Raw genomic sequence first — 55,895 nt, forward strand, 5'->3', positions numbered from 1 at the left:
ATGCTCATCTTTCCGGTCGCGCGCGTGTACCCGTCGGCCATCATCCCGCCCGATCCTTCATGGGCACAATCCCAGAAGGTGATCCCGGCCTGCGGGAACAAATCCGAAATCGGCATGAAGGCCGATCCGATGATCCCGAAGGCATGTTCGATCCCATGCATTTGAAGGGTTTTCACGAAGGCTTCTTCAACGGTCATCTTCATCACGGGGGCTCCTGGGGTGAGAAATGTTGGGGCAAATTAGGCGGGGGCGGGATGGGGAAGTAGGGCCAGAATGCCAGTCACGATATAGCCAGTCAGCTTTGGCGGTGCAGTTCTTCGGCAAGGATGGCGATTCCGTCCGAAATCCGTTCGGATGGGGTCGAGGAATAGGCCAGCCGGTAATAGTTGCGCGGAGCGTCGGGGCCTCGGAAAAATGACAGGCCCGGCTCGATCAGAACGGACCGGGCGCGCAGGCGCTGATCCAGCTCGGCGGTATCGACCCCATCGGGCGCGCGCATCCAGATGGACGACCCTCCAAAAACGCCGCGCCCTTCAATCCCCAGCCCGTGATCCGCAAGGGCCTGTTCCATCGCCTGACGGCGGCGGGCAAAAACGGTGCCCATGCGCCGCACAAGGCTGTCGTAGTGGCCAAGCGACAGGAAATAGGCCGCCGTGCGCTGAATATGGCCCGGCGGATGCCGCAGTACGCTGGCCCGCAAGGCGCGGCATTCGCGGATGAACTGGCGCGACCCCACCAGATACCCCAGACGAAGCCCCGGAAAGATCGACTTGGAAAAGCTGCCGACATAGATCACGCGCCCGTCGGCATCCAATGATTTCAGGGCAGGAAGGGGGGCGCGCAGGAAGGAGATTTCGAACTCGTAATCGTCCTCGACGATCAGCGCGTCCATCTCGCGCGCCTTGTCCAGCAGCGCCTTGCGCCGGTCCATCGGCATCGTGGCGTTGGTGGGGGACTGGTGGCTTGGTGTGGTAAAGATTACATCCGCATGTTGTGGCAGGGCATCTGAGGGCAGCCCGTCGCGGTCGACATCCACGGGCGCCAGATGACAACGCGATTGCATGAGGATATCGCGCAACGCGTGATAGCAGGGCTCTTCAATGGCGGCGGTGCGCCGTTGGGTCAGCAGCACCTGTGCGGTCAGCCACAGGGCATTCTGGGCGCCCATGGTGACAAGAATCTCGTCGGGTTGCGCCAAGATCCCGCGACGGGGCAGGGTGTGGCGCGCGATGAACTCGATCAGCAACGGATCGTCCTGATCGTAGTAATCCGTCGTCAGCGCCTGAAAGTCTTTTTGCCCAAGGGCTTGCAAGGCGCAATGGCGCCAGTTGGCGTGATCGAAAAGGCTTGGATCGGCTTGACCGTAAATGAATGGATACCGATAGCTGGACCAGTTTTGCGGCTTTTCCGGTGTATGCCCACCTGTGAACCGGCGACCAAGCGCGCGGCCCCAGTCGATCACGTCGGTGCCCGAGGGACGGGGATCGAACTGAGGCGGTTCGGGTGCGTTTTCGGAAACGAAATAGCCCGACCGATCGCGCGCCTCCAGATAGTCGCTGGCCTGCAACTCGGTATAGGCCAGCGTCACGGTGATCCGGCTGACGCCGAGATGGTTGGCCAGACTGCGCGAACTCGGCAGCTTTTCGCCCTTGCGAAAACGGCCCGATAGAATGCCCTGCGCGATCATCTGTTGAATCTGCGCCTGAAGAGTGCCCTCGGCGCTCGGATTCAGGAAAAAGGTTTCGACTGAAATGGACATACCGTCACGATAGTCTGGACTTATCAGTCTGGCAATCTGGTCTGATGGCCATGTGCTGGCTTGCGTTTGGCGGGCATGCCGGGAATGCTGATGTCGGAAAGCGGAGGATCAACATGATTGCCATCATTTTCGAAGTCGAACCCGCCGAAGGGCAGAAAGAGCCTTATCTGGATATGGCCGCGAAAATGCGGTCGCTCGTGGAAGAGGTCGAGGGGTTCATTAGTGTGGAACGATTTCAGAGCCTGACAAACCCCGGCAAGCTGTTGTCGCTGAGTTTCTGGGAAGACGAGGCCGCGGTGGAGCGGTGGCGCCAGTTGGAGGGGCACCGGCGGGCCCAGAAGGCCGGGCGCGAGCGGATGTTCGAGGATTACCGCCTGCGGGTGGTCAGCGTGATCCGCGATTATGGCAAACATGACCGCCTACAGGCCCCGGATGACAGCCGGGCGGTGCATGGGGCATAGGGCGGATCATGCGAATCGGTGAATTCAGCCTTGTTAACAAAGGAAATCCCCGATCGGCATCATATCGGTAAAGCGTCGGTTTTGCGTCGGTATCGGATCGGCGCACAGCCGGATGAACGGGGCGCGCGTTGCGCCCCGGACCGGTTTTGTTAACCAATTGCCAGAAAAATGCCGATCAGCGTGGTCGCGCCGCCCATCGCCCGCAACACGGCACCGGACCCGGCGTGCAAGGCGCGGGCAAAGAGCAATGCGACGATCAGGCCGACAGCGTGCAATCCCGCTGTGGCAAGCGCGAAGCCTGCACCGAATTGCATCGCCTGCGCGCTGCCCAGTTCGCCGCCATGGGCGTGGCCGTGAAACAGTGCAAACATGGCCACGGCGGTGACCGCTACCCACGGGGCCGGGCGCAGCGCCAGCGCCACCACCATCCCCAAGACCATGATAGAAACCAGAATCATCGGCTCGACGAACGGCAGCGGCAGCCCGGCCAGCGCCAGGATGAAGCCTGCAATCATCGCCGCGACAAAGGCGGTAGGGACCTGCCACAATGCCCGCCCACCGATCTGGGCGGCCCAAAGTCCGACGGCGATCATCGCCAGAACATGATCGAGACCGAACAGCGGATGCGTAACCCCGGCCATGAAAGACCCGTATTCGCCGGGGGGAAGGTGCGCTGCGGCAGGGCTTGCGACAAGAATTGCGGGAACGATCAGGGGAATGGGGTGTTTCATGTGGCTCCGTCCTTGGGTCTGCCGGCGCCTCGGGATGAGTCGCGCCTGAGCACAGAAAGACAGCCCCTGGCCAGGGGCGCAAGCAGTCAGCCAGACGATTTTCCACGACCGCCCCGATTTGTCTTTGATCTTGGCAAGGGGCGACGGTAAACGAGGCCAAGCGGTCCCGTAGCTCAACTGGATAGAGCAGCTGACTTCTAATCAGCAGGTTCGGGGTTCGAGTCCTCGCGGGATCGCCAATTTATAATTATATATCAATAACTTAACGCCGAACGTAAATGTGCTCTTTTCGCCCGCCGACCAAACGGAAGCAATACGGAAGCAGCAAAACCAACAAGATCATGTTGCAGATTTGAGCCACTGCGCGAGTCGCCAATCGACTTTCGGCCCCATGAGCGGCAACCGATAGATTGCTACACACCAAACCAGTATCCGAATTCCGTAACGATGCGGCCTAGATCGGGCGGCAGGGCTCACTGAGTATCGCGCAAACGTATGGCTTCTAGCGCGATCAGATCGAGCGCGTCTGGATCGCCCTCTCTCGCCGCGTCAATCGCTCGATCCAATCTCGCCCAAGACGGGTGATCACTCGCGATCAGTTCGCCTTTGCTGTGCGCCGTAACCAGCATATGCGCATAGACAGGCAAATCGCACTTGCGACGCCACGCGCGCTCGCGCCACTTTTTTAGCCTTCGATGCAGAGTTTGAACCGACATACTCGAACAAATGGAAGGCTTCGGCGAAGTGTCAACACCACCCCGTCAACTCTGACGTTTCCCAAGCAGGTTACAAAGCGTCTATCGATGTTGAGGGCGGACTGCGGTCATTCGCTGCGCTCGCCCTGAATGTCGGGTTCGCAGACGCCGACCTGCCACAGTGGTGGCAGTTTACGTACTCGAGAGCGTGATTGGCCCAAAAAACGGCCGTCGGTTCAAATGGGTTGCAACACTTGTTCCTTTGCTGGATCAGCCCGCGCAGCACGACAGCTTCGCGACATCCTTGTCGAAGGTCTGCGCGGCGAGCTTCAGCCCCTCTACCGTGGTCAGATAGGGGAAGATCGTCTCGCCGAGCGCCTTTGTCGTCATGCCGACCTTGAGCGCCATGGCGAGCGTCTGGACACTGTCGGCTCCCTCCGGCGCCATGATCACGCCGCCCAGCAGGCGGTCGGTCGCCCGGTCCGCGACCAGCTTGATCAGGCCGCGCGTGTCGCGGGCGGCGAGCGCGCGGGGTACGTTGTCGAGGGTCAGCACACTGGTCTTGACGTCATGACCCGCCGCGCGGGCCTGCGCCTCGGTCAGGCCCACGCCTGCAACCTGCGGATCGGTGAACACCACCCACGGCATCGCGGCGTTTTCGTAGCGCTCCGCCCCGCCCAGAACGGCGTTGCGGGACGCGAGCTTGGCGCCATAGGCGGCCATGTAGACGAACTGGTCGCGGTCGGTGACGTCGCCTGCCGCGAAAATGCCGGCCTTCGTGGTCTGCATGTCGTCGCCCACCCGGATCGCGCCGCGCGCGTCGGTCTCGACGCCCATCTCCGCGAGGCCCAGCCCCTCGGTGTTGGCTGCGCGTCCCGTCGTCAGGACGAGGCGGTCGGCCGTCAGATCGCGTTCGGCGCCGTCCACCGTCACCGTCAGGACCGCACGGGCCCCGTCGCGCCGTGCGGCGTCGTAGGTCGCGCCATCGACAACGGCGACGCCCTCGGCGCGCAGCGTCTCCGTCAGCGCCCGGGACACCTCCGGCTCGGTACGCGGCAGCAGGCGCGAGCGGCAGAGAAGCGTGACGCGGGTGCCCATCCGCGCCATCATCTGCGCCAGCTCCACGCCGATATAGCCGCCGCCGAGAAAGATCAGGCTCTCGGGCAACTGGTCCAGCTCCAGCAGTGATGTGCTGTCGAGCGATGGTGCGTCCTGGACCCCAGGGATGTCGGGCACGGCGGGTCGGCCGCCGGTGGCGACGATGACCTTGGGTGCCGTGATCCTGCGCCCGCCGACATCGACACCGCCGGGGACGAGCCGCGCCGGACCCTCGTCGAGATAGGTCACACCGCCGTAGCCCGGCAGCAGATCGGCGTATTTCTTCTGGCGCAGCGTCGCCACCAGATGGTCCTTGGCCGCAATCAGCGCCGACCAGTCGGCGACCTGCGCCTCGCCGTTCAGGCCCGGGAACCGATGTGCTGTCTGCGCACCGTGCATGGCTTCCGCGGCCCTGATCATCGTTTTGGAGGGCACGCAGCCCACGTTCACGCAGGTCCCGCCGATGGTGCCATGGCCGATCAGCGCGACGCGCTTGCCTCCCTCGGCGGCGGTGATCGCGGCCGAGAAGCCGGCCGATCCGGCGCCGATCACGGCAAGGTCGAAAGTATTCTGGTCTGATTGGGGAATGGTGCAGCAGTCGTTCATTGTGAAATGTCTACGGAGGTTTCATCCGACCGCTTGGTCAGCAGATAGGTCGCGGCCACGGCTGCCGCCATCAAAGCGAGGGTAAACGTCCAGCCCGGGCCGAAACTGGTCATCGTGGAGAAGCAATTGGTCATCATTGTGTATCCTCTCAGGTGTCGTTTTTTCAGGTGTTATTTTTTGCGCCGTTGCCGCCGCAAAGTCGCATACACGGTCAGTGCGACGAAAAAGGCGAACGCGGGCAGCAGCACATAGTCGAGCCAACCCAGCCAGGCTGACAGGCCCACGGCACCGAAAAGCACCACGAGCACCGGCGTGAAGCAGCACAGCGCCGCGATGACGGTGCCGACGATCCCTGTCGCGATCAGCTTGCGGTCGGACTGCCCGGTCATCTCGTCAGCCCGCGACACGCGCCGGGTAGCCTGCATTGGCCGACGCGGTTGCGATGGCGTCGGCGCTGGTCGCGGCGGTGTCGAAGATCACCGTTGCGGTGCGCGCCTCGAAGTCGATCTCGACGGCGCGCACGCCCGCGACGCCCTCCATCGCGCGCTTCACCGTCACCGGACACAGCGCGCAGGTCATGTTGTCGACCGCGAAGGTGACGGTCTGCTCGGCGGCGACGGTCTGCGCGGCAGCAGGGATGGCGGTGATGTGTGCTGTGGCGGTCAGGCCGAACAGGGCGAGTGCAAGGATCTTCTTCATGGGGATGTCCTTTCGGGGTCAGTAGAGAAGCGGGGCCCACCAGTCGATGGTGAGCGCGGCGACGACGAGGATCAGGGAAGCCCAGAGCGCGGTCTTTGTGATGCGCGCCGAGGCTGGCCTTGCGCAGTAGGAGTCGGGTTCGCAGACGGTCGGCTTGCGGAAATACAACTGCCAGAAACCCGCCGCGATGAAGCCGAGCGCGATCACGGCGAAGATCGGCTTGTAAGGCTCCAGTGCCGTCAGGTTGCCGATCCAGGCCCCCGAGATGCCGAGGGTCAAAAGCACCAGCGGCCCGATGCAGCAGGCCGAGGCGAGAAAGGCGCCCAGCACACCGCCCGCCGCGAGCCAGCCCTTTCGGGCGAGGCGATCCGCGCCCGTGCTGTCCGTTCTGTCGTCTGTCAGCGCCATGTCGCGCACCTCTCGTCTGTGATTGACGATTAGTGTAGGGTCTGTAGCAACTACAGGCTCAAGAGGAAATTTGCCCATGATCGATCACGAGCGCGAGAGCGGCTTCACACGCGGAGATCTTGCCCGGACGACCGGCTGCAATATCGAGACGATCCGATATTACGAGAAGACCGGCCTGTTGCCCGACCCGCCCCGGACCGACGCCGGCTACCGCATCTATTCCGCCGCGCACGCCACGCGCCTGCGCTTCATCCTGCGCGCCCGCGAACTCGGGTTCTCGATGGAGGACATTCGCGGGCTGATGGGGCTCGAAGACGGCACGGCGCCGACCTGCGCCGAGGTCAAGGAACGGACGGAGCGGCACCTTGCCGATGTCCACGCGAGGATCGCGGATCTTCGGCGTATCGAGACGGTGCTGGCTGAGACCGCATCCAGATGTTCAGGTGCCGAGATTCCGGAATGCCCCGTGCTTGATGCGATCTCTCGAGAATGAACAAATGCTGCAAATGTTCACAACATAGGGTAAATAGACATTCACAGAGTTGAACAGGAATGACCGGAGTGGGCCGAATCCGGCAACAAATCCAAGCGTGAGGGCAAGCGCTTGATTTTCGCGGCGGGCTAGAAGTATCGCCCGCCGCGTTCGTGGACACTACTGGTCGGTAGGCGTCGGCGGACGATTTAGGTTGTCCGGGGTGATGAAGACATAGCGGTCGCGCGCATCCTGTAGCTGTTTTGCGGTGTGTTCCGGGTCAGCCTTGGCCTGATCTGCCAGTTTCGAGGCGGTGTCTTTGAAGAACCTTTCGAGGTCAGGTTCTTCCACGCCTTCGAGGGCGGCAAGGGTCAAAGTGCTGCCCTTGAGGTTCTTAAAAAGCACGCTGATGTGATGACTGCGCTGAATCTCTTTGACCGGGTTAGGGTCGGAGCCTTCGTACATCTCGATCAGGTCGGTGGTGATCTCCCCCAAGGCGATTTCCCAGATCGGATGATTGGGCCAGCGGGCGCGATTGCTGTCATGGGCCATAGGGGCGGTGTAGCGGATCACTTGGCCCGTTTCATTGGCCAGATCACCAAACCGCGTGAACAGGTCTTCCCACGTCCGGATATCCCATCTGTCCCGCAACAAATCCTTGCCCGCCCGAAACTCGACCCGCCAGATTTTCAGGTCAGGCGTGTCTGGCCCGATGGGTGTTTGCCCGATGGCTCTGAGGGTCTGGTTCCAGAAGTGCCACCAATGCGGCTTGTGCTTCTGGATCACTTCGGCGCGTTTGTCATAGACGATCACCTGCCGCGCACGGGGGCTGCCGATGGTGACAGAGGTTGTACGCCCTGATTTGCCGCTGACCGCCATATCGGAATTCGCGATGTGATCCCGGCGGCGCGTGCTGGAATGCATGATAAAGGCCTCGGGATCGAGTATGAATTCAGGCGGCGCGAGGATATCGACGCAGTAATCCACGCGGGACATGCTGAAATCCTCGGGCCGGGTGCGAATGCCCAATCCATCCAACACGCTATCTAGTTGCGCCCGCGCCGCGCCAAGGCCCCGCGTGGCCAGAAAGGTAGAGCCGAAGTTCACCCGGATGCCCCAAGGGTCTTTCGGGTTGGGCTTCTTGAAGGCCCATTGCGCCCCCATCGGCCCACCATTGGCAAGGATGCGATACCCCGCCCCGCCGTGGCCTTTGATATGGAATTGCACGCCATTGTAATCGGTCAGGGTGTCTTGCTGCTCTTTCTCGGCAAGGTCCTTTTGGGTTTCGAAATACTCGAACGCCTCGGGCGGTAGATTGGCCTGAATGGCGATTGTCAGAGTGTCGAACCCCTTGTGCAGAACCTGATAGGATTCGGGGTGGTCTGTATTTCTGGAGAGGGGTGCTACTATCCCCCCTCTCCCGGTCCCGCCCAGATCGGAAACCGGGGTTTCTTGTGGCTGATGTGCGCCTCCGGCGGGGTAGCTTCTGTTTTGGGGCCGGGGCGTGGCCCCGGCTTGGTTCAGTTTGATTTTGTCAGCTTGCATTGGCTTTCCTCGAAATCCAGATTTCCGCGCGCTCGGCGCATTTTGCGATGTTGAGAAGGTCCGCGTGCGAAAAGGTCGTGGTGTTTTGCCAGTTCCCTTCCTTGTCGCGGTATGAGCGGGACAGATCGACGGAATAGAATCCTTCGTTGTCCCAAACGGTGGCCGTGATCAGGCCAAGCCGCACTTTGAAGGCGGGTTGATTTGCCATGGTTTCCTTTCCTTGGCTGTCGGTTGTTGGCAGGCATAGGAAGGGCGCGAGATGCGTTTACCCCGCGCCCCTTTTTGAGCCATCCGGCCCCAAAATCCCTTAAGGTGCTACCAACCCCTTAAGGGCAAAACTCGATGTCAGATGGGTTGGCTGGTATTGGCCACGGTGCGGGCCTCTATCCAGTCCAGAAGATCGCGCCGCCGATAGCGGATGGATCGGGCGGAAACCTTGATAAACTTCGGTCCGCCGCCGCGTGACCGCCAATTTTGAAGGGCGCGGACCGAGTAGCAAAGCACTTCAGCCGCTTCGTGTTCATTCATCAGGCGATCAGGGTCAGTCGTGGGTTTCGCTTGCGCGTCACTCGGTTTCATTGGCCTCGTCTCCGTATCTTTCGTGATCGGTGTGTAACTTGTGAAGCCAACGTAGACGGGCGCAGAAACCCTAAATAGACGCCATAAAAAAGTTTAATTGGCGCGGTTTGGTGCGTTAATTAAAGTTCAATATTATCAATAGCATATTAGATTAAGAAATAAATTAGCGCACTTAGGGCCGTGATGCTGCAACGATTAAAAGCCTAACTGCCGTGCCTGCCACGCCTCTTCCAGTTCTTAGGCACCACGTTGTCCCATACCCTGTCAAACGCCCGCGCGCTCAATTCGGGAATCTCTTCTAACGCGTGGGCTCTATAGACTGGCTTGCTGAATTCCTTCGGACCCTTGATCTTCTCACGCAACCAAATTTCTAACTGCGCCTCGGGCGTAAGCTCTTCCGTTCCAGTCGCCGCACCCGCGAACCGGCAAAGCCACTTTTCGAAGGCAGCAAGTTGGATAAAGGCAGGGCCACGCCGCCGCTGGCCCGCGTGGCTTCTCGGTACGATCACGCAGGACATTGAAAACAGAACTTTAAAATCCGGCTGTCGCGACCAAGTGCGCCACTGCACAATCTCATTTGGCCCAACTTGCAGGTCCAGATCGCCAGAGCGGAAAGCCTCGAACAATTTGCTTTCAATATCCGTGCGCCGTTTGAATGCCTCGTGATCGGCAAGCCAAGAGCCGGTCACATGCGGCAGCGTCGCAAGGCGCTCTTTCAACTGCCCCAGTTCTCGATTGATTTGGTGCAAAGCATCTGAGGCTGCTTGGTGCTCTTCTTCATCCGCATCAGACGCGAGAATAGCATTGTGCGGTTCCGCTGACGCGGCCAACGTCTTGATCAGGTCCTGAATGTTTCGGCGTTCGCCGGATACGCCTGACGGGTCCTCGGTATCGCGCGCGAAGGCCTCGTCACCATGCCATTCGCCCCCAAAGACTTTGCGCCCAGTCCGGTCAAAAGCTTGCAGCAGAAGATAGTGCCCTGAGATATCGAAACGCATCCTTAGACCCTTCGCGGTTTATTGAGCGAGGCTGAGTTTTCCCTATGTACGTATCGTACGTAGGCAGGCCCTCTATTCGTAGGTACGTACGCGATACGAGATTGGGGGCCAAGCATCCCTATATCTATAGGCCCCTACATATACGTAAGGTAACGGCGTTCACTGGACCGCGCGCAGCCGCCGTGGTTCGCTATCCCTCTTACCTATAGCCCCGGCCAAACGCGACGCCACCGACCCGGCGGCGCGCTGTACGGCGTCGTCTGCCAGATGTGCGTAACGTAAGGTGGTCTGCAAATTCCGGTGCCCCATGATTTCTTTAAGCGTGAAGGGATCGATACCGTTCTGCATCGCGACCGATGCATAGGTGTGTCGCAGATCATGCAACCGCACGTCCGGCAACCCGGCGCGGCTTCGGATACGTCGCCAAGGCCGTTCCAAATCGGTCAGGTGTCCGTCTTCGGTCAGCCCTCGGATCACATAAGGGTTCCCCTCCTCTCGCGGCACGCCCATGAGGATTTCGTAGGCCTCACGCGGTAGCGGAATACGCCTGCGGCCCGTCTTGCTGTCCGGCAGGTCCAAGTGCGTATAATGCACATAGGTCCATTTCAGGGTGGTGATCTCATTGCGACGGCACCCCGTCAGCATCAAAAGCATGATGGCCGACACGACAAAGACGGTTTCGCTCCCGTCTTCGAGACAGTCATTCAAAACCCGGCCCAAGCGCATCTGTTCATCGTCGCTGAGATAGCGCTTCTTTTCTTCCTCGCGGTTCTTCTTGATCCGGCGCGAAGGGTTGGAGCCTTCGGCGCGCAATCCCCAATCTTCCGCCGTGTTGAACAGCTTTGAGAGTAGCGCAAGCACCCGGTTAGCCTGATAAGGCGCGTCAGCACTTAGTCTCAGGTGCAAGGCCGCTACATCGGCGCGGGTGACGTCTTGGATCAGCATGGGGCCAAGCGCGGGCTTGATGTGCAGCCGGATCAGCATTTCGTAGGAACGATTTGTCGATGGTTTGCAATGGACCGCCGCGTAGTCTTGCAAGAACCGCTCACAGAGCGCCTTAACGGTCGGGGCCTGTCTTCGGTCCCGCCGCGTGCCCGAGGGGTCTTCTCCGCGCAACACATCGCCCAGAAGGCGCTTTGCTTCGGCGCGGGCCTGATCGGCGGTCAGCACGCCATGCGATCCAATGGTGTAGCGACGGGTGCGGCGTCCGCTGCGGTATTGGACCAGATAGGCCTTCTTACCCGATGGATAGACCCGCACCCCGAACCCGGCCACGTCGCGGTCCCATTCGATGTAGTCCTTTTCACGCAAATCGAGGGCTTCAACAGAGCGTTTTGTGAGCCGGAACATTTGTGAACACCTCCAAGGTCATGACTGCCTGCCGGAAGCAATACGGAAGCACCGTGCAGCAAAATCTGGAGTCGTTTGTGATAGACAGGCGCAACAGCCGTCAATCTAAATATCTGAAATAAAGTGATTTTTCGAAGTGCGGCGAAATTTGGCGCGATACGGCGAAACCGCCTGACCGGGACTTCTAATCAGCAGGTTCGGGGTTCGAGTCCTCGCGGGATCGCCAGTTTTTCATTTGCAATGTGGTTGCGAAAGCGATCCGGGGTGCGATCCGTTGGTGTCGGATGAGAGCGAGGTGTCGGACGACCGGGGCGCGCTGATGTCAGGCGCCCCGGTTCGGGATTATTTACCGCCGGCCCTGCGGAACAGGCGGGCGACGATCACGAAGAACAGGGGGATGAAAAGCACCCCCAGAACGGTGGCCGACAACGTGCCCCCCAGGACGCCCGAGCCGATGGCGTTGCGCCCGCCCGAGCCCGCCCCGGAACTCAGCACCAGTGGCAACACGCCCAGAGAGAAGGCCATTGATGTCATGATGATCGGGCGAAAACGCTGACGCCCGGCTTCGACCACGGCCTCGATCAGGCTTTCGCCCCCTTCATAGCGGTCGCGGGCGAATTCGACGATCAGGATGGCGTTCTTGCCTGTCAGGCCGATCACCGTCAGCAGGCCGACCTGGAAGAACACGCCGTTCTCGAACGACCCCAGCCAGGCGCCGATGAGCGCCCCAAGCACACCGATCGGCATGGCCAGCATCACCGCGAAGGGAATCGACCAGCTTTCGTAAAGGGCCGCGAGGGACAGGAACACCGCAGCCAGCGACAAGGCGTAAAGCAGCGGGGCCTGATTGCCGGAATCACGCTCTTCCAGAGACAGGCCAGTCCAGGCAAGGTTATAGCCATCGCCCAGTTGAGCGACCAGCCGTTCCATTTCGGCCATCGCCTCGCCCGTGCTGACGCCGGGCACCGGTGTGCCCTGAATCTGGATCGACGGGACGCCGTTGTAGCGATAAAGCCCCTGTGCGCCGTAATCCCAATTTCCTTCCGCGAAGTTGGAGAAGGGGACCAGACCGCCGCTGGCGTTGCGCACCCGCCATTTGTCAATATCGGTGGGGGCGGTGCGTGCGTCGGCCTCGCCCTGAACATAGACGCGCTTGATCCGGCCCTGGTCGATGAAATCGTTCACATAGGTTCCGGCCCAGGCGATTTGCAGCAATTGCCCCACATCGGTGGGCGTCAGCCCCATGGCCCCGGCCTTGCGCCAGTCGATATCCAGGTTGAACTGTGCCGCGTCCTCAAGCCCGCTTGGCCGGACCGAGGTGACGATCTCGCTTTGTGCCGCCAGCCCCAGCAACTGATTTCGGGCATTGATCATGTCTTCGTGGCTTTGGCCGCCGCGTGCCTGAAGGTAGAAATCGAAGCCCGACACGTTGCCCAGTTCGATCACCGAAGGCGGAACGACGGGGAACACCATCGCGTCCTGGATCTGGCTGAACGCCCCGAAGGCCCGGCCAGCCAGTGCCTGAACGCTTTGCGCGGGGGAGGGGCGTTCATCCCAGTCTTTCAACTGGACAAAGGCGATCCCCATGTTCTGTCCGCTGCCGGCAAAGCTGAAGCCGACGACGCCGAACATCGAGTTCACGACCTCGGTTTCGTGGTTCAGGTAGTAATCTTCGATTTGCTTGACGACGTCCAGCGTGCGCTCGGCAGAGGCCCCGGTGGGGGTCTGGATCAGGGTGAACAGGATGCCCTGATCCTCTTCGGGCAGAAACCCGGTGGGGGTGCGCATGAACAGCATGACCATCACAGCGGCCATTGCGAGATAGATCATTGCCACGCGAAACGGACGCTTCACGGTCCAGCCGACCGTGCTGGTATAGCCAGAGATCAGTTTGTTGAAACCGGTATTGAACCAGGCGAACGGGCCACGCGCCTTGCCGTGCCCCTTGGCCTTGAGCAGCGAGGCGCAAAGGGCGGGTGTCAGCGTGATCGCCACCACGACCGACAGCGCCATCGCCGACACGATGGTGATTGCGAACTGTTGGTAGATCACACCGGTCGAACCGGGGAAAAACGCCATTGGCACGAACACCGCCGACAGCACCATCGCGATGCCGATCAGGGCGCCGGTGATCTGGCCCATGGATTTATGCGTGGCCTCGCGCGGCGGCAGGCCTTCTTCTTCCATGATGCGCTCGACGTTTTCGACCACAACGATGGCGTCGTCCACCAGAAGGCCGATGGCGAGCACCATGGCCAGCATGGTCAGGGTGTTGATCGTGAACCCTGCCACCGCCAGGACGCCGAAAGTGCCCAGCAGAACCACGGGTACGGCCAGCGTGGGGATCAGCGTCGCCCGCAGGTTTTGCAGGAACAGGAACATCACGAGGAACACCAGCACGATTGCCTCGAACAGGGTTTTGACGACCTCCTCGATCGAAATCTCGACGAATGGCGTGGTGTCGTAGGGAATGACGTAATCGACGCCTTCGGGGAAGAAGCGGGAGAATTCCTCCATTTGCGATTTGACGGCTTCAGCCGTGTCCAGCGCGTTCGCGCCGGACGCCAGGCTGATGGCCATGCCCGCAGACGGGGCGCCGTTGAACCGGGCGATGGTGGCGTAGTTTTCCGCGCCGATTTCGACGCGGGCGACATCGTCCAGCAGCACGAGGCCGCCGTCGGTTTCGGCGCGCAGTACGATCTGGCGGAAATCTTCGGGTGTGCTGAGCAGCGATTGCGCGGTGATCGTGGCGTTCAGCTGTTGCCCATCCACCGTGGGCCGCGCCCCGAAAGAGCCGGCTGAAATCTGCGCGTTTTGCGCCGAAACGGCAGCCACCACATCCGCAGGCGTCAGCTCGAAAGCGGCCAGTTTGGACGGATCGAGCCAGATACGCATCGCGTATTGCCCGCCAAACACCTCTACGGAGCCCACGCCCTGAATCCGGCTGAGTTCATCGACCAGATTGGATTCCATGTAATCGGCCAGGTCGACCTGTTCGAGGTCGCCATCCTCGGAAATCAGGGCAACCACCATCAGGAACCCGGCTGAGGATTTTTCGACGGTAATGCCCTGCCGTTGAACGATCTCGGGCAGGAGCGGCGTGGCCTGGCTCAGTTTGTTCTGGACCTGCACCTGGGCAATGTCGGCATCCGTGCCAGTTTCAAACGTCAGGGTGATGCTGACCCGTCCCGCCGCGTTGGAACTGGACGAGAAATAGCGCAGCCCGTCCAGCCCGGTCATCTGTTGTTCGATCACCTGGGTGACGGTATTCGCGACCGTATTCGCCGAAGCGCCGGGATAGGTGGCCGAGATCGCCACCGAGGGCGGTGCGATTTGCGGATACTGTGCGATGGGCAGGACCCGGATCGCCAGGGCCCCGATTCCCATGATGATGATAGAAATCACCCAGGCAAAGACGGGCCGGTCGATGAAAAAACGTGCCATGATCTATGCGTCCCCGTGCCTGCGCATCATTGCTCGGACGCCGCGCCGTCGGGCGCGGCGCGTTCCTCGGGGGCCACGGTGGCCCCCGGCGCGGTTTTCTGGAATCCGGCCACGACGATGCGGTCACCCGGTTCCAGCCCGCTATCGACAACCCAGTCCGAGGCGCGATCCTGAAGGATAGACAGCGCGCGCTCCTCGATCACGTTATCGGCGTTGACCACCCAGGCTACGGGCCGTCCCCGCCGATCGCGTACCACGCCTTCTTGCGGGACCAGGAAGACGCCATCGGCCACTTCGACCGGCATGTTCACCTGAACATACATTCCCGGAAGCAAAAGCGCGCTCGGGTTGGCGAATTGCATCCGCAATGTCACCACCCCGGTTTGCGGGTCCACGTTGGGTTCGGCTGCCTGCAAGCGCCCTGTTTCACCGTAGTCCGATCCGTCAGCCAGTGTCAGGCGCACGGTACCATCGGCCCCGGCCAGGTTCTCTTCGGTTTCGCCGCGTCGCCACCGTAACAGATCGGCGGCGGACTGGGTTACATCCACATGGACCGGATCAATGTCGCGGATCACCGCCAGAGGTTGCGCCTGACTGGCGGTGACCAGTGCGCCGGGGCTGGTTTGGGACAGGCCGATGCGGCCCGACAACCGTGCGCGGATCGTGGTGTGCCCCAGTTCGATCTCGGCGGCATTCAGTTGGGCACGTGCCAGTTCCAGTGCCGCTTCTGCCGAGTCGCGGGCGGCTTGCGCTTCGTCCAGGGCCTGTTCGCTGGCCACGTTGCGTGCCTGCAATTCGACCAGTCGCGCAGCTTCGCGGCGGGCGGCGCCCAACTGTGCCTCGGCCTGCGCCACGCCGGCGCGGGCCTGTTGAACGGCGGCCTCATAGCTGGCGGCGTCGATCCGATAGAGCGGATCGTTGGCCTTCACCTCAGCGCCTTCATCAAAGAGGCGTTCGGTGATGATGCCGTTGACTTGCGGGCGTACTTCGGCCTCTGCCGAAGCTGCCACACGACCCGGCAGTGTCGAGGTCAGAGTTACGGTTTGCGGCTGCATAGTGACCACGGTGACCGGAACGGGCTGGCCGGATTGTTGTGCCATACCCTGCAGCGTGGCTGAAAACAGAAGTGCGATGGCCAGAAGTAGCCGGGAAAATGACAACATGTCAGACCTTTCAGGGAAATCAGGCAGTGCGTCTGAGGGACGGTTCGCGATGTTGCGGCAGGGTAATGTGCAAATCCCGGTGTTGGCAACTGCGGTTGTCTGCCCAGTTTGCACAATGTGCGGTGTGTAAATGCACAGAAGGGTGCGCGGACGCACAGAGAGGGTATCTTCCGCGCCTATAGTGCGCATAGTCAAGGGGTCACATCGCTGTGCGGTTGGCTATCGAGTGCTGTTGCCCCTCTGGCCCTTTCCGGGAAAAAACCTTAGATATGGGCCATATAGGCTGAAAGGTTGGATAACGCGCGTGAAGAGCAAACATAACGGACGAGTGACCCGGGACGGTATCCGCATCCATGAGGACGCGGACTTTGCAGGTATGCACAAGGCCGGCACTTTGGCGGCAAGGATTCTCGACGAGGTCGCCGAGCATATTTACCCCGGCCAGACCACTGGCGAGATTGACCGCATTATCGAAGACAAGGTGAATGCCGCAGGTGCAAAATCAGCCACGATTGGCTACAAGGGCTACAAGCATGCGAGCTGTATCAGCGTCAATCACGTGGTCTGTCACGGCATCCCCGGCGACAAGAAGCTGAAGGATGGCGACGTTCTGAATATCGACGTGACGGTGATCGTTGACGGCTGGTTCGGCGATACCAGTCGCATGTATGTCGCGGGCAAACTGAGCCGCAAGGCCGAACGTCTGATTCAGGTGACACATGATTCGCTCATGAGGGGGATAGAGTCGGTCAAACCCGGCAATACCTTTGGCGATATCGGTCATGCGATCCAAACCTATGTGGAAGCGAACCGCATGTCGGTCGTGCGCGATTTCTGCGGTCACGGGTTGGGGCGCGTGTTTCACGCGCCGCCGAACGTTCTGCATTACGGCCGTGCGGGCACGGGGCCGGTTCTGGAAGAAGGTATGTTCTTTACCATCGAACCGATGGTGAACCTGGGACGCCCGGAAACCAAGGTTCTGGCCGATGACTGGACAGCGGTGACACGGGACAAGTCCCTGTCGGCGCAGTTCGAGCATTCCATCGGCGTGACGGCGGACGGGGCCGAGATTTTCACCCTGTCTCCTGCCGGACGCTTCCATCCCACGTGGGATTCGAAAGACGCCTGACAGATTTCTACAAAGGTCCGTTCGTCTGACCTTCCGGTTGCCCCATCGGGCAACCGGAGAGCATTTCAGATATCCTTGACCAAACGCAGCGCGTCGTAGATTGCCGCGTGGGTGTTGCGGGCGCTGACGGCGTCGCCGATGCGGAACAGTTGGAATTTTCCGTCGGGGTTGCGCGTCACGGTCTGCGGCTGGCCGGCAGTCAGGGCATCGTAATCGACCTCGCCGCCGTTCGAGGACAACGGTTTGAGATCGAAATACAGCTCATCCATCGGCAGGGTGCCATAGTTCACCACGACCTGATCATAGGTCTTCTCAGAGGTGAAATCGCTGTAATCCGTGCCGATCGTCGCCCTCAGTTGATTGCCGTCGCGGGTGACGTTCAGGAGGCGGCGGGTGACGGTGAACGTCACGTCCTTGTCCTGAAGGGCGCGCATGTAAGGCGTCAGGTTCATCGCCATGATGTCGGGGGCGAACATGCGGTCGGGGGTCATGACCTCGACACTGGCCCCGGCATTGGCGGCGACTTCGGCAGCCATCAGACCGGGGTGATCGCCGCTTTCGTCATAGATCAGCACATTCTGCCCCGGTTTCACGTCGCCCGAGATCAGATCCCACGAGGTGACGACCAGATCCTGTTCCTTGCCGGATTCGAACAGTTCGGTATTGGGCAGGCCGCCGGTGGCGACGATCACGACGTCAGGATCGAGCGCGGTGACATCCGATGCCTCGGCCCAGGTGTTGAAATGGAAGGCCACATCGCGCGCGGCGCACTGGGACATGCGCCAGTCGATGATCGAGATCATCTCGCGGCGGCGCGGGTTCTGCGCGGTCAGGCGGACCTGCCCGCCCGGATCGGGCTGGGCCTCAAGCACGGTGACGTCATGGCCGCGTTCGGCGGCGACGCGGGCCGCTTCCAGACCGGCGGGACCGGCGCCGATGATGGCGACCTTTTTCCTTGTCTCTGCCGCAGGGATCGTGTGCGGCATGCTGAGTTCGCGGCCCGTTGCCGGGTTGTGGATGCACAGGGCTTCGCCTGCGGCATAGATCCGGTCAAGGCAGAAGGTCGCGCCGACGCAGGGGCGGATATCGTCCTCGCGCCCCTCGACGATCTTTTGCACGATATGCGGATCGGCCATATGGGCACGGGTCATGCCCACCATGTCGAGCAGGCCGGCATCGATGGCATGGCGCGCGGTGGCCACATCGGGAATCTTGGCCGCGTGGAAGGTGGGCATGCCGGTGGCCTTTTTCACCGCACCGGCGAAATCGAGATGCGGGGCGTTCTTCATCCCCTGCACGGGGATCACATCGGTCATGGCCGGATCGGTGTGGATGCGCCCGCGCACCACATTGAGGAAATCGACCATGCCGCTGTCGGCCAGGCGCTTGGAAATCTCGATGCCTTCTTCGGGGGTGATGCCGCCGGCCTCGGCCTCGTCGGCGGTGTAGCGCAGGCCGACGATGAAATCGTCACCCACGCGCTTGCGGATGCCGCGCAGCACGTCGAAAACCAGTTTCAGGCGGCTGTCCAGAGACTGCCCGCCATAGGGGCCGTCGAGATCGTTGGTCAGCGGCGACCAGAACTGATCGAGCAGGTGGCCGTAGACCTGCAATTCGATCCCGTCCATGCCGCCTTCTTTCATCCGTTCGGTGGCATCGGCGAAATCGCCGATGATGCGTTCGATGTCCCAGTCTTCGGCCAGTTTGGGAAAGGCGCGGTGGGCCGGTTCGCGGTGTTTGGAAGACGACACCGAAGGCAGCCAGTCACCCTTGGCCCAGCCGGTGCGGCGGCCCAGGTGGGTCAGCTGGATCATCACCGCACAGCCGTGATCGTGGCAGGCATCGGTGAGTTTGCGAATCCACGGCACGACCTCGTCCTTGTAGGCGAGGATGTTGTTGAACACCGGCGGGCTGTCACGGCTGACCGCCGCCGAACCTGCCGTCATGGCCAGTGCCACACCGGCCCTGGCGCGTTCGGCGTGGTAGGCGGCATAGCGATCCTTGGGCATGCCGTCTTCGGGGTAGGCGGGTTCATGTGCGGTGGTCATGATGCGGTTGCGAAGGGTCAGGTGCTTGAGCTGGTAAGGCTGAAGGAGGGGATCTTTGGACATGGGGTTACTCCGTCTGGCTGAGTCGAGGATTCCTGAAATGTGCATTTATGTCAAGTTTATGTTCATGACTGACGATTTAATTGCCCATTGCGCCGTCCGGGGATAGGGTGGGCGCATGACAAAGATGCCCCGACCCGAGAATAGCGAGAAAACCAGCGGCTGGCGCGGCTCACGCGAACTTTGGCTTGCGGCGGCGCGCGACGCGTTCATCGAATCGGGACTGGACGCGGTGAAGATTCAGCCACTGGCCAGCCAACTGAACCTGTCGCGCACCAGTTTTTACTGGTTTTTCAAGGATCGCGCCGCCCTGCTTGAGGCGCTTGTGCAAAGCTGGGAAGACAGCAATACCGCCAGCCTTGTCGCGGCAACGCAAAGCTACGGCGAAACCATCACCGAGGCGGTATTGAACGTCATCGGGGTGTTTCTGGAGGACGGCCCGTTCGAGCCGCGCCTTGATATGGCGGTGCGGGGCTGGGCACATCGGGAGCAGGCGGTGGCCGACCGGGTGCATCACGCCGACGATACCCGGCTGGCGGCGATCCGGGGCATGTTCGAGCGGTTCGGCTATGAGAGCAGCGAGGCGGATGTGCGGGCGCGCACCGTATACCTGACGCAGATCGGCTATATTTCGATGCAGGTGAGCGAAGATCTTGAAACCCGGATGATCCGTATACCCGGCTACGTCAAAACCTATACCGGCCACACCCCGCCCCAGCGAGAGTTGGAGCGGTTTCATGCCCGGCATGGATATACCGCGCCGGGCGATGCGCGCCGGGGCTGAGCGCCGCCCGGAGATCAATACCAGGCGTCCGGCATCGACGCTTTCTTGCGGGTAACGAAATCCTTCAGGGCGTCGTCCAGGGCCGGGTCCATCGCGGGGGCTTCGTAGGCGTTCAGCAGGTCTTTCCAGCGCTGGTTTGCCACCTGCGCATAATCTGTGCCGCCCTGTTCGCTCCACGTTTCGAACGGTTGGTCGTCGTTCATGGCGCTGTCCCAGTATGCGTTCTGATAGTGGCGCAGCGTGTGGTCGGTGCCGAACAGGTGTTCGCCCGGACCATTCTGTGCCAGGGCCTCGAAGCCCAGGGTATCCTCGTTCACCTCGATCCCGGCCATGTAGGCGTGCAACGCGCCGGCCATATCGCAGTCCATCACGAATTTCTCGTAGGACATGGACAAAAGCCCGTCGAGGAACCCGGCGGTGTGCAGGATGTAATTCGCGCCGCCCTGAATGGCCGACATCATCGACATCATGGATTGCTGCATTGCCTGCCCATCGGGCAGTTTCGAAGTGCTGAAATTGCCTGCACAGCGCAGGGGCATATCCAGCCGCCGCGCCAGTTGCCCCATGACCAGCGAGCCGAGCGCCGGTTCGGGCGTGCCGAAGGTGGGGCTGCCCGAGCGCAGCGACATGGACGACAGGAATCCGGCCAGAACGGCGGGCGCTCCGGGACGCACCAGTTGCGTCAGCGCGCAGGAGGTCATGGATTCGGCCAGGCATTGCGCCACGGCGCCCGCCATCGTCAGCGGCGCGACCGCCCCTCCCAGAAGGAACGGCAGATGAATCGAGGCCTGTCCGGCCTCGGCATAGGTGCGGATGCCCGCCGTCGTCACCCCGTCCAGCACTAGCGGCGAGGTGGTGTTGAAATTCCCCATGATGACGCAGTTCCGGTCCACGAAATCCGCGCCGAACAGGATGCGGCACATCTCGATACTGTCGGCGGCGCGTTCCGGCGCGGTGATCGAGCCGAGGAAGGCCCGGTCGGAATAGCGCATATGGGCATAGACCATATCGAGGTGGCGCTTGTTCACAGGCACGTCGGTGGGCTCGCAGATGGTGCCGCCGGAATGGTGCAGCCAGGGCGAGGATTGCGCCAGTTTCACGAGGTTTTCGAAATCGGCGATGGTCCCGTAGCGGCGCCCGTTATCCATATCCATCACGAAGGGCGACCCGTAGGAGGGGGCGAAAACCATCGCATCGCCGCCGATCTCGACATTATTGGCGGGGTTGCGGGCGTATTGCGTGAACCGCCCCGGCGCGGTCTTCAGGATTTCGCGGATCATACCGGGTTCGAATTTCAGGTTCCATGCCTGCGCCGATATTTCGGTGACCTTTGCGCCTGCTTCACGGTAGAGTCGAAGCGCCTCTTCATCCTCGCGCAGTTCGATCCCGATTTCGGCAAGGATGCGGTCGGCGGTGGCCTCGATCTTTAGCAGGGCCTCTTCGCCCAGCAGGTCATAGGTGGGTATCTTGCGGGTGATGAACGGCACTCGCAGATGCAGGTTTTGCCCTCGTTCATTGCTGCGCGGCGATTGTGAGCGGTTGCGGCGGCTTGTTCGTGGCTTGCGCGGGGCGTCCTGAAGCATGGCGTGGTCCTTATGGTGTGCGAGGAGCAGCGCACAGTCTTGGGGCGAAGGGCCTTGGTGGCAATTGCATAAAATTTCAACCTGACTTAGTTATTCTAATGCAGCGCGATGCCGAAAACGTCACATGGCCCACCTATAGCGTCGCATATCACGATTACGGATGAGGTTACTTTGCCTAAGCGCCCCTATGGCCTGCCCCCGATGAGCGCGCTTGTCGCCTTCGAGGCGGCGGCGCGGCATGTCGGGTTCAAGCCCGCCGCCCGCGAACTGAACGTGACCCCCGCCGCCATCAGCCACCAGATCAAGGTGCTGGAGACCGAGTTGCGCTGCCCTTTGTTCCGCCGTCATCATCGTGGTGTCGAATTGACGGAGACCGGGGCCTACCTGCTGGTCGCGCTGCAACGCGGTTTCGAAACCATGAGCGATGCCGTGGATCAACTCAGGCAGAGGTCGAACCGGGCTTCTGTCACGATCGGGGTGACCACGGCCGTCAGTTCGCTCTGGCTGACACCGAAACTGGCCCAATTCTGGAAATCGCACGGCGATGTCTCGGTCGCTCAGATCGTCGACGATACCGGTCAATCCCCGGCGGACTGCGATCTGAGCATTCATTATGGGGACATGTCGCGCGAAACCGGCAAATGCCACATCCTGTTCCATGATCGGATCATGGCATTGGGCAGTCCGCGTTTTGCCTGCGCACACGAGATCGAGCGGGTCGAGGACCTGGCGAAATTGTCATTGATACATTTCGAGTCCGCCGTGGTCGGGTGGACCGACTGGCCGGGCTGGTTCCGCGCACTGGGTTACAGCGGCCCGGTGAAAAACAGCCACCGCGTCAACAACTATGTGATTGCCCTGCAAGCCGCGCGCGACGATATGGGGGCCGTTCTGGGGTGGGTCGGATTGACCAAACGGTTCATTGATGCAGGTGAACTTGTACCGCTCCTGCCGGAACGGGTGGAAACGACCGAGGATTTCTATGTCAGGCTCCATCCCCATGCTTCGGACCGGGCGCAGCTGGTTTATGACTGGCTTGTGAATGCGCCATGACGGGCGGACAGGCCCGGTCGTGCTTGAGGGCACAACAACCAAGGTTCGTGCCATAGAGAGATGGATCAATGAATCGTGCGGATTTTGCGGGCCTGAGGTATCCGGTCGAAGGTCATCATCCGGGAATATCTCCTTTGAAGGGGAAATGAACCACAGATTGGCCGGTTTTAAACGATTGCGAAATCTTATTGTGCCGATACTGACGTGGCAGATCCCGATGGTTCGTTTCAACGAAATCCGATAAACGCTTACGGGTGCCCAAAAGTTGCAAACCGGCAATCAAGTACACGGGTTTCGTCATGAGGTTGAATAAGGTTCAGATTGCCGCCGGCCAGGAAGAGCTGCGCGCCGCCCGTCGGGAAAGCCGCCCACTCTACTGGTTTGTCGGGATCTTCAGTTTTTTCGCAAATCTGTTGATGCTGACGGGCCCGCTCTACATGCTGCAGGTCTATGACCGCGTGCTTGGCAGCCGGTCGGTCGAAACCCTGGTCGCGTTGTCGGTGCTGGTGGTGTTTCTCTATGGCATGATGGGGGTGCTGGATTACTCCCGCGGGCGCATCATGGGGCGTGTGGCCGCGCGGTTCCAGGCGCGGCTGGATCACCGGGTGTTCGATGCGGTGGTGCGCAAGGCCGCGATTGCGCCGGATCAAGGCACCCAGACAGGCTTGCGCGATCTCGAAGCGATTCAGAGGCTGATGTCGTCTCCGGTGCTGATGGCGGTGTTCGACATTCCCTGGACGCCGTTTTTTCTTGCGGGGATATGGATATTCCATCCGTGGCTGGGGGCACTTGCGGTTGCCGGGGGGCTGGCCCTGATCATTGTCACCTTGATCAACCAGATGGCCACGCGCCAGCCCCTGTTCGAAGCCAACCGCGCCAGCGTCGCATCGGAGGCGATGTCGATGCAAATTCATGGCGAGGCCGAGATGGTTCAGGCCATGGGTATGCGGGATGCGGCCTTTGCCCGTTGGCGGCAGTTGAGAGACAAGGCGCTGCGCGAACAAATCCGCTCGGCCGATCTGGGCGGCAGCTTTTCCAGCGCGACCAAGACGTTCCGTCTGTTCGTGCAATCCGCGATGCTGGGCCTCGGCGCGTATCTGGTGCTGCAGGGAGAACTGACTGCGGGGGCGATGATTGCCGGGTCGATCCTGCTGGGCCGGGCGCTTGCCCCGGTCGAGCAACTCATCGGTCAATGGGCGATGGTCCATCGCGCAATCAAGGGATGGGATAACCTGGCCCATCTGCTTGCCGAGCAGCGCCCCGATTCTCCCAGGACAAGCCTTCCCAGGCCACGAGCCGTGCTGTCGTTGCAGGGCGTGACCGTGGTTCCGCCGGGTCTGCAACAGGCGGCGCTGAAATCGGTGACGTTCACGGTGCAGCCGGGGCAGGCCGTCGGGGTGATCGGCCCGTCTGGGGCGGGAAAATCGACCCTGGCCAAGGTGCTGACCGGGGTATGGCGTCCCGCTGGCGGCAAGATCAGGCTCGATGGGGCCACGCTGGATCAGTACGCCCCTGATGTTCAGGGCCAGCATATCGGCTACCTGCCCCAACGGGTGCAGCTTTTCGACGGAACGATTGCCGAGAATATCTCGCGCCTGTCCACCTTTCCGGATGCCGAGGCCGTTGTCGCCGCCGCCAGAAAGGCCGATGCGCACGATATGATCCTCAAGCTGCCCAACGGATACGACACGCGGGTCAGCGCAAGTGGCGGACAGCTCTCGGGCGGACAAATGCAACGGGTCGGGCTGGCGCGGGCGATGTACGGCGATCCCGTTCTGCTGGTTCTGGACGAACCGAATTCAAATCTCGACAACGAGGGCAGCGAGGCGGTGAACGCCGCGATCCGCAGTTTCAAGGCCGAAGGCAAATCGGTGTTGATCATGGCGCACCGTCCGGCGGCGATTCAAGAATGCGATCTGCTGTTGATGCTGGAAAACGGTATGGTGCGCGCCTTTGGCCCCAAGGAAACGGTCCTGCGCGATGTGGTAAAGAACCACGGCGAAATCGCCCGCACCCCGGCGCAGGGAGGCGTGAGATGATCAATCGGGATAAACGCGATCCCTGGTCTGTCCGCCGGCCTTTGACCGTAGGGCTTTTGGGTCTCGTTCTGCTGATCGGCGGGTTCGGGACATGGGCTGTCACGACCAATATATCGGGTGCGATCATCGCCGGAGGCCGCATCGAGGTGGATCAGAACCGGCAGGTGGTCCAGCATCCCGACGGCGGCGTGGTCGACGCCATTCTGGTCGGAGAGAGCGACGAGGTTGCCGCAGGCGATGTGTTGTTGCGTCTGGATGCGACCGACCTGCGGTCGACGCTGGTTGTGACGGAAAACCAATTGTTCGAGATCATGGCGCGCCGTGGCCGGCTTGAGGCCGAACGTGACGACAGTCAAATGATCACTTTCGATCCGCTGCTGATGCAGGCCGCGCAAGCAGGTAAGGACGCCGCAGATCTTATTGCCGGGCAGGAACGCTTGATGCGGGCCCGCGCGCAATCCATTGCGCAAGAGGTCGATCAGTTGCAAAAGCGGCGCGGCCAGATCGAAAACCAGATCGGCGGGATCGAGGCGCAGCAAAACTCTCTGGACAGGCAACTCGGGTTGATCCGCAAGGAACTGAACGATCAGCAATCGCTGTTGGATCGCGGGTTGGCTCAGTCTGCGCGGGTGCTGTCCCTGCAGCGCGAGGAGGCCCGCCTGAGCGGCTCCATGGGAGAGCTTGAAGCGCAAAAGGCGCAGGCCAATGGCCGGATCACCGAGATCGACATCGAGATCCTCAAATTGCAAAGCCAGCGACGGGAAGAGGCAATCACCCGACTGCGCGATCTGCAATACCGGGAACTGGAACTGCGCGAGGAGCGCCGCGCGCTGATCGAACGCATGAGCCGTCTTGAGGTTGCGGCCCCGGTATCGGGGGTGGTTTACGGCCTTCAGGTTTTTGGCCCGCGTTCGGTTTTACGTCCGGCCGATCCGGTGCTCTACATCGTGCCGCAGGACAGGCCATTGATCATCAACGCACAGGTCGAGCCGATCCATATCGACAAGATCTATGTCGGTCAGGAGGTTGTCTTGCGGTTCTCGGCACTGGATCAGCGCCAAACCCCGGAACTGACGGGACAGGTGACACAGATTTCTGCCGACGCCTTTCAGGACGAGGCCACGCGGCAATCCTATTATCGGGCCGAGATCGTTCTGAGCGAAGGTGAACAGGACAAACTGCCCGAGGGGACCGCCCTGATCCCCGGCATGCCGGTCGAGGCCTTCATTCGCACCGATGACCGCACCCCGATGACCTATCTGGTCAAGCCGTTGAGCGATTATTTCGCCAAGGCCTTTCGCGAATAGGCCGAAGGGGGGCAGCGTCGGCTGAAACCCGCGTTGACAGGGGGCGCAACAGCACTACTAGGTGAGCCGGAAATATCCCCTACGCCGGAATGTATGAGGGCCGACTGTATCTTTGGTCCAGTCGCGATCCGCAGTCTCGCCAAGCGGTCGGTTCATGGAACGTCTATGTGCGACGAAATATAGCTTGCTAATTCAGTGTTTCTCGCGCGATTAAGACGGCCATGCAGCAAGTACGCCGTACAAGTTCGCTTTTCAGTGGCGCTGTATCACTGTTCCTGACCGCCCTTCTGGCGGTGCAGGTGGCGACGGCGTTCCTGCCGGCCGCGGGCAGTACGCGGGCCGATGCGATCGAGATGATCATTTGCAGTGCCGATGGTGCGCAGACGGTCACGATTTCGCAATCCCAAGAGTCTGGCGGCCACGCGGATATGGAGGGGCACTGTCCGCTCTGTATCGTAGCGGTGTCAGATGCTTGGGCGGTGCAGCCCGATACGAATGTTGCCATTTCGCAGTACACGTTGCGCTATGTCCTCCCCGAAGTGGCGCAGGTTCCGTGCGATACTTGCGGGCGGCCTTATGCGATCCGCGCCCCGCCTTTGACCGTTTGATCCCAGGAAAACAATGACCGACCGGCGTTGAGAAACGCCGGAGGCGGCATGTCGCGGCGTGTTTGCCGCGGACCATTCAAACGATCAAAGGATCATCCCGATGTTTTTTTCTTTCGCGACGCGTGTCAGCGTCTCGGCCCTTCTGACGTGTTCGATTTCAGGGCTGGCGCTTGCCCAGACCCATGATCCGGCAAACGCCGACGAAGAGGCCCCGCTTGTACTGGCCCCCATCACCGTCAACGGCGGTGCACCACAAGACGGCCCCATGACCAGTATCCTCCCCACCTCGGGGATGAGTACGCCTCCCGCATCCGATGCGGCGGAGGTTCTGCGCAGCGTGCCCGGTGTCACCTCGGGGCGCATGGGCGGTCATGGGCTGGAGCTGGTGATCCGCGGCCAGCAGCAGAACCAGCTTAATATCATCGACGCCGGATCGTTCACCTATGGGGCCTGCCCCAACCGGATGGATCCGCCGACAAGCACGGCCTCGCTGAATCGTGCCGATACGATCATCGTTGAAAAAGGGTATTCCAGCGTCACCAACGGCCCCGGTGGTTCGGGCGGCGCTGTCATTCTGGAGCGCGAGGCGCCCGAGTTCGAGAACGACAAACGGATCGAAGGCACCTTGTCCGCAGGGACCGGGACCAACGGCACCGGCACGGAACTGGGCGGCACCCTGTCTGTCGATCTGGGCAAGGGATTTTATATCGAGGGTGGCCTGGATCATGCGACCGCCGGCAATTACACGGACGGATCGGGCCGGACGGTTCGCAGTGCGTTCGATCAGACCAACGCCGGGCTGACCTTTGGCTATGTCGGCGGGGGAATCGACCTGGCCTTTGACGTGGATTACAGCCTTGCCGAAGACGTGCTGTTTCCCGGCGCGGGCATGGACAGCCCGCTGGACGAAACATTCGTCTATCGCCTGCGCGGCGGTGTGGATGTGAATGCCGGAATTCTGAATCGGATCGAGGGCAATATCTATTTCAGCACCGTCGATCACGTCATGGACAACTATTCGCTGCGTCCTGTCGGGGCGATGGCGATGGTGACGCCTTCGACATCGGACACGACGGGTGGCAAGCTGGAAGCGCAGCTTAGCTTTGGCGCGACCGAAGCCAAACTGGGGGTCGATTACCAGTCGAACAATCGTTTCGCGGCCATGTATGCCGGGATGCCGGGGATGATCCCGCAACTGGATGCGTCTGACCCGACGCGCATGCGGTTCCTGATGTGGCCCGACGTGACAATCGAGCAGACCGGCCTGTATTTCGAATCCGAAACCGAGCTGACAGACCGGGCCCGGCTGAAGCTGGGCGCGCGCTATGATCATGTGCGCGCCGATGCGGGGGCCGCGAATGTTTCACCCGCGCTGGACGGGGGCCGTACGCCGAACACCTATTACATGGCGCAATACGGCACGACCTTCAACAGCGCCCGGACCGAAGACAATTTCGGCGGGCTGATCCGGCTGGAATACGACCTGACCCCGGACACGACGCTGTTTGCCGGGCTGTCGCGTTCGGTACGGACTGCGGACGCGACGGAACGCGCGATGGGGCGGTCGACCTGGGTGGGCAACCCGGATATCGACCCGGAAAAGCATCATCAGCTTGATCTTGGTGTGCAGATCGACAAGGGCAACTGGTATCTGAACGCCTCGGCCTATGCCGACTGGGTGGACGATTACATCCTGCGCGATCAGTTCTCGGTGCCCGGTGTCATCACCTATCGCAATGTCAGCGCGCGCCTGTCGGGCGTCGAACTGGCGGCAGGCTGGGAACGCAACGGTCTGGAGATCTGGGGCGACGTCACCTACACCCACGGCGAGAACGAAACCTACAATGCACCGCTGGCACAGATTCCGCCGCTGCAAGGGCAGGTTTCGATTGCCTATGGGCAGGATGGATGGCGCGCGGGGGCGCGGGTGAACTGGGCCGACGATCAGGACCGGATCGACCTGTTCCGCGATCCCGGCGCGACGCCCGGTTACACCACGCTGGACCTGTTCGGCAGTTACGAGCTGCACGAGAACACGGTCCTGCTGGCAGGCATGAACAACGTCACAGACGAAACCTATGCCAACCACCTGAGCCGGTCGAACCTGTTCGACGCGAGTGTCACGCAGGTGAACGAGCCCGGGCGGACCTTTTATATCAAGCTGGAATCGAAGTTCTGATCCCAAAGCCCCGGCATGGCATGTGCTGTGCCGGGGTCTTCGCGCCGGTCGCGCTCAGGCGTTCCAACGGACCTGTCCCAGTTCAGCGATGTCATAGCCCGCCAGTTGCGCGGCATGGTTGCGGAAACTGTCGCTGCGGCAGAACGTCATCAGGTTCTGCATGGGCGGTTCGAACCATGCGCGGCGATCCACCAGCAGATCGAACCGTTCTTCGATGATGGGGACGAAGGCAAGGCCGTGTTGTGCGGCCAGCGACTGCAATCCGAAGGTCACGTCGCCCTGACCTTCTGCGACGGCCAGCACGGCATCGGTTTCACTGGGGACGGTTTCGGTCATTTTCTGGTTCGCCAGATCAAGCCCTGCGGCGGCGGCCAGTTCCCGAAACAGGGTTTGCGTTCCGGTCTCGATGGGGCGCGGGACGATCACCTGCCCGTCAAGATCGGCGACACCCTTCACCGTGCCGGACAGATCGGGGCGCATGACCAGCCCGCGCGCGCGCCGCGCCCACGAGACCAGCACGGCGTTCTGATCCATGCAGCGGGTCGAGACCTGCGCAATGTTCCAATCATCGTTTGTCGGATCGTGGATATGCAGGCCCGTGGCCACACCCTCGGCGGCGCAAAAGCGCTCCAGGCCGTCGAGGCTGCCGTCAAAGAAAGAGGCCAGACCGCAACGGGACTGCCTGAGCGCCCATTCCAGAAGCGGATCGTGACTGCCCAGGCAAATCGCCGGGCGCGGGGTTGCGTGGGTAGGGGTGCCGCCGGAACTGGCGCTGGCGATCCAGGCCTCGATTTCAAGCCGGGGAAACAGAAGTTTTCCGGTCGCGCGCGATACCGGAATATCGCCCGAGGCCGCAAGATCGTAAACCTTGCGTTCCTTGATGCGCAGCAACTCGGCCAGTTCGCGCACGGTCAGATAGTCATGGGGCATGGGGCTGGAATGATCGGTACTGGACATGTTGTCCATGATCATCCCTCAGCTTGGCCGCGCCGACAAGCCCCGGCGCGGCCCTGACTTGTGAAAGTCCGGTTACTCGGCGTTCGGGAAGAACAATTGTTGGCCGTTCAGCTTGTAATCGCCGATCGCCTTCTGACCCGCGTCCGAGATCAGCCAGTCGACGAAGGCCTGCCCGGACGCAGCATCGACGTTCTCGCATTTGGCGGGGTTCACGAGGATCACGCCGTACTGGTTGAACAGGTCTTCGTCGCCTTCGACCTGGATCACGAAGTCGCCCTTGTTCTCAAAGCTGATCCAGGTGGCGCGGTCAGTCATCACATAGGCGTCCATGCCGACGCCCGCATTCAGCGTCGCCCCCATGCCCGAGCCGGTTTCGCGATACCATTCGCCCGACCCGTCCGCCGGGTTCACATCTGTGTCGGCCCAGAGACGCATTTCCTTCTTGTGGGTGCCGGAATCGTCCCCGCGCGAGGCAAACAGGGCACCGCTGTCGGCGATCCTCTCAAGGCTGTCCTGTGCATCGGTCATACCGCCCACGCCAGCGGGATCTTCATTCGGTCCGACGATGATGAAATCGTTGTACATCAGGTCGAACCGTTCGACGCCCATGCCGTCGGCCACGAATTTTTCCTCGGCGGGCTTGGCGTGAACCAGCAGGACGTCACCGTCACAGTTGCGCGCGTTCTTGATCGCCTGCCCGGTTCCGACGGCGACGACATTCACCTGAATGCCCGTCTGCTCGGCGAAGATCGGCAGCAGGTAATCGTAAAGCCCCGAATTCGCTGTCGAGGTCGTGGATTGCACGATGATCGACTTGTCCTCGGCGTTGGCCAGCCCCGCCGACAGAGCCAGGGCCAGGGCCGTGGCCACACCGGACCGCAAATTGATGGACATCAGGATTCTCCCTTTGTTTACCAGATGAAAGTCAGACGACGATGCGCCCTTGCAGAAAGTCCCGCGCTTGCGCCGTATCGGGGCGGGACAGGAACATGTCCGCCGGGCCGTGTTCATGCACACGGCCCCGGTGAACGAAAACGATGTCATCGGCCAGACGCCCGGCCTGACCGGGATCGTGGGTGACGAAGATGATCCTGGTGCCAGCGGCGTGCGCCTCTGCCACGATGCTTTCGATCTTGAGGACAGAGGCCGGATCGAGGCTGGCGGTGGGTTCGTCCAGCAACATTACGCGAGGTTTCAGCGCCAATGCGCGCGCCAGGGCAAGCCGCTGCTGTTCGCCCCCCGACAACAGGCGCGCGGGCTGGCGGGCGTGGCCTAGAAGGCCGACATGATCCAGCAGGTCGTTACGGCGGGCGGCATCGCGGATGCCACGGGCCTTGAGCGCGAAATCGACATTCGCCGCCACCGAACGACGCAACAGAACGGGTTTCTGGAACACCATCGCCTGCGCACGGCGACCGGCATCGTTCAGCGGTTCACCGCCCCATGTCACGCTGCCCTTGTCCGGCGCGATCAGCCCATGCGCCAGTTTCAGCAGCATAGACTTACCCGCGCCGTTCGGCCCCATGATCATGGTGATCCCGTCGACCGACAGCGCCAATGACATGTCTTCGATCAGGGTCTTGCCGCCCACGGCAAGCGACACGTTCCGCAGCCCGAGCGCTCGCGCGTCCGCCGGATCACCGGCGTCCTGACGCAGGGCGTCGAGTTCGACGATATTGGTCACGGCATCACGCATAGGCATGGCGCACCGCCGTCATGCGCAGGGATTGGACAAGGGCGTTGACGCCAAGCGCGATCACCATCAGCACCAGCCCAAGCGCGAGTGCCAGCGCCAGATCGCCCTTGGATGTCTCTAGCGCGATGGCCGTGGTCATTACCCGTGTCAGGTGGTCGATATTGCCGCCCACGATCATCACCGCGCCCACCTCGGCCACGGCGCGGCCAAACCCGGCCAGTCCGACGGTCAGCAGGGAAAACCTCGCATCCCAGATCAGGGCCGTGACCTGTTGCCAGCGGTTGAGAACGAGCGAGCGGAACTGATCGGCGTATTCGGCATGCAAATCCTCGATCACCTGCCGCGACAGGGCCATGACGATGGGCGTGATCAGGATGGTCTGGGCAATGACCATGGCCGTCGGGGTGTAAAGCAGCCCAAGGAAGCCAAGCGGCCCGGCACGCGACAGGTGCAGGTAGACCAGCAGGCCGACCACCACCGGCGGCAGCCCCATCAGTGCGTTGAAGAGAATCAGCACCGCATTGCGCCCGGTGAACCGGGTGATCGCCACCAGCGCCCCGATGGGCAGGCCAATCAGCAAGGCAAGCCCTGTGGCCGACAGGCTGACACGCAGGGAAAGTGCAACGATTTCAACAAGATCGGCATCGCCTGACGCGACAAGCGACAGGGCAAGCCCAAATGCTTCTCCAAAATCCTGCAAAATTTCCCCTCCACCCGCGTGGTCGCGGAATTTATGCAAAGCTAACGCAGTCAAGACAGGCCGCGCAAGGGAGGAAATGCGTGACCGGCGCCCTGAACACGACATTGCGGTGGCAGGAAACGAAAAGGGCCGCCCGAAGGCGGCCCGGATCAATCCGTAAATTCTTTGCTGGCCGTGATCAGCCAAGCGCCTCGTTGCAGCGTTTGCAGGTGCCTGCGTGGCTGTGCAGCCCCACATCGGGCAGGATTTTCCAGCAGCGTTGGCACTTGTCTCCGCTGGCGCGCTCGAACACCACGCCGACACCTTCGACCTCGGGCATGCGGAAGGCTTCGTTCGGCAGCGGATCGCCGGTCAGGCGGATATCCGAGGTGATGCAGATATCCTCGAAATTCACGCTCTTCAGGGCCTCCAGCATCTCGGGATCGCGCACATGCACCACGGGCGCGGCCTCGAGAGATGCGCCGATCACCTTGTCGGTACGCTGGATTTCCAGTGCAGCAGTAACAGCACGGCGGGCCTGACGGACCTTGGCCCATTTCGCGGCCAGCGGTTCATCCAGCCAGTCGGCGGGCGTTTCGGGGATATCGACCAGATGCACGCTCGACTCCTCGCCCGGATTCCGTTCAAGCCAGACCTCTTCCATGGTGAAGGCCAGCACCGGGGCCAGCCATGTGGTCAGGCGGTTGAACAGGATGTCCAGCACCGTGCGCGCGGCCCGGCGGCGCAGGGTATCGCCATCGCAATAGAGCGCGTCCTTGCGGATGTCGAAGTAGAACGCAGACAGTTCCACCGTGGCGAAGTTGAACAACTGTTGCACGACGCCCTGGAAGTCATAGGCATTGTAGCCTTTGCGCACGACGTGATCCAACTCGGCCAGACGGTGCAGGACCCAGCGTTCCAGTTCGGGCATTTCGGACGGTTCGACACGGTCGGATTCCTCGAAATGCGCCAAGGCACCCAGCATGAAACGCATGGTGTTCCGCAGGCGGCGATAGCCATCGGCCACACCTTTCAGGATTTCCGGCCCGATCCGCAAATCGGCGGTATAGTCCGACTGCGCCACCCACATCCGCAGGATGTCGGCGCCGTATTGTTTGGTCACGTCCTCGGGGGCGACAGTATTGCCGAGCGATTTGGACATCTTGTTGCCCTTCTCGTCCAGCGTGAACCCGTGCGTCAGCACCCCGCGATAAGGCGCGTGGCCGATGGTGCCGCAGGCTTGCAGCATCGAGGAATGGAACCAGCCGCGGTGCTGGTCGGTGCCTTCCAGGTAGAGATCGGCAATGCCGTCGTCGGCCCCATCGTCGCGGTCGCGCAGGACGAAGGCGTGGGTCGAGCCCGAGTCGAACCACACGTCGAGGATGTCATCGACCTTGTTCCATTCGGACGGGTCATAGTCATGGCCAAGGAACCGTTCCTTGGCGCCCGGCTTGTACCACGCATCCGCGCCTTCGGTTTCGAAGGCTTCGAGGATACGGGCATTCACGGCCTCGTCGCGCAGAAGGTAATCGGGATCGGTGGGCAGGGCGCCGACCCTGGTAAAGCAGGTGAGCGGCACGCCCCATGCGCGCTGACGCGACAGCACCCAGTCGGGCCGCGCCTCGATCATCGAATAGAGCCGGTTGCGCCCGGTCTTGGGCGTCCATGTCACCAGTTGGTCGATCGAGTTCAGCGCGCGTTCGCGGATGGTTTTGCCATACTGGTCCTTGCCATCGCCGACCTCGCGGTCAATGGCGGCGAACCATTGCGGGGTGTTGCGATAGATCACCGGCGCCTTGGAGCGCCAGCTATGGGGATAGCTGTGTTTGATCTTGCCGCGCGCCAGAAGGCCGCCGACCTCGGCCAGCTTGTCGATCACGGCCTTGTTTGCATTGCCCTCTTTGCCCTTCCGATCAAGGATATACGTGCCGCCGAAGAACGGCAGATCGGCGCGGAAGCCGCCATCGTCCATCACGTTGTAGGTGATGACCTGCTCCAGCATGCCCAGATCGCGGTAGAGTTCGAATTCCTCCATCCCGTGCGAGGGGGCGCAGTGAACGAATCCGGTGCCTTCCTCGTCGGTCACGAAATCGGCGGCGCGGAAATCGCGGGGGTCGTCCCATTCGCCGTTCGAGCCTTCGGCCCCGGCGAGGGGGTGGGCGAGGCTGAGCCCCGACAGTTCCTCGGCGCTGACCGAGCGGACGCGTTTCCACATGCCGTCATCCAGCCGCGCGCGGGTCATGACATCGCCGGCCAGTTTGTCGGCGAGGATGAAACGATCTCCCACGCTGGCCCAGCATTCCTCGGGCGTGTCCGTGATCTCGTAAAGGCCATAGTCGAAGCTGTCGCCGAAGACGACGGCCTTGTTCGAGGGGATGGTCCAGGGGGTGGTGGTCCAGATGACGACGTTGGCGCCTTGCAAGTCCCCGTCGGTCAGGACCGGGAACTTCACCCATATGGTGAAACTCTCCTTGTCGTGATACTCGACTTCGGCCTCGGCCAGGGCGGTCTTTTCCACGGGGGACCACATGACCGGCTTGGAGCCCTGATAGAGCGTGCCGGTCATCAGGAATTTCTGGAACTCTTCCGCGATGATGCGCTCGGCGCGGAAGTTCATGGTAAGATAGGGTTTTTCCCATTTCCCGGTGATCCCGAGGCGCTTGAATTCGTCGCGCTGGATGTCGATCCAGCCCTCGGCGAACTTGCGGCATTCCTGGCGGAAATCGACGACATCGACCTCGTCCTTGTTCTTGCCCTTCTTGCGGTACTGTTCCTCGATCTTCCATTCGATGGGCAGGCCGTGGCAATCCCAGCCGGGGATATAACGAGCGTCGCGGCCCATCATCTGTTGGGAACGCACGACCATGTCCTTGAGGATCTTGTTCAATGCGTGGCCGATATGCAGGTGGCCGTTGGCATAGGGCGGGCCGTCATGCAGGATGAAGGGCTTGCGATCCCCGGCCTGTTCGCGCAGGCGGTCGTAGATGCCGATCCGGGACCAACGGTCCAGCCAGTCGGGCTCGCGCTTGGGCAGGCCTGCGCGCATCGGGAAGTCGGTTTTGGGCAGGTTCAGGGTGTCTTTGTAGTCGGGCGTGTCAGTCGTTTCGGCGCACATCGGGGGCGTCCTTTGTCACTGTCGTGTCTGGAAAAAGCGTTGCGTGTCATATGTTTGCACGCGAAAAGCCCCGGCAACTCCGTCAGGTCAGAGCGCCGGGCCGGTAATTCGGATCGCAATGGCCGGTATCCGTAACATGCCCGCCTTATAGGCTTGGGCAACCGCGAGGTCCAGTAGGCGCTTGCACAGGGGGGCGGAGCGCTCCAAATAAGGGGTATGACAAACGCACTGCCCCCCCGTTTCGACATCACCCGGCCCGAGATCGAGCGGGTCGTTGCGGCGTTTTATGCGGCGGTGCGGCGGCATCCGGGGTTGGGGCCGGTGTTTGCGGTGCATGTCGAAGACTGGCCCGCGCATGAGGCGAAAGTCGTTGATTTCTGGGCAAATTCCATCCTGCACGAACGCAGTTACGACGGAAGTCCGATGGCCGCGCATATCAAGGCGGGGAACGTCAAGCCGGGGATGTTTTCCACATGGCTCGATCTGTTCGACGCCACGCTGCGGGTCGAATTGCCGCCGGAAAAGGCCGTCGCGTGGTCGGCGCTGGCGCATCGCATCGGGCGCAGTCTGCGCGCCGGTGTCGTGGAGCGCGAGACCCTGCCGGGCGGTATCCCAAAGCTGCGCTGAGTTTCGTACGAAACGTACGATGTGTACGCGGGTTTTGTACGAAACTCGGGGCTTTGGCCCGGATGTGACTGCATCATGGACGCAAATCGCGCGCCATGACGCCGGCAGGTGAGGCAAAGGGTTTCCAGACAGGCTGTGCGGATCGGCGCTTTGTGTCCCGATTCCCGTACTTGCGGGGGCGGAATTTGGCCGAGTTCCATCGCCGCCTTTGTCATGGCTTCTTTTCGCCGGAGCGCGAAAGCCGAAAGAGCCGAGATTCGCCGGAGTCGACCAGCGGCCAGCGCCGGTCAGCGGGGGGAACCGGATATGACTTAGGGTGAGGAGGTAATGTGAGAGAGGAGGAAACCATGCAAATCCCACATGACCATCCAAATGACCATCTGAGTCCCAGACCGTCTCGGGATATCTATACCCCTGAAGACCCCGGCGGAATGGCATCCACAAGCGGATCGCTGACCGCGCTGCTTGTCATTGTCGCGTTGCTTGGCGGACTCATCCTCCTGGCGAGCCTCGGTGGCGGCTCGGACGACGTAAATATCGGCCAGAGCGGAAGTGCCACGACTGACACCAGCGGTGTGGTCACGACGGCCCCGGAAAGCGGCGCGTCACAAGCGACGCAGGAGTGACAACGGCATACATTTCCTTGCAGGCCTGACCGCCGTTTCGCCCCGGCGCGCCCGGTCGCGATCTCTTTCTGCGGGGATCGCGCAAGAAAGGGACCGGGTGGCGTTCAGCCGGGGGAGTCATTCGTGCGGGGCGCATCGCCCCATTGCGCCGACATCATCCTGTCGAGCCATGCCAGACCGGCCAGCGCCAGCCCCAGTCCGAGGAACGAGGCGACGCGGATCAGGCCGCTGAGCCCGGCCATGTCGATCAGGAACACCTTGGCCACGGTCAGGGCCACGCCCGCCATGGCCACCCGCCGCAGCAGGCTGGAGCGCCGCCAGAACGCCACCAGCAGGGCCCCGAGCGCGGCGATCATCATGGCGACGGTATAGCTGTAAAGCTCGGGCTGGGTGACATCGGGCACCGACAGGAGCGGCCCGCGCCAGAGGCGGCGGATTTCCAGTGCGATGTAATAGGCCGCGTATGCCGCCGAGATCACCGCCAGCAAGCGGCGCATCAGGCGCGGCAGGGTGTCCAGCCGCCATGCCGCCACGGCGAACACCGCCGCCAGTGGCAGGTAGGCCACGGCGAGGCTGTCGAGGATTGGCGGGCCCTGCACCCGTTCGAGCGATCCGAACAGCCCCTTGAACAGCGGGTTGAGCAGGGTTGCCTGCAGGGCCGCCGCCCCCAGCCCGGCAAGGGCGAAGAGAGCGGCCAGCACAAGGCGGACCGCCCTGAACAGCCGCCCGCCCATACGCAGACGATAGAGCTGGTTGGCCGCCGAGGCGAACCAGACGGTCGCCAGCAGGCCCATGCCCCAGTGCGAGCCCATGTCGTTCTCGCCCATGATCTGAAACAGCAGGACGCAGGCGAAAACCGCCGAAAGGGTCCATATCCCGCTTTCGACCACGATGCGCACGGGCTGGCCCGTGCGGTGATCGAGCATCTTCCAGCCTGCGGCCAACAGGGCGAGCGGGCCGCCATAGGCCAGTATCGCCTCGGGGAAGCTCGCTTCGATGCCGTGGAACACGCCGGGATCGACGATCAGGCGATAGCCGATCACGATCACCCCGAGCTGAATGAACCAGCCCAGAAGCGGCAGGTCATAGCGCCGGTCGATCAGCGCGACCCCCAGCACCATCACCGACAGGGCCAGCGTCAGCGCGGTTTGCGACAGCAGAAGGAACAGCGCCAGCGCGATCATGGTCAGGGCCGATACGGCGAACAGGGCGGTGCGCAGGCGGCGTTCGGCCTTGTCGGGGGTGGCGGCGGTGCGTTCGGCCAGCAGGGTCATCAGGGCGGCGACGGCGAGGGCGTGCAGCGCCCAGCCGTATGAGCCCAGAACGCGGGCGGGGTGCCATGTGAAGTCCAGCAGCAGCGTGGCCGTGGCGGCAAAGCAGGCCGCGCCGATGGCCCAGAGGATGGCCGGGGTCGGGCCGGTATCGGCCTCAGCGGCGCGTTTCATCCGCCAGAAGGCCAGTGCCGATCCGGCGGCGGCGATGGCCAGCAGGATCGAAACGCTCAGCGGCAGGGGCGTTTCCGGCGGGGCCTCGGGCGCGGCGGCAAAGGCGGCATGGAGCGGACCGGACGGATAGGCGGCCTGCAGGACGATTCCCGCCAGCAGGGCCAGCGCCGGGGCCAGAGTGAGATCGGCCAGCGCCGGGGCGTTGCGCAGCCAGATCAGCGCGGCACCCAGCATCAGCGCCAGCATCGCCACCGCCTGCCAGACGCCGGCGAGGGTATCGGCCTCTTGCATCGCGAGGACGCCGCCGATGGCGGCGGCGGGGATCATGCCGATGGCCAGCCGCGTGGGGAAACCGGGCAGCGGGCGGCGGCCCAGGGCCGCGCCCAGGAGCGACGTGCCGTCATGTGTGGGGGTCAGGCTGCGGTTCGGGGCGATCAGGGTCAGGGCGGTGACGATCAGCAGGGCGATCAGGAGGTGCAGCCCGCCCGCGCCCATCGAGAAGATCAGCCATGACGCCCCGGTGGTGGCAATCAGCACCAGCGCCGAGACCCAGGCCCAGCGCTTGACCGTATCCACCGCCAGCCCGGCGGCGGCGATCAGGGCGAAGTAATAGTAGAACAGCCACGGCGCATCCGACGATCCGCCCACGAGGAAGGGCGCGGCGGTGGCGCTGATGATCCCGCCCGCCGCCAGAAGCGGGCCGTGGAACCAGCCCAGCACGATGGCCAGCGCGGCCACCGCCACCAGCCCGGCCAGCGCCGGTGTCGGGCCGATCAGCCCGTAGAGCCCGCGCGCGGCGAGGATGCCCGCGAAGAGCGAGACCAGCCCGGCGGCGGAGAGCGTGGAGGGCAGGAAGCCGGTGGGCGTATCGGTGTCGTCGCCGTGGCGGCGGCGGATCACCTCGCCGCCGGCGATCAGCGCCGCGCCAAGGGTGAGCGCGCCAATGACGCGCCAGACAGGCGTGAGCAGCCCGTTCTCCACGCCGTATTGCACCATGAAGACGCCCGCCAGCGCCAGCGACAGCCCGGCCAAAGCCAGCGGCCAGTTGCCGCCGAGCCAACGGCCGAGGGCCTGTAGCCTGTCCGGTCGGAACACATAGGCGCGCGGCTCGGGATCGGGGGTTGGCTTTGGGGAGGGGGGATTTGCGGGCGTGGCGCTGATGTCCGCCGGGGTGTTGTCCGGGGGTGCAGCTATGGCAGGGGCAGGGGGGGCAGCGGGAGCGGCAGGGCGTGGGGTGTCCTGGCTGTCGGGCGTGTCCTGTCGGTTGGCGTTCAGGGTGGAGGAGAGGGCCTCGGCGCGTAGTTCGAGCGCTTTGACCCGGCGTTTCAGCTCCGAATGCGAAATCAGCAGATAGGGAACGCCGATCACGATCAGAAGGCCGAAAATCGCACTCAGAACGCCCAGAATTTCCATACGCCAATTCCTTGAAACGAAAATACGTTGCGCAGCCCTAGCGTGAGCCGAACAGGCCCGTCAACGCGCGTTTGACCAGCCCGGTTACCGAAGGGCGGCGCGACCGGGTGAAGGGCAGGGGGCGGCAGACCTCGATCGCGGCGACGCCGACTCGGGCGGTCAGGGCTCCGTTGACCACGCCTTCGCCGAAACGGCGCGAGATTTTCGACAGCACCCCGCCGCCCGCGACCGAGCCGATCAGGTCGTCGCCCACGGCCACGGCCCCGGTGGCAACGAGATGGGTCATCACCGCGCGGGCCAGCCGCCAGCTGCCCAATGTGCCGGAACGCCCGCCGTAGATTTCCGCGATGCGGCGGATCATCCGCAGGTTCGATGTCAGCGCCGCCACCACATCGGCCAAGGCCAGCGGCACCACGGCGGTCACGGTGGCGACCTGACGGGCGGCGGCCTCGATTTCCCGTGTGGCGGCCTGATCGAGCGGGGCCAGAAGTTCGGATTCGGCCAGCCCCAGAAGCGAGGCGGCGTCGAACTGATCGGCGCTGAGATCGGACAGGCGGTCACGGCCCCAGCGGGTGTCCTTGCGCCCCGCATAAAGCGCGGTGAGGTCGGCCACGACGGCGCGGGCCTCTGCCAGGCTGTCGCCGGACAGTGCGGCCTCGGCCCGAGATTGCAGGCGGTCGATGCGCGCCAGCCGGGAAAACGCCGCCAGTTCGCGCAGGGCGATGACCAGCAGCACCAGCACCAAGGCGGCGATCAGGCCGGTGACGCCGTAGCCCAGAAGCGGCGCGCGGGCGATCAGCCCGTTGACGAAATCCCATGCCGCGACCGAGACGACCGCGCCGAGGATCGCCACCAGCAGCCCCCAGAACAGCCGCGCCAGCCGCGAGGGTTTGCGCGCGGCCAGCGTGGCCACGGTTTGCATTGCGCGCCCTTCGGGACGGGGCGGCGTATCGGGATCGGGCACCGGCGGCGCGGTATCGGGCGTGGGCACCTGTGCGTCGTCTGAAAGGTCGATCAGGATCGGGCCTTTGGTCATGGCTGTTCCCCGTGCGTTGCCTGCCAGACCATGCGGATGTCGGGCAGGTTTTCATCGTTGCCCGCGCCGTTGGTGCGGGTGGCCTCGGCAAAGCCGTGGCGCACATAGAAGCGGCGCGCCGGGGCGTTGGCCTGAAGCACCCACAGGTCCAGCCGGTCGGTGCTGGTTTTTGCGTCATCGAGCAAGAGGCGGCCCACGCCGCGCCCGCGAGCGCGGGGGTGGACATAGAGCGCATGGATACGCCCCCCGTCGCGGGCGATGAACCCGGCGGGGCCCTGCGCGTCATGCACCACCTGCACCCAGCCCCGGCGGATCACCTTGAGCATGACACGCAAATCGGTGAGCCGCGAGCGCACCTGCGGCAGCCATGACGTGTTGCGGGTGAAGGCCCAGAGGATCGCCAGAAGATGCGGCGCGTGGCCGATATGGGCGCGCGTCACGGTCATAGCCGGTCCCCGATCAGGAACTGCGCGGCACGGTCCAGCCGGATATGCGGCGGCCCTTCGCCGGGTCTGAGCGTCAGGCGCGCGGGGGCGAAGTTCATCACCTGATAGTCGGCATCGAGCCATTTGTCGGCCCCGTCGCGCGCCGGGGTCAGCAGGCGTGCGGGGTCTTCGGGCAGTTCGCCGGGATAGAAGGCCGCCTGTTTGCCGGTCTCCAGAAGGCGCCCGCGCACGCAATCGAGGGTCCGGCCGTCGTGCCGGACGGTTTCCTCGACCGTGGCGCGCAGGGCGGCGAGGGTCATCGACTGGGTTTCGGCCCCGGCGAAATCCGCGCGGTCGCGGGCCTCGCGGGTCAGCGCCGCCATGATCGCGGTCAGGCGGGCATGTTGGGTGTGGTGCAGGTGATCGGCCTTGGTGGCGGCGAACAGGATCTTTTCCACCCGGCGGCCCATCAGAAGGCGGCTCAGGAAGGCGTTGCGCCCCGGACGGAAGGCCGACAGGATATCGGCCATGGCGCGGCGCATGTCCTCGACCGCCTGCGGCCCGCCATGGATCGCGCCGAGCGCATCGACCAGCACGATCTGGCGGTCGATCCGGGCGAAGTGATCGCGGAAGAAGGGTTTGACGATCTGCGCCTTGTAGGCCTCGAAGCGGCGCTCCATTTCCCGCCAGAGCGATTTGCGCGGCGGGCTGTCGGGTGGGGCGAGCGGTGCAAAGGTCAGTGCGGGCGATCCGGCCAGATCGCCCGGCAGCAGGAAACGCCCCGGTGTGCAGTCGTAGAATCCCGCGTCGCGGGCGGCGTTCAGGTAGGCGGTAAAACCCTTGGCCAGCGATTGCGCCACGGGTTCGTCGAGCCGGGCGGCGATATCGGTGGCTCGCGCCTGTTCCAGATAGGCGGCGGCCTGCGGGCGGTTTGCGATGCGGCTCAGAACCTCGGTTGACCAGTCGGCATAGGATTTGTCGAGCAGGGCGAGATCGAGCAGCCATTCGCCGGGGTAATCGACGATATCCAGATGCACGGTGCGCGGCCCCGACAACCCGGCCAGCAACCCGGTGGGCCGCACCCGCAGCGACAGGCGCAGTTCCGACACGGCGCGCGTGCTGTCGGGCCAGCGCGGGTCGGGCGCGGTGAGCGCGGCGAGGTGCGATTCATAATCAAAACGCGGCACGGTATCGTCGGGCTGGGGTTGCAGGAAGGCGGCGCTGATCCGGCCCTCGGACGCGGCCAGAAGGCCGGGCATGCGGCCCCGGTCCATCAGGTTGGCGACCAGCGAGGTGATGAACACCGTCTTGCCCGCGCGCGACAGGCCGGTGACGCCGAGGCGGATCACCGGCTCGAACAGGGTTTCCGACAGGGTGTCGGTGACGTTTTCGACCCCGCGGGTCAGGCCATCGGCAATATCGGTGATGATCAACTGCGGCCCCCTTGCCTGTATGACGATCAAGATAGCCATGCCCCGGCCCGGTTGCCAGAGGGGAGGTTTGGGGGATTGTTCCCCGGCGGGGGGCGGGGTATTTGGCGGACATGCCCAGATACGCGTTGAAAGTGGAATATCACGGTGCGCCTTTTGCCGGGTGGCAAAGGCAGGCCGATCAGCCCTCGGTTCAGGGGGCGATCGAGGCGGCGCTGGGCCGGCTGGAGCCGGGGCCGCATACCATTGCCGCCGCCGGGCGCACGGATGCGGGGGTGCATGGGCTGGCGCAGGTGGCGCATTGCGACATGGAGAGGGACTGGGCGCCGTTCCGGCTGTCCGAGGCATTGAATTTCCATCTGAAGCCCGACCCGGTGGCGATTGTCGGCTGTGCGCGGGTCGATGACGACTGGCACGCCCGGTTTTCCGCCGTGGAGCGGCGGTATCTGTTCCGCCTGCTGATGCGGCGCGCGCCTGCGACGCTGGAAAAGGGGCTGGTCTGGCAGGTGCCGCAGGATCTGGATATCGAGGCGATGCGCGCGGGGGCGGCGCATCTGCTGGGCAAGCACGATTTCACCACGTTCCGGTCTTCGATCTGTCAGGCGCAAAGCCCGGTCAAGACGCTGGACGCGCTGGAGATTGCGCGGGTCGAGGGCGTCAGCGGGCCGGAGGTGCAGTTTCGGCTGCGCGCGCGGTCGTTCCTGCACAACCAGGTGCGCAGCTTCGTAGGCACGCTGGAGCGTGTGGGGGCGGGGGCCTGGGCGCCCGAGGATGTGAAACATGCGCTTGAGGCGCGGGATCGCGCGGCCTGTGGCCCGGTCTGCCCGCCGCAGGGGTTGTACCTGGCCGGGGTGGGATACCCGGACGATCCGTTTACCGCATAAAAAAGCCCGGCACGCGATGGCGCCGGGCAGGAGGGGAAAGGATGGGTGTGCGGCGTGTCAGCCGAACACCTTGGTCAGGGCCGTGTCCGTCGCCGCGACGATCTGGTCGATATCGTCCTTGGTGGAGATCAGCGCGGGCGAGTAGCACAGGGTGTTGTTGAACCCCGGCACCGAGCGGTTGGTCACGCCGATGATCACGCCCGCCGCGTTGCATTCGGCCACCACGGCCTGTGCCTGTTTTTCCGGCACCGGCTCGCGGCTGGCGCGGTCCGACACCAGTTCGGCCCCGAGGAACAGCCCCTTGCCGCGCACATCGCCGATGACCTTGTGCTTGTCCTGGAGGGCGCGCAGCTGGTCGAGCATGTAATCGCCCATCACGGTGGTGTTTTCCAGCAGGCCCTCTTCTTCGATGATGGCCACGTTTTCCAGTGCGGCGGCGGGACCGGCGGTGCAGCCGCCGAAGGTCGAGATATCGCGGAAGTAATCGAGCGGGTCGGTCATGTCTTCCTTGAACATCTCGAACACGCGCTCGTTGGTGACGCAGCAGGCGATGGCGGCATAGCCGCTGGCCACGCCCTTGGCCATGGTCACGAAATCGGGCTCGATCCCGTAATGCTGATAGCCGAACCAGTGGGTGCCGGTGCGGCCCACGCCGCAGACGACCTCGTCGATATGCAGCAGGATATCGTATTTGCGGCAAATTTCCTGCACACGAGGCCAGTAACCTTCGGGCGGGGTGATGACGCCGCCGCCCGCGGTGACCGGTTCGAGGCAGAGCGCGCCGACGGTATCGGGGCCTTCGGCGAGGATCACCTCTTCGATGGCGTCGGCGGCGCGCTGGCCGTAGTCCTCGCCGGTCAGGTCCCATTGCGCGCGGTATTCCATGCAGTGCGGCACACGCACGAACCCGCCCGCGAAGGGGCCGTATTGCACGTTGCGCTCATCCTGTCCGCCGCAGGACATCGCCCCGATGGTCGAGCCGTGATAATCGCGGTCGCGGTAGAGGATCTTGTGCTTTTTGCCGCCGTAGCGCTTGTGCGCGATCTGGCGGACCATTTTGAAGGCTTTCTCGTTCGCCTCGGAGCCGGAGTTGGTATAGTAGACGCGGCTCATGCCAGGCATCTTGGAGATCAGTTTCTCGGAAAACTGCGCGCCGGGGATCGACCCGGCGGAGCCTGCGAAATAGTTCAGTTTGATCAGCTGATCGCGCACGGCGTTGGCGATGCGTTCGCGGCCATAGCCCACGTTCACCGTCCAGACCCCGCCGGACACGGCATCGAGGAACTCCTTGCCGTGCTGGTCCCAGACGCGCATGCCGCGGCCTTCGACGATGATGCGCGGCTCGCCGGTTTCGAAGGGTTTGTGCTGGGTCAGGTGATGCCAGACATGGGCGCGGTCGGCCTCGACCACTTTTGCGATGTCGTTTTGAAGATTGCCGTCCATCATTGGGGTGCTCCATCCGTTAAAGCCCGGCCCGAAGGCCGGGTTGCGGGCCACGGCCCGCGCAATTTCCTGCCTTCGATAGAGCCTTGAAACCTCTGTGGCTGATATATCCAGTTTATGGGTTTGCTTAAAGCCAGATTGAGGCGCTGGCAAAGGGGTGTTCCGGCAACCGCCGTATAAAGCGCGGTTTTTTCGTGCATTTTGCCCGAACCGGTCTTTCGCAAAAGCCGAAATTCCCGGCCGCGCCCGATAAAAACATTGATCGGAATCGCAAATTCGGCTCGGATGAGGCCACAAATCACGGGTTTGACAGGTTTTGCGCAGGTTTTCCGCCCCGAATGGCGAAAACCGGGGCCGGACCGGAACGAGCCGGAAATAAAAACGATCAACGGGAGATTATTTCATATGACACTCAGGACCAGTTTCATGTCCGCCGTGGCGGGCGCCGCCCTTTTGGCCAGCGGCACTGCCGCGATGGCCCAGGAAATCACGGTGGGCTATTTCCTGGAATGGCCGATGCCGTTCCAATACGCCAAGGTGCAGGGCACCTATGACGAAGCGCTGGGCATGACCGTGAACTGGCGGGCCTTCGATACCGGCACGGCGATGAGCGCGGCCATGGCCAGCGGCGATGTGCAGCTATCGGTCAGTCAGGGCGTGCCGCCCTTCGTGGTGGCCACCAGCGCCGGGCAGGATTTGCAGGCCGTGGACGTGGCCGTTTCCTATGCCGACAACGACAACTGCGTCGTGGCCGAGGCGCTGGAGATCGACAAGACCAATGCCGGGGAACTGGCGGGCAAGAAGGTGGCGGTGCCGCTGGGCACGGCGGCGCATTACGGGTTCCTCAAGCAGATGAACCATTTCGGTGTCGATCTGGCCAGCATGGATATCGTCAACATGGCCCCGCCCGAGGGCGCGGCGGCCATCGCGCAGGGCGCGGTCGACATGTTCTGCGGCTGGGGCGGCAGCCTGCGACGGGCGCTGGAGCATGGCAATGTGCTGCTGACCGGGGCGGAAAAGGAAGAGCTGGGCATTCTGGTGTTCGACGTGACCAGCGGACCGGCCGATTTCATCGCCGAAAACCCCGAGGTGGTGGCCGCGTTCCTGAAGGTGACGGCAGATGCCAACGCCATGTGGGCCGATCCGGCCAACCGTGACGAAATGCTGCCGGTGATTGCCAAGGATAGCGGCATGGATGTCGAGGCCACGGCAGCCACGATCGACACATTCGTCTTCCCGCCGGCCAGCGAGCAGTTGACCGAGAAATGGCTTGGCGGCGGCGCGCAGGAGTTCATGAAAGGCGTGGCGGACGTGTTCGTCGAGGCCGGCAGCATCGACGCGGCGCTGGACACCTATGAAAGCAACGTGAACACCGGGCCGCTGGCGCAAGCCAACGAGATGTAAACCGGGGCGTTCGAGCGCGGGCCCGCGATATCGTGCCGGGCCCGCGCCGGTCACTTTCAGAAATTTGAACGGAGACGCGATGTCGACTCTATCCATCGAAAATATCTCGATGCGTTTCGATCTGCCCAATGGCAGCCATGTTCAGGCGCTCAAGGATGTCACGCTGGAGCTGCAAACCGGGGAATTGATGAGCGTGCTTGGCCCATCCGGCTGTGGCAAGACCACGCTGCTGAATATCCTGGCGGGCTTTCTGGCCCCGACCGAGGGGCGGATCATGCTGAACGATCATCAGGTCACCGGGCCGGACGCCGAGCGCGGCATGGTCTTTCAGCAGGGCGCGTTGTTCGAATGGATGAGCGTGCGCGACAATGTGAGTTTCGGCCCGCGCATGAAGGGGCAGAAGAAATCGCAATACATGCCGACCGTGGATCACCTGCTGGAAGTGGTCGGGTTGCAGGATTTCAAGGAAAAGGCGGTTTACGAGCTGTCGGGCGGGATGCAGCAGCGCGTGGCGTTGGCGCGCTGTCTGGCCAACGACCCGGACGTGATCCTGATGGACGAGCCGCTGGGCGCTCTGGATGCGCTGACCCGTGAGAAAATGCAGGGGCTGGTCCTGAAGCTGTGGAAGGAAACCGGCAAGACGATCATCCTGATCACCCATTCCGTCGAAGAGGCGCTGTTGCTGGGCGAGCGCCTGCTGGTGATGGCCCCGCGACCGGGGCGCATTCACAAGGAATACCGCCTGCCCTTTGCCGATGACGGCGTGGGCAAGGACCTGCGCGAGGTCAAGAAGAACCCCGAGTTCGCCGAAAAGCGCGAGGAAATCCTGTCGATGATCTGGGACATGGAAGAAGAGATCATGGGCCGCGCCGAGGAGAGTGCGTGATGACCATCCTGATCATTTACATCGCCGTTTTCGTCGCCGCCTTCCTGATCGTGCGCAAGGGCGTCAAGCGGGCGATGGCCCGGCGCGATTACACATCGCTGAAAACCGTGACCTTCGGAGACGAAAGCGCGGTGCGCCCCGACCGGTGGGCCAGTGTCATTTCGGTTGTCACGATTTTCCTTCTGTGGGGGGCGTTCACCGGCAGCAAATGGGTGCCGGTCCATGCGCCCGGTCCCTTCGTGGGGGAGACCGAGTTCACCTATACGCTGGAGGCCCCGGACGGCAGCCGTGACGACGCCACGGTGTATGCCCGTGTCTTCAACGTGGGCGAGGACGCCGCCGAACCCGAGGTCGACCCCGGCGACGGGTTTGCCAAGAGCGACGCGATCAAGGTGGGGGCGTGGCGCTCGGAGTTGTTGCTGATGGACAAGAACGACGAGGTGAAGCGCAAGGACGGCGCCAAGGTGGTGGCGATCGACGGCCAGCCCGTCGCGCCCGGCGGGTCGGTGAGCGTGGCCAATGGCACGGTCGCGATCACCTCGAAAGGGTCGCTGAACTTCAGCCCGGACAAGGGGATGCAGATGGAGCCCATCTGGCTGCCCGCGCCCGAGGCCGTTGTCGCCCGTGTCGGCGAGATCGCCAGCGAGGGCTATCAGAACTTCACCCTGTGGGAGCATCTGTACTGGTCGCTGTTCCGGGTGATCGTGGGCTTCTTCTTCGGGGCGCTGGTGGGTATTCCGCTGGGCTATGCGATGGGGCTGAGCGACTGGTTCCGCGGCTGGTTCGATCCGATCGTGGAATTCATGCGCCCGGTGCCGCCGCTGGCTCTGATCCCGCTGGTGATCATATGGGCGGGGATCGGTGAATCGGGCAAGATCATCCTGCTGTTCCTTGCGGCGCTCTGGATCATGACGATCTCGGCGCGTGCGGGCGTGTCGGGCGTGGCGATTTCCAAGGTGCATGCGGCCTATTCGCTGGGGGCCAGCAAGTGGCAGTTGATGCGCTATGTGATCGTGCCCAACAGCCTGCCCGAGATTTTCACCGGCGCGCGGGTCGCGATGGGGGTCTGCTGGGGCACGGTGGTGGCCGCCGAACTGGTCGCCGCCGAAAAGGGCGCGGGTATGATGATCATGGTCGCCAGCCGGTTCCAGAACACCGATATCGTGATCATGGGGATCATCCTGATCGGGATCATCGGCTATGGCATCGACATCCTGATGCGCAAGGCCGAAACATGGCTGGTGCCGTGGAAGGGCCGGGTTTAGGGGGCGCTGCCCCCGTCGCGCGCTGCGCGACTCCCCCGGGATATTTTTGCCAAGAAGAAAGGGGCCGGCATCTGTCGGCCTTTTCGCCTTTTCAGGCCCTTTCGTCCTTGGGCGAACCCATCACCACATAGGACGTAATCGCATGGACCTGCGGCAGGGTGCCCAGAACGTCGGTGTGGAAGCTTTTATAGGCGGTCAGGTCGGCGGCCTCGACCCGCAGCAGGTATTCCACGGCGCCGGTGATGTTGTGGCATTCCACCACCTCGGGGGCGCGGGACATGGCGCGCTCGAACGCCTCCTGGCTGGCCTTGGTGTGCGTGTTCAGCCCGACCGTGACATAGGCGGTGAATCCGACGCCGAGCGCGGTGCGGTTCAGCACAGCGCGATAGCCCGCGATCACGCCCGTCCGCTCCAGCGCCGCGACCCGGCGCAGGCAGGCCGAGGGCGACAGGCCGACACGCTCGGCCAGATCGAGGTTGCTGATCCGGCCATCATGCGCAAGTTCGTGCAATATATGATCGTCTATTTTATCCATGACGGCGAATAATTGCATATAAAATTCCTCAGCGCAAAACAACGCAATTCAAATGCGCGATGTGCCGCATAAGATTGCGGTCATGACACTTGATTTGCTGACTGCCCTTGTGGCCTTTGCCTTTGTCACGGTGATCACACCGGGGCCGAACAACCTGATGCTGATGGCGTCGGGGGCGAATTTCGGGTTTCGCCGGACGGTGCCGCATATGCTTGGGGTCGGTCTTGGCTTTCCGGGGATGGTGTTTCTTGTCGGTATCGGCGTGATGCAGGTGTTCGACCTGTGGCCAGCCAGCTACGCGATCCTGAAAACCCTGAGCGTGGCGTATCTGCTGTATCTGGCGTGGAAGATTGCCCATGCCACCCCGCCAAGGGAGGTCGCAGCCGAGGGGCGGCCGCTGACATTCCTGCAATCGGTGGCGTTCCAGTGGGTGAATCCCAAGGCCTGGAGCATGGCGCTGTCGGCGATCACGCTATATGCCGCGAGCCGCGATCTGGCGGCGGTGCTGTGGGTGGTGGGCATCTATGTGGCCGTTTCCGTGATCAGCACGACCGGCTGGACTGTTCTGGGCCAGCAGATGCGCCGCCTGCTGAAAAGCCCGGCGCGGTTGCGGATTTTCAACTGGGTGATGGCGGCTCTGCTGGTGGCGACGCTGATTCCCGTGTTATGGCCCGCGCAAAGCTGATCCACGCGGAGCCGCCCTGTCATGGCGCTGACCCTTTGGCACACGGCGCAAACCCATTGCGCCACGTTCGATAGATTGCGCGACCGGATCGCGCCCGGACTCGAACTGCGCCATGTGGTGCGGCCCGAGTGGCTGGCCCGGTCGCAAGGGGGTGTCCCAGCCGATGTCGCCGCCGAAATCGCCAGTGCCGCAGGGCAGGCAGAGGGCCCGGTGCTGTGCACCTGCACCACCATCGGGCCGGTGGCCGAGACGGTGGGCGCCTTGCGGGTGGACTGGCCGATGATGCAGGCCGCCGCCCGTTTGGAGGGCGCGATCCTGGTGGCCTATGCGCTGGACAGCACCCGCGACGTGAGCCTTGCGCTGCTGGACCGCGCCCTGCAGAAGGAGGCCCGCCACGCCGAAGTGCGCCCGCTGCCCCTGGCGCAGTTCTGGCCGCTGTTCGAGGCGGGGGAACGCATGGCTTTCGACGCCAGTATCGCCGCCGGTATCCGCGAGGCCGCCCGCCGGGTGCCGGGGCTGGGATGCGTGGTGCTGGCGCAGGTGTCGATGGCGGGGGCCGCGCCGCTGCTGGACGATCTGGCCGTGCCGGTCCTGAGCGCGCCGGACCTGGCGTTGCGGGCGGCGATGGAAATGTGAATTGCAGACTCTTGATTTAGGTCAAGGAATACATTTCGAATCTGGCATGTAATCATCCTGAAGACTGCGCGTGGCAGAGATCGAAGCGGGTGTATCATGTCCAACCTCGTGAAAACCGCCCTGTTGGGGGCCGCGATCCTGGCCGGGGTGGCCCTGCCGCGGGCGGGTCATGCGCAGGACATGCAGGACTTGTCCGCACCTATCGCCGCGCCTGAGGCGCAAGGGATGGCGATGGGTGCGGATTTCATGAATCTCTGGCGGTCGGTTCCGTGTGAGGAACGGGTCGCCGGGATGCTTGCAATGGACCGGGACTGACCGGGCAAATTGCGTTTCCTTCCAACTTGCAGCCCCGTGCCGATGGCCGGGGCTGCCTTTTTTGGCTTGCCCGAAAGGGTGGCGATTGCAAATTGCCGCACACGCAGCCATATATCGCTGCGTCAATCTTGGAGTTTGCGATGACCAATTACCTCGACTTCGAAAAGCCTCTGGCCGAGATCGAAGGCAAGGCGGAAGAACTGCGCGCGATGGCGCGGGCAGGCGAGGGTGTGGATGTCGAGGACGAGGCCGGGGCGCTGGATCGCAAGGCCGCCGACATGCTGCGCGATCTCTACAAGACGCTGACCCCCTGGCGGAAATGCCAGGTGGCGCGGCACCCGGACCGGCCGCATTGCCGCGACTATATCCGCGCGCTGTTCACCGAATACACGCCGCTGGCCGGCGACAGGAACTTTGCCGACGATCACGCAGTGATGGGTGGGCTGGCACGGCTGAACGACCGCCCGGTGGTGGTGATCGGCCATGAAAAGGGCAACGACACCAAATCGCGCATCGAGCGGAATTTCGGCATGGCCCGCCCCGAAGGGTATCGCAAGGCCATTCGCCTGATGGAACTGGCGGACAAGTTCAATCTGCCGGTGGTCACGCTGGTGGACACCGCCGGGGCCTATCCCGGCAAGGGCGCCGAAGAGCGCGGCCAGTCCGAAGCGATTGCGCGCTCGACCGAGAAATGCCTGCAGATCGGCGTGCCGCTGGTCAGCGTGATTATCGGCGAGGGGGGCTCGGGCGGGGCGGTGGCCTTTGCCAGCGCCAACCGCGTCGCGATGCTGGAGCATTCGATCTATTCGGTGATCAGCCCCGAGGGCTGTGCCTCGATCCTGTGGAAAGACGCCGAGAAGATGCGCGAGGCCGCCGAGGCGCTGCGCCTGACGGCGCAGGACCTGATCAAGCTGGGCGTGGCGGACCGGGTGATCGACGAACCGCTTGGCGGCGCGCATCGCGACCCGGCGACGGCGATCGCGGCGGTGGGAAAGGCCATTGAAGCAATGCTGAGCGAGCTCGATGCAAAGGACCGCGAGGGCCTGATCAAGGACCGGCGCGAGAAGTTCCTGAAGATGGGGGCAAAGGGACTGACCGGCTGAGCTTGTTCAGGCCGTGACATTGGGGGCCCTGCCCCCGTCGCCGCAAGCGGCGACTCCCCTGGGATATTTCCAGCAAGAAGAAGGGGTTGCGCCCGGTTGAAGGCTCAGGTTTGCGCGGGATCAGGGCCCGGGCGTGTCCTGTACCTTGCGGATCGCCCACAGGGTTGTGACCGGGCCGATCAGTTCGAACACGACCGTCGTCGCGATGGTGAGGCCCAGGATCAGGTCGGCCCAGTCGGGAAATTCGCGTGCCGCGATCAGCGCCATGCCCACGGCCACCCCGGCCTGCGGCAGGAGCGCGAGGCCGTAGTAAGGCCGGTGCGCCGGGGGTGCGCCTGCCAGGGCACCGCCGAGCCAGCCGCCGACCAGCCGCGCGCCGATGCGCAGGGCGATATATGCCCCGCCGATCATGCCCAGTTGGCCCAGAAGGGTCAGGTCCAGAGAGGCCCCGGCGAGCAGGAAGAACAGGATCATGAACGGCCACTGGATATGTTCGATCTCGTGAAAGGCGCGTTCGTGATGCGGCGCGGTGTTGGCGATCACCGCCCCCACGGTCATTCCCGCCAGCAGGAAGGACACCTCGGCCCAGATCGACAGGCCGGCGGTCAGGAAGACCAGCCCGAGCGCCTCGGTCAGCAGCGGTTCGCCTTTTTGCAGGCGGCCTGTCAGGAACGCCGCAGGCAGGCCGATGGCGGCCCCGATAAGCAGCGCGCCACCGATCTCCCATCCCGCATCGGCCAGCAGGTGCCAGTCCGCCGCGCCGTTCAGGCTCATGGCGAAGACCACGGCCAGGGAAAAGGCGATCAGGCCCCAGGCGTCGTCGATGGCGACGATGCCCTTGACCAGATCGACGAAGGGCCCGCGCTGGCCGCTTTGGCGGATGGCGTCCTGCGTGGCGGCGGGATCGGTGGCGGTGGCGATGGCCCCCAGCACCAGCGCCACCGGCGCGGGCACGCCCAACAGCCACAGCCCGGCCGCGACCAGCCCCATTGTGACCAGGACGATCAGCACCGATACCGACAGGATCGCCCGCCCGTGGCGCACCAGCACCTGCCCGGTCAGGGAGCTGCCCAGTATGAAGGCCACCATGGTCAGCGCGACCACTGACAACACATCGTAGAGCGCCTGCAGTTCCGCCGGGATCAGATCGAGCCCGGCTCCGCCGACGGCGATTCCGCAGGCCAGAAGGACGGTGACGCGGGGCAGTTTCGTGCGGTGGCCGATGGCGTCCGCCGCCAGCCCCACGAGGAACAGCGCCCCGAGCGCGATAAGCAGGACGGGAAGGTTCATGGTTCAGGCCACCAGCATCCGCAGGCCCTGCGTGACATCCGAGCGCACGGCCAGCCGCAGGCCCGGCTCGTCCCCGGCCTTGAGCGCGGCGATGATCAGGCGGTGATAATGCGGTGGGTCCTTGCGGCGCAGGCGCCCGTAGAGGGCGCGCATGGTCGGCCCCAGCTGCAGCCAGACGGTTTCGGCCATGGCCAGCATCGCCGGGGCTTGCGCGCGCAGGTAGAGCGTGCGGTGAAATTCGAGATTGCGGCGGATATAGGCCACGGCATCCTGCCGGGCGATATCTTCGGTGATGCGCGCGTTGATGCTTTGCAGCCGTTCGATCAGGGCGATATGCGCGCGCGGCAGGGCGCGGCTGGCCAGTTCGACCTCGAGCAATGCGCGCAGGGCGGCCAGTTCCTCGATCCGGTCGTTGCTGAGATCGGGGGTGGTGACGCGGCCCGAACTGGACACGGTCAGCGCGCCCTCGGCGGAGAGGCGGCGCACGGCCTCGCGCGCGGGGGTCATCGACACGTCGAACTCGGCGCCGATGCCGCGCAGGGTCAGGGCCTGACCGGGGGGCAGTTCGCCGTGCATGATACGGCTGCGCAACCCGCGATAGACGCGGTCATGGGCCGACGGGGCCGGATCGGGGCGCGGATTGAGCAACATGGGTTATTTGTGATCACACAATGCGCCCGCGTCAATCGGGAATGCGTCTCAGTCATCGAACCTGTAGCGGTGCAGATCGCTGCCGTGGTCGCGCAGCCAGCGGCGCGGCCCCTCGTAACCGGGATACAGCCGGGCCACATGCGCCCAGAAGGCGGGCGAGTGATTCATCTCGGCCAGATGCGCGACCTCATGCGCGGCGACATAATCCAGCACCTCGGGCGCGGCCATGATCAGCCTCCAGGAATACATCAGCCCCCCGTTCGACGAGCACGACCCCCAGCGGGAGCGCGTATCGCGCAGGGTGATCCGCGCATAGGGCCGCCCGAGCGCCTGCGCGTAGCGGTCCGAGGCCGCCGCCAGCCGATCCCGCGCCAGCGTTTTGAGCCATGCCTGAAGACGCACGGCGATATTGTCAGCCGCGCCGGGCACGGCCAGTTCATTTTCGGCAAGGACGACACGGCGCCCGCTGGCGGGAATGATTCGCCGCAACCGTCCTTCGACCGGAATTTCCGCCCCCATCGCCACCGCTGTCATTTGCGGCTGCGCCTGCAACTGGGCGCGCAGCCAGTCCTCTTTCGAGCGGGCGAAATCCAGCGCCGCGGCGCTGCGCACCCCCTGCGGGAGGGTCAGTGTCACCCGCCCGTCAAGCCGCGACACACGCAATGAAATCCGCCGCGCGCGCGACGACCGGCGCAGGGTCAGTTCCACGGGGGGGTTGCCCGGCAGGATATGTTCGCCCATATGCCCTCCTGATCACGCTGACGCATGGCGTTGCTTAAAGGCTTTGACACCTTGTTCGCGTTATGGCAGGTGGCGCTGATCGTCGACAAGACAGAAAGATGTGAGGGGATTACCCATGCCCAAGGAAGAATGGGGCGTCAAACGCGTTTGCCCGACCACCGGAAAACGGTTCTACGACCTGAACAAGGATCCGATCGTCAGCCCCTACACGGGTGAGATCGTCGAGTTGGAAACCGGCAAGAGCCGGTCGATCACCGCCGATGACGAAGACGCCGAAACCAAGAAGATGAAAGGCGCCGAAATCGATTCGGATGCCGAAGTGCTGGACGATGACGACGTCGATGTCGATCTGGGCGATGACGTTCTGGACGATGACGACGACGACAACGTTTCGCTGGACGAGATCGCGGACGTGTCCACCGAGGACAACGAAAACTGATTGCGAAAAGGCGGGATTTTCCACTTGATCCCGCCTGCCGCTTTGCCTAGATAGCGGCGAACACAGGGCCGGATGGCCAATGTGACGGGGCCTTAGCTCAGCTGGGAGAGCGCTTGCATGGCATGCAAGAGGTCAGGGGTTCGATCCCCCTAGGCTCCACCAATTACCATTGAAACCATTGGATAATTTCGGGGTCTGGGCGATGTGCCCCTACATTGCCCCTAAATTTTACGTGATAGGTGCATCCCCCGGCAGGGGATGATTGCCCCTGTGCCGGGCCATGAGTCGGGCTTTGCCGTTCCAGACCTGTCCCAGAACGGCGATTGACGATGGACTTACCCGGAGCGCCCAAACTCAGCCCAGCTGAAAGCCGCGCGCATCGTCGGATGCGGCTTCGGACGTGGTTGACGCCCTGCGCGCCGCCGGTTCATCCACCCTCGCCCGTACGGTCAACCAGCTATTGCAGGCGATCGGCTTCGGTTTGTGGGTCGAGCGCCGGGCCCGCGCCGATGGAGTCGAGATAGTGGTCGATCATTTCGGTTCCGGCGGCGGAGGCCGGAGTGTAGCCATCGCCTGTCGGGGCCGAAACGCTCAGTGCCACGGCCCAGCCTGCGGAGTCCCGGCAGGCGACGAGGCGGTTTGAAACGGTGTCGGCGGTTTCGACGACGATCACCCTGCACAGGCCACGGTCGGTTTCGAAGCTGCCGAGCACTCGGGCAGGGCCCATGTTCTCGATATCCAATGTCGCGCCAGTTGGGGTATCGGACAAGAGCTGCGCCACGTCGTTCAGGCCGGTCGCGGTGTCCGGTGTGTTGCCACCTTTCAGGCTCCAGCCCAGCCCTATGCCGATTGACAGGGCTGCCGCGAGCGCCACCGGCCAGGCGAGTGCACGGCGGCGCAACGGCACGACGTTGGTCTCGTCCGGTGAGCGTTGGCCGTGCGGAGTGTTGGCCGCTTCGATCAGCCGCTCGGGAATCTCGTCTTGCGCGAAGGCGGCCCGCAGCGCCGCGGCGGTTTCGGAGAAGATCGCGTAACGGGCGGCAAGGTCGGGGTCGCGTTCGACCCTTGCACGCAGGGCGCTGGCCTGCATGTCATCCAACTCGCCGTCTGCAAGGGCCATAAGCATTTCGTCACTCACGTGTTCGGTTTCTCGGGAGGTCATCGCGCTTCTCCTTTTCGGCGCGTGTCTGGGGCGGCAATCCCCAGGTCGCTGGCCAAGGCGGTGCGTGCCCTTGCCAGCCGGCTCATCACGGTGCCAAGCGGCACGTCCAGCATCTCTGCCACCTCGCGGTAGCGCAATCCCTCGACGCAGACCAGAAGCAGAACCGCGCGTTGGTCCTGCGGCAGCCGATCCATCGCGGTGCGCACCCG

Annotated in this window: 55 protein-coding genes and 2 tRNA genes (2 of these 57 cut by a window edge); 22 read left to right on the forward strand and 35 right to left on the reverse strand. The window is 63.2% G+C overall.

Annotated features, from left to right (window positions below):
• On the reverse strand, positions 1-203 hold the 5' end (the start) of the coding sequence (gene xsc, locus KPG71_RS11900) for a sulfoacetaldehyde acetyltransferase (RefSeq protein WP_216338279.1). The gene continues 1,573 nt to the left of window position 1, outside the view; only the first 203 of its 1,776 coding nucleotides appear in the window; it begins with the start codon at positions 201-203; its stop codon lies off the left edge, out of view.
• A 92-nt stretch (positions 204-295) separates the two neighbouring features.
• Complete coding sequence (locus KPG71_RS11905; RefSeq protein WP_216338280.1) at positions 296-1,759, reverse strand: PLP-dependent aminotransferase family protein; 1,464 nt, start codon at positions 1,757-1,759, stop codon at positions 296-298.
• 113 nt (positions 1,760-1,872) lie between these two features.
• On the opposite strand from KPG71_RS11905, the gene KPG71_RS11910 reads away from it, so the two are divergent.
• A complete protein-coding gene (locus KPG71_RS11910) occupies positions 1,873-2,220 on the forward strand; it encodes an antibiotic biosynthesis monooxygenase (RefSeq protein ID WP_216338281.1) in 348 nt (115 codons plus the stop codon).
• A gap of 149 nt (positions 2,221-2,369) precedes the next feature.
• On the opposite strand, the gene KPG71_RS11915 is transcribed toward KPG71_RS11910, so the two are convergent.
• Positions 2,370-2,951: a HupE/UreJ family protein gene (locus KPG71_RS11915; RefSeq protein ID WP_216338282.1), complete on the reverse strand. Its 582-nt coding sequence runs from the start codon at positions 2,949-2,951 to the stop codon at positions 2,370-2,372.
• Positions 2,952-3,113: 162 nt separating this feature from the next.
• On the opposite strand from KPG71_RS11915, the gene KPG71_RS11920 reads away from it, so the two are divergent.
• A tRNA-Arg gene (locus tag KPG71_RS11920) sits at positions 3,114-3,190 on the forward strand.
• A 234-nt stretch (positions 3,191-3,424) separates the two neighbouring features.
• Here KPG71_RS11920 and KPG71_RS11925 read toward each other — a convergent pair.
• The 6 genes from KPG71_RS11925 to KPG71_RS11950 all read right to left on the reverse strand — a co-directional run bounded on the left by KPG71_RS11925 (position 3,425) and on the right by KPG71_RS11950 (position 6,457).
• Entirely contained in the window at positions 3,425-3,667 is a 243-nt protein-coding gene (locus KPG71_RS11925; RefSeq protein WP_216338283.1) for a hypothetical protein, read from the reverse strand.
• Between the two features lie 249 nt (positions 3,668-3,916).
• A complete protein-coding gene (gene merA / locus KPG71_RS11930; RefSeq protein ID WP_216338284.1) occupies positions 3,917-5,350 on the reverse strand; it encodes a mercury(II) reductase in 1,434 nt (477 codons plus the stop codon).
• Positions 5,347-5,484, reverse strand: a complete 138-nt coding sequence (locus KPG71_RS11935) for a hypothetical protein (RefSeq protein ID WP_216338285.1) — start codon at positions 5,482-5,484, stop codon at positions 5,347-5,349. Before KPG71_RS11935 ends, merA begins: the two co-directional genes overlap by 4 nt.
• Positions 5,485-5,520: 36 nt before the next feature.
• Positions 5,521-5,739 carry a mercury resistance system transport protein MerF gene (merF, locus tag KPG71_RS11940; RefSeq protein ID WP_216338286.1) on the reverse strand — a complete coding sequence of 73 codons (219 nt, stop codon included), beginning with the start codon at positions 5,737-5,739 and terminating at the stop codon, positions 5,521-5,523.
• 4 nt (positions 5,740-5,743) lie between these two features.
• Positions 5,744-6,049, reverse strand: coding sequence for a heavy-metal-associated domain-containing protein (locus tag KPG71_RS11945; protein WP_216338287.1), 306 nt, complete (start codon positions 6,047-6,049; stop codon positions 5,744-5,746).
• 18 nt (positions 6,050-6,067) lie between these two features.
• The gene (locus KPG71_RS11950; protein WP_216338288.1) at positions 6,068-6,457 is read right to left on the reverse strand and encodes a mercuric transporter MerT family protein; all 390 of its coding nucleotides are present in this window, start codon (positions 6,455-6,457) and stop codon (positions 6,068-6,070) included.
• 76 nt (positions 6,458-6,533) lie between these two features.
• On the opposite strand from KPG71_RS11950, the gene KPG71_RS11955 reads away from it, so the two are divergent.
• A complete protein-coding gene (locus KPG71_RS11955) occupies positions 6,534-6,950 on the forward strand; it encodes a helix-turn-helix domain-containing protein (protein WP_216338289.1) in 417 nt (138 codons plus the stop codon).
• 159 nt (positions 6,951-7,109) lie between these two features.
• Here KPG71_RS11955 and KPG71_RS11960 read toward each other — a convergent pair whose 3' ends face one another.
• The 7 genes from KPG71_RS11960 to KPG71_RS11990 form a co-directional block, all read right to left on the reverse strand.
• The gene (locus KPG71_RS11960) at positions 7,110-8,474 is read right to left on the reverse strand and encodes a hypothetical protein (protein WP_216338290.1); all 1,365 of its coding nucleotides are present in this window, start codon (positions 8,472-8,474) and stop codon (positions 7,110-7,112) included.
• Positions 8,464-8,682, reverse strand: a complete 219-nt coding sequence (locus KPG71_RS11965; RefSeq protein ID WP_216338291.1) for a hypothetical protein — start codon at positions 8,680-8,682, stop codon at positions 8,464-8,466. Before KPG71_RS11965 ends, KPG71_RS11960 begins: the two co-directional genes overlap by 11 nt.
• Positions 8,683-8,819: 137 nt before the next feature.
• A complete protein-coding gene (locus tag KPG71_RS11970) occupies positions 8,820-9,053 on the reverse strand; it encodes an AlpA family transcriptional regulator (RefSeq protein WP_216338292.1) in 234 nt (77 codons plus the stop codon).
• Positions 9,054-9,256: 203 nt separating this feature from the next.
• Positions 9,257-10,051 (reverse strand): hypothetical protein, encoded by a 795-nt coding sequence (locus KPG71_RS11975; protein WP_216338293.1) that lies wholly within the window; start codon positions 10,049-10,051, stop codon positions 9,257-9,259.
• Positions 10,052-10,210: 159 nt separating this feature from the next.
• On the reverse strand, positions 10,211-11,401 hold the full coding sequence (locus KPG71_RS11980; RefSeq protein ID WP_216338294.1) for a site-specific integrase: 1,191 nt from the start codon (positions 11,399-11,401) through the stop codon (positions 10,211-10,213).
• 342 nt (positions 11,402-11,743) lie between these two features.
• A complete protein-coding gene (locus KPG71_RS11985) occupies positions 11,744-14,845 on the reverse strand; it encodes an efflux RND transporter permease subunit (RefSeq protein ID WP_216338295.1) in 3,102 nt (1,033 codons plus the stop codon).
• 26 nt (positions 14,846-14,871) lie between these two features.
• Complete coding sequence (locus tag KPG71_RS11990; protein WP_253196209.1) at positions 14,872-15,945, reverse strand: efflux RND transporter periplasmic adaptor subunit; 1,074 nt, start codon at positions 15,943-15,945, stop codon at positions 14,872-14,874.
• Between the two features lie 367 nt (positions 15,946-16,312).
• Here KPG71_RS11990 and map point away from each other — a divergent pair, with 367 nt between their 5' ends.
• A complete protein-coding gene (gene map, locus KPG71_RS11995) occupies positions 16,313-17,137 on the forward strand; it encodes a type I methionyl aminopeptidase (RefSeq protein ID WP_216338297.1) in 825 nt (274 codons plus the stop codon).
• Between the two features lie 65 nt (positions 17,138-17,202).
• Here map and KPG71_RS12000 read toward each other — a convergent pair whose 3' ends face one another.
• Entirely contained in the window at positions 17,203-19,248 is a 2,046-nt protein-coding gene (locus KPG71_RS12000; protein WP_216338298.1) for an NADH:flavin oxidoreductase, read from the reverse strand.
• A gap of 115 nt (positions 19,249-19,363) precedes the next feature.
• On the opposite strand from KPG71_RS12000, the gene KPG71_RS12005 reads away from it, so the two are divergent.
• Entirely contained in the window at positions 19,364-20,029 is a 666-nt protein-coding gene (locus KPG71_RS12005) for a TetR/AcrR family transcriptional regulator (protein ID WP_216338299.1), read from the forward strand.
• 14 nt (positions 20,030-20,043) lie between these two features.
• On the opposite strand, the gene KPG71_RS12010 is transcribed toward KPG71_RS12005, so the two are convergent.
• Positions 20,044-21,612: a trimethylamine methyltransferase family protein gene (locus KPG71_RS12010; RefSeq protein WP_216338300.1), complete on the reverse strand. Its 1,569-nt coding sequence runs from the start codon at positions 21,610-21,612 to the stop codon at positions 20,044-20,046.
• Positions 21,613-21,813: 201 nt separating this feature from the next.
• Between KPG71_RS12010 and KPG71_RS12015 the strand changes: the two genes are divergently transcribed.
• The 5 genes from KPG71_RS12015 to KPG71_RS12035 all read left to right on the forward strand — a co-directional run bounded on the left by KPG71_RS12015 (position 21,814) and on the right by KPG71_RS12035 (position 28,798).
• Positions 21,814-22,665: a LysR family transcriptional regulator gene (locus KPG71_RS12015; RefSeq protein ID WP_216338301.1), complete on the forward strand. Its 852-nt coding sequence runs from the start codon at positions 21,814-21,816 to the stop codon at positions 22,663-22,665.
• A 299-nt stretch (positions 22,666-22,964) separates the two neighbouring features.
• On the forward strand, positions 22,965-24,704 hold the full coding sequence (locus KPG71_RS12020; protein WP_253196210.1) for a type I secretion system permease/ATPase: 1,740 nt from the start codon (positions 22,965-22,967) through the stop codon (positions 24,702-24,704).
• Complete coding sequence (locus tag KPG71_RS12025; protein WP_253196211.1) at positions 24,701-26,011, forward strand: HlyD family type I secretion periplasmic adaptor subunit; 1,311 nt, start codon at positions 24,701-24,703, stop codon at positions 26,009-26,011. Before KPG71_RS12020 ends, KPG71_RS12025 begins: the two co-directional genes overlap by 4 nt.
• A 221-nt stretch (positions 26,012-26,232) precedes the next feature.
• Positions 26,233-26,619 carry a DUF2946 family protein gene (locus KPG71_RS12030; protein ID WP_216338303.1) on the forward strand — a complete coding sequence of 129 codons (387 nt, stop codon included), beginning with the start codon at positions 26,233-26,235 and terminating at the stop codon, positions 26,617-26,619.
• A gap of 100 nt (positions 26,620-26,719) precedes the next feature.
• Positions 26,720-28,798: a TonB-dependent receptor gene (locus KPG71_RS12035; protein WP_216338304.1), complete on the forward strand. Its 2,079-nt coding sequence runs from the start codon at positions 26,720-26,722 to the stop codon at positions 28,796-28,798.
• Positions 28,799-28,852: 54 nt separating this feature from the next.
• Here the strand turns inward: KPG71_RS12035 and KPG71_RS12040 are convergent, their stop codons facing one another.
• From KPG71_RS12040 to ileS, 5 genes are all read right to left on the reverse strand, one after another.
• Positions 28,853-29,728 carry a helix-turn-helix transcriptional regulator gene (locus tag KPG71_RS12040; protein WP_216338305.1) on the reverse strand — a complete coding sequence of 292 codons (876 nt, stop codon included), beginning with the start codon at positions 29,726-29,728 and terminating at the stop codon, positions 28,853-28,855.
• 99 nt (positions 29,729-29,827) lie between these two features.
• Complete coding sequence (locus KPG71_RS12045; protein WP_216338306.1) at positions 29,828-30,649, reverse strand: substrate-binding domain-containing protein; 822 nt, start codon at positions 30,647-30,649, stop codon at positions 29,828-29,830.
• Between the two features lie 31 nt (positions 30,650-30,680).
• The gene (locus tag KPG71_RS12050; RefSeq protein ID WP_216338365.1) at positions 30,681-31,451 is read right to left on the reverse strand and encodes an ATP-binding cassette domain-containing protein; all 771 of its coding nucleotides are present in this window, start codon (positions 31,449-31,451) and stop codon (positions 30,681-30,683) included.
• On the reverse strand, positions 31,444-32,151 hold the full coding sequence (locus tag KPG71_RS12055; RefSeq protein ID WP_216338307.1) for an ABC transporter permease: 708 nt from the start codon (positions 32,149-32,151) through the stop codon (positions 31,444-31,446). The genes KPG71_RS12050 and KPG71_RS12055 overlap by 8 nt, the downstream gene beginning before the upstream one ends.
• 178 nt (positions 32,152-32,329) lie before the next feature.
• Positions 32,330-35,245: an isoleucine--tRNA ligase gene (gene ileS / locus KPG71_RS12060; RefSeq protein WP_216338308.1), complete on the reverse strand. Its 2,916-nt coding sequence runs from the start codon at positions 35,243-35,245 to the stop codon at positions 32,330-32,332.
• 216 nt (positions 35,246-35,461) lie between these two features.
• Here ileS and KPG71_RS12065 point away from each other — a divergent pair, with 216 nt between their 5' ends.
• Positions 35,462-35,872 (forward strand): group III truncated hemoglobin, encoded by a 411-nt coding sequence (locus KPG71_RS12065; RefSeq protein ID WP_216338309.1) that lies wholly within the window; start codon positions 35,462-35,464, stop codon positions 35,870-35,872.
• 347 nt (positions 35,873-36,219) lie between these two features.
• The gene (locus KPG71_RS12070) at positions 36,220-36,498 is read left to right on the forward strand and encodes a hypothetical protein (RefSeq protein ID WP_216338310.1); all 279 of its coding nucleotides are present in this window, start codon (positions 36,220-36,222) and stop codon (positions 36,496-36,498) included.
• Between the two features lie 104 nt (positions 36,499-36,602).
• On the opposite strand, the gene KPG71_RS12075 is transcribed toward KPG71_RS12070, so the two are convergent.
• From KPG71_RS12075 to KPG71_RS12090, 4 genes are read right to left on the reverse strand one after another with little or no spacing between them, the layout of a single operon-like run.
• Positions 36,603-39,356 (reverse strand): DUF2339 domain-containing protein, encoded by a 2,754-nt coding sequence (locus tag KPG71_RS12075; protein ID WP_216338311.1) that lies wholly within the window; start codon positions 39,354-39,356, stop codon positions 36,603-36,605.
• Positions 39,357-39,393: 37 nt separating this feature from the next.
• Positions 39,394-40,392, reverse strand: coding sequence for a YcjF family protein (locus KPG71_RS12080; RefSeq protein WP_216338312.1), 999 nt, complete (start codon positions 40,390-40,392; stop codon positions 39,394-39,396).
• A complete protein-coding gene (locus KPG71_RS12085; RefSeq protein WP_216338313.1) occupies positions 40,389-40,838 on the reverse strand; it encodes a GNAT family N-acetyltransferase in 450 nt (149 codons plus the stop codon). The genes KPG71_RS12080 and KPG71_RS12085 overlap by 4 nt, the downstream gene beginning before the upstream one ends.
• Entirely contained in the window at positions 40,835-42,250 is a 1,416-nt protein-coding gene (locus tag KPG71_RS12090; RefSeq protein WP_216338366.1) for a YcjX family protein, read from the reverse strand. Before KPG71_RS12090 ends, KPG71_RS12085 begins: the two co-directional genes overlap by 4 nt.
• Positions 42,251-42,360: 110 nt before the next feature.
• Between KPG71_RS12090 and truA the strand changes: the two genes are divergently transcribed.
• Complete coding sequence (gene truA / locus KPG71_RS12095) at positions 42,361-43,131, forward strand: tRNA pseudouridine(38-40) synthase TruA (protein ID WP_216338314.1); 771 nt, start codon at positions 42,361-42,363, stop codon at positions 43,129-43,131.
• A 57-nt stretch (positions 43,132-43,188) separates the two neighbouring features.
• Here truA and KPG71_RS12100 read toward each other — a convergent pair whose 3' ends face one another.
• The gene (locus KPG71_RS12100; protein ID WP_216338367.1) at positions 43,189-44,574 is read right to left on the reverse strand and encodes an aspartate aminotransferase family protein; all 1,386 of its coding nucleotides are present in this window, start codon (positions 44,572-44,574) and stop codon (positions 43,189-43,191) included.
• Positions 44,574-44,963: a hypothetical protein gene (locus KPG71_RS12105; protein ID WP_216338315.1), complete on the reverse strand. Its 390-nt coding sequence runs from the start codon at positions 44,961-44,963 to the stop codon at positions 44,574-44,576. Before KPG71_RS12105 ends, KPG71_RS12100 begins: the two co-directional genes overlap by 1 nt.
• A gap of 16 nt (positions 44,964-44,979) precedes the next feature.
• Here KPG71_RS12105 and KPG71_RS12110 point away from each other — a divergent pair, with 16 nt between their 5' ends.
• The 3 genes from KPG71_RS12110 (at position 44,980) to KPG71_RS12120 (ending at position 48,129) form a co-directional block, all read left to right on the forward strand.
• Positions 44,980-45,978 (forward strand): ABC transporter substrate-binding protein, encoded by a 999-nt coding sequence (locus tag KPG71_RS12110; protein ID WP_216338316.1) that lies wholly within the window; start codon positions 44,980-44,982, stop codon positions 45,976-45,978.
• A gap of 79 nt (positions 45,979-46,057) precedes the next feature.
• The gene (locus tag KPG71_RS12115) at positions 46,058-46,864 is read left to right on the forward strand and encodes a taurine ABC transporter ATP-binding protein (protein WP_216338317.1); all 807 of its coding nucleotides are present in this window, start codon (positions 46,058-46,060) and stop codon (positions 46,862-46,864) included.
• Entirely contained in the window at positions 46,864-48,129 is a 1,266-nt protein-coding gene (locus tag KPG71_RS12120) for an ABC transporter permease (RefSeq protein WP_216338318.1), read from the forward strand. The genes KPG71_RS12115 and KPG71_RS12120 overlap by 1 nt, the downstream gene beginning before the upstream one ends.
• Positions 48,130-48,220: 91 nt before the next feature.
• On the opposite strand, the gene KPG71_RS12125 is transcribed toward KPG71_RS12120, so the two are convergent.
• On the reverse strand, positions 48,221-48,664 hold the full coding sequence (locus KPG71_RS12125; RefSeq protein ID WP_084729019.1) for an Lrp/AsnC family transcriptional regulator: 444 nt from the start codon (positions 48,662-48,664) through the stop codon (positions 48,221-48,223).
• A gap of 82 nt (positions 48,665-48,746) precedes the next feature.
• Here KPG71_RS12125 and KPG71_RS12130 point away from each other — a divergent pair, with 82 nt between their 5' ends.
• The 4 genes from KPG71_RS12130 to KPG71_RS12145 all read left to right on the forward strand — a co-directional run bounded on the left by KPG71_RS12130 (position 48,747) and on the right by KPG71_RS12145 (position 51,403).
• A complete protein-coding gene (locus tag KPG71_RS12130; RefSeq protein ID WP_216338319.1) occupies positions 48,747-49,349 on the forward strand; it encodes a LysE family translocator in 603 nt (200 codons plus the stop codon).
• A gap of 21 nt (positions 49,350-49,370) precedes the next feature.
• Positions 49,371-49,985 (forward strand): hypothetical protein, encoded by a 615-nt coding sequence (locus KPG71_RS12135; RefSeq protein WP_216338320.1) that lies wholly within the window; start codon positions 49,371-49,373, stop codon positions 49,983-49,985.
• Positions 49,986-50,081: 96 nt separating this feature from the next.
• Positions 50,082-50,300, forward strand: a complete 219-nt coding sequence (locus KPG71_RS12140) for a hypothetical protein (RefSeq protein ID WP_216338321.1) — start codon at positions 50,082-50,084, stop codon at positions 50,298-50,300.
• 140 nt (positions 50,301-50,440) lie between these two features.
• Positions 50,441-51,403, forward strand: a complete 963-nt coding sequence (locus KPG71_RS12145; RefSeq protein ID WP_216338322.1) for an acetyl-CoA carboxylase carboxyltransferase subunit alpha — start codon at positions 50,441-50,443, stop codon at positions 51,401-51,403.
• A 120-nt stretch (positions 51,404-51,523) separates the two neighbouring features.
• Here the strand turns inward: KPG71_RS12145 and KPG71_RS12150 are convergent, their stop codons facing one another.
• From KPG71_RS12150 to KPG71_RS12160, 3 genes are read right to left on the reverse strand one after another with little or no spacing between them, the layout of a single operon-like run.
• Complete coding sequence (locus tag KPG71_RS12150; RefSeq protein WP_216338323.1) at positions 51,524-52,693, reverse strand: cation:proton antiporter; 1,170 nt, start codon at positions 52,691-52,693, stop codon at positions 51,524-51,526.
• Positions 52,694-52,696: 3 nt separating this feature from the next.
• Entirely contained in the window at positions 52,697-53,344 is a 648-nt protein-coding gene (locus tag KPG71_RS12155) for a GntR family transcriptional regulator (protein WP_073034237.1), read from the reverse strand.
• A gap of 48 nt (positions 53,345-53,392) precedes the next feature.
• Positions 53,393-54,085, reverse strand: coding sequence for a M48 family metallopeptidase (locus tag KPG71_RS12160; protein ID WP_216338324.1), 693 nt, complete (start codon positions 54,083-54,085; stop codon positions 53,393-53,395).
• Positions 54,086-54,200: 115 nt separating this feature from the next.
• On the opposite strand from KPG71_RS12160, the gene KPG71_RS12165 reads away from it, so the two are divergent.
• Both KPG71_RS12165 and KPG71_RS12170 read left to right on the forward strand, forming a co-directional pair.
• Positions 54,201-54,524: a TIGR02300 family protein gene (locus KPG71_RS12165; RefSeq protein ID WP_216338325.1), complete on the forward strand. Its 324-nt coding sequence runs from the start codon at positions 54,201-54,203 to the stop codon at positions 54,522-54,524.
• 86 nt (positions 54,525-54,610) lie between these two features.
• Positions 54,611-54,686 (forward strand) — tRNA-Ala (locus KPG71_RS12170).
• A 295-nt stretch (positions 54,687-54,981) separates the two neighbouring features.
• Here KPG71_RS12170 and KPG71_RS12175 read toward each other — a convergent pair.
• Positions 54,982-55,686 (reverse strand): anti-sigma factor, encoded by a 705-nt coding sequence (locus tag KPG71_RS12175; protein ID WP_216338326.1) that lies wholly within the window; start codon positions 55,684-55,686, stop codon positions 54,982-54,984.
• Positions 55,683-55,895, reverse strand: partial view of a sigma-70 family RNA polymerase sigma factor gene (locus KPG71_RS12180; protein ID WP_216338327.1) — the final stretch only. 312 nt of this gene lie beyond the right edge of the window; 213 of the gene's 525 nt are visible here — the last part of the coding sequence; its start codon lies off the right edge, out of view; the stop codon is at positions 55,683-55,685. Before KPG71_RS12180 ends, KPG71_RS12175 begins: the two co-directional genes overlap by 4 nt.

Origin of the sequence: Roseovarius sp. PS-C2, assembly GCF_018862045.1 — a bacterium.
Classification (GTDB): Bacteria; Pseudomonadota; Alphaproteobacteria; order Rhodobacterales; family Rhodobacteraceae; genus Roseovarius.

Coding starts and splice junctions, on each gene's coding strand:
- KPG71_RS11905 (WP_216338280.1), bottom strand. CDS start 1,759: ATGTCCATTTCAGTCGAAACCTTTTTCCTGAATCCGAGCGCCGAGGGC.
- KPG71_RS11910 (WP_216338281.1), top strand. CDS start 1,873: ATGATTGCCATCATTTTCGAAGTCGAACCCGCCGAAGGGCAGAAAGAG.
- KPG71_RS11915 (WP_216338282.1), bottom strand. CDS start 2,951: ATGAAACACCCCATTCCCCTGATCGTTCCCGCAATTCTTGTCGCAAGC.
- KPG71_RS11925 (WP_216338283.1), bottom strand. CDS start 3,667: ATGTCGGTTCAAACTCTGCATCGAAGGCTAAAAAAGTGGCGCGAGCGC.
- merA (WP_216338284.1), bottom strand. CDS start 5,350: ATGAACGACTGCTGCACCATTCCCCAATCAGACCAGAATACTTTCGAC.
- KPG71_RS11935 (WP_216338285.1), bottom strand. CDS start 5,484: ATGACCAATTGCTTCTCCACGATGACCAGTTTCGGCCCGGGCTGGACG.
- merF (WP_216338286.1), bottom strand. CDS start 5,739: ATGACCGGGCAGTCCGACCGCAAGCTGATCGCGACAGGGATCGTCGGC.
- KPG71_RS11945 (WP_216338287.1), bottom strand. CDS start 6,049: ATGAAGAAGATCCTTGCACTCGCCCTGTTCGGCCTGACCGCCACAGCA.
- KPG71_RS11950 (WP_216338288.1), bottom strand. CDS start 6,457: ATGGCGCTGACAGACGACAGAACGGACAGCACGGGCGCGGATCGCCTC.
- KPG71_RS11955 (WP_216338289.1), top strand. CDS start 6,534: ATGATCGATCACGAGCGCGAGAGCGGCTTCACACGCGGAGATCTTGCC.
- KPG71_RS11960 (WP_216338290.1), bottom strand. CDS start 8,474: ATGCAAGCTGACAAAATCAAACTGAACCAAGCCGGGGCCACGCCCCGG.
- KPG71_RS11965 (WP_216338291.1), bottom strand. CDS start 8,682: ATGGCAAATCAACCCGCCTTCAAAGTGCGGCTTGGCCTGATCACGGCC.
- KPG71_RS11970 (WP_216338292.1), bottom strand. CDS start 9,053: ATGAAACCGAGTGACGCGCAAGCGAAACCCACGACTGACCCTGATCGC.
- KPG71_RS11975 (WP_216338293.1), bottom strand. CDS start 10,051: ATGCGTTTCGATATCTCAGGGCACTATCTTCTGCTGCAAGCTTTTGAC.
- KPG71_RS11980 (WP_216338294.1), bottom strand. CDS start 11,401: ATGTTCCGGCTCACAAAACGCTCTGTTGAAGCCCTCGATTTGCGTGAA.
- KPG71_RS11985 (WP_216338295.1), bottom strand. CDS start 14,845: ATGGCACGTTTTTTCATCGACCGGCCCGTCTTTGCCTGGGTGATTTCT.
- KPG71_RS11990 (WP_253196209.1), bottom strand. CDS start 15,945: ATGGCACAACAATCCGGCCAGCCCGTTCCGGTCACCGTGGTCACTATG.
- KPG71_RS12000 (WP_216338298.1), bottom strand. CDS start 19,248: ATGTCCAAAGATCCCCTCCTTCAGCCTTACCAGCTCAAGCACCTGACC.
- KPG71_RS12005 (WP_216338299.1), top strand. CDS start 19,364: ATGACAAAGATGCCCCGACCCGAGAATAGCGAGAAAACCAGCGGCTGG.
- KPG71_RS12010 (WP_216338300.1), bottom strand. CDS start 21,612: ATGCTTCAGGACGCCCCGCGCAAGCCACGAACAAGCCGCCGCAACCGC.
- KPG71_RS12015 (WP_216338301.1), top strand. CDS start 21,814: ATGAGCGCGCTTGTCGCCTTCGAGGCGGCGGCGCGGCATGTCGGGTTC.
- KPG71_RS12020 (WP_253196210.1), top strand. CDS start 22,965: ATGAGGTTGAATAAGGTTCAGATTGCCGCCGGCCAGGAAGAGCTGCGC.
- KPG71_RS12025 (WP_253196211.1), top strand. CDS start 24,701: ATGATCAATCGGGATAAACGCGATCCCTGGTCTGTCCGCCGGCCTTTG.
- KPG71_RS12030 (WP_216338303.1), top strand. CDS start 26,233: ATGCAGCAAGTACGCCGTACAAGTTCGCTTTTCAGTGGCGCTGTATCA.
- KPG71_RS12035 (WP_216338304.1), top strand. CDS start 26,720: ATGTTTTTTTCTTTCGCGACGCGTGTCAGCGTCTCGGCCCTTCTGACG.
- KPG71_RS12040 (WP_216338305.1), bottom strand. CDS start 29,728: ATGCCCCATGACTATCTGACCGTGCGCGAACTGGCCGAGTTGCTGCGC.
- KPG71_RS12045 (WP_216338306.1), bottom strand. CDS start 30,649: ATGTCCATCAATTTGCGGTCCGGTGTGGCCACGGCCCTGGCCCTGGCT.
- KPG71_RS12050 (WP_216338365.1), bottom strand. CDS start 31,451: ATGCGTGATGCCGTGACCAATATCGTCGAACTCGACGCCCTGCGTCAG.
- ileS (WP_216338308.1), bottom strand. CDS start 35,245: ATGTGCGCCGAAACGACTGACACGCCCGACTACAAAGACACCCTGAAC.
- KPG71_RS12065 (WP_216338309.1), top strand. CDS start 35,462: ATGACAAACGCACTGCCCCCCCGTTTCGACATCACCCGGCCCGAGATC.
- KPG71_RS12070 (WP_216338310.1), top strand. CDS start 36,220: ATGCAAATCCCACATGACCATCCAAATGACCATCTGAGTCCCAGACCG.
- KPG71_RS12075 (WP_216338311.1), bottom strand. CDS start 39,356: ATGGAAATTCTGGGCGTTCTGAGTGCGATTTTCGGCCTTCTGATCGTG.
- KPG71_RS12080 (WP_216338312.1), bottom strand. CDS start 40,392: ATGACCAAAGGCCCGATCCTGATCGACCTTTCAGACGACGCACAGGTG.
- KPG71_RS12085 (WP_216338313.1), bottom strand. CDS start 40,838: ATGACCGTGACGCGCGCCCATATCGGCCACGCGCCGCATCTTCTGGCG.
- truA (WP_216338314.1), top strand. CDS start 42,361: ATGCCCAGATACGCGTTGAAAGTGGAATATCACGGTGCGCCTTTTGCC.
- KPG71_RS12100 (WP_216338367.1), bottom strand. CDS start 44,574: ATGGACGGCAATCTTCAAAACGACATCGCAAAAGTGGTCGAGGCCGAC.
- KPG71_RS12110 (WP_216338316.1), top strand. CDS start 44,980: ATGACACTCAGGACCAGTTTCATGTCCGCCGTGGCGGGCGCCGCCCTT.
- KPG71_RS12115 (WP_216338317.1), top strand. CDS start 46,058: ATGTCGACTCTATCCATCGAAAATATCTCGATGCGTTTCGATCTGCCC.
- KPG71_RS12120 (WP_216338318.1), top strand. CDS start 46,864: ATGACCATCCTGATCATTTACATCGCCGTTTTCGTCGCCGCCTTCCTG.
- KPG71_RS12125 (WP_084729019.1), bottom strand. CDS start 48,664: ATGGATAAAATAGACGATCATATATTGCACGAACTTGCGCATGATGGC.
- KPG71_RS12130 (WP_216338319.1), top strand. CDS start 48,747: ATGACACTTGATTTGCTGACTGCCCTTGTGGCCTTTGCCTTTGTCACG.
- KPG71_RS12135 (WP_216338320.1), top strand. CDS start 49,371: ATGGCGCTGACCCTTTGGCACACGGCGCAAACCCATTGCGCCACGTTC.
- KPG71_RS12140 (WP_216338321.1), top strand. CDS start 50,082: ATGTCCAACCTCGTGAAAACCGCCCTGTTGGGGGCCGCGATCCTGGCC.
- KPG71_RS12145 (WP_216338322.1), top strand. CDS start 50,441: ATGACCAATTACCTCGACTTCGAAAAGCCTCTGGCCGAGATCGAAGGC.
- KPG71_RS12150 (WP_216338323.1), bottom strand. CDS start 52,693: ATGAACCTTCCCGTCCTGCTTATCGCGCTCGGGGCGCTGTTCCTCGTG.
- KPG71_RS12155 (WP_073034237.1), bottom strand. CDS start 53,344: ATGTTGCTCAATCCGCGCCCCGATCCGGCCCCGTCGGCCCATGACCGC.
- KPG71_RS12160 (WP_216338324.1), bottom strand. CDS start 54,085: ATGGGCGAACATATCCTGCCGGGCAACCCCCCCGTGGAACTGACCCTG.
- KPG71_RS12165 (WP_216338325.1), top strand. CDS start 54,201: ATGCCCAAGGAAGAATGGGGCGTCAAACGCGTTTGCCCGACCACCGGA.
- KPG71_RS12175 (WP_216338326.1), bottom strand. CDS start 55,686: ATGACCTCCCGAGAAACCGAACACGTGAGTGACGAAATGCTTATGGCC.